This is a genomic window from Paractinoplanes ferrugineus (assembly GCF_016862195.1).
GTDB classification, from domain to species: domain Bacteria; phylum Actinomycetota; class Actinomycetes; order Mycobacteriales; family Micromonosporaceae; genus Actinoplanes; species Actinoplanes ferrugineus.
The window spans coordinates 166,989-222,143 of record NZ_BOMM01000038.1 but is presented as its reverse complement, the minus strand read 5'-3'; the positions used below and the strand labels follow the sequence as shown (position 1 = coordinate 222,143).

Sequence of the window (55,155 nt, the reverse complement as noted above, 5' to 3'; positions counted from 1 at the left end):
CGGCCAGCAGCACGCCGGCCGCGGTCAGTCGCACCCGCCGGCCGGTGCGCTCCAACAGGGCCGTTCGCGTCTCCCGCTCCAGCGTCGCGAGTTGCTGCGACACGGCGGACGGGCTCAGGTTGCCGCGCTGGGCGACGGCGCGGACGGTGCCGTACGTCGCAAGGTCGGTCAGAAGCCGAAGGCGCCAGGGGTTGAGCGGCATGGCGGGCACTGTACGTCTGCGCTTAACAGCAGCGGCAAAAATGTGAGATGGACGTGCCGCTCGACGGCTTCGTAGCGTCGACACATGGATGACTTCTGGTCCGACGCCGAGCGTCACCTGGTCCGCTACTCCGGTGCGGGGCGATTCGTCCCGGAGATCATCGAACGGGCCGAGGGGAGCTTCGTCTTCACCGCCGACGGCCGCCGGCTGCTCGACTTCACGTCCGGGCAGATGAGCGCGATCCTCGGGCACTCGCACCCGGCCGTGGTCGCCACCGTTCAGCGGTCGGCGGCCACGCTCGACCACCTGTTCAGCGGCATGCTGTCGCGCCCGGTGGTCGATCTCGCCCGGCGGCTGGCCGACTCGCTGCCCGAGCCGCTGACGAAGGTGCTGCTGCTGACCACCGGCGCGGAAGCCAACGAGGCGGCCATCCGGATGGCCAAGCTGGTCACCGGCGGCCACGAGGTGATCTCGTTCGCCCGGTCCTGGCACGGCATGACCCAGGCGGCGGCGGGCGCCACCTACAGCTCCGGGCGCAAGGGGTACGGACCGGCCGCCCCCGGAAACTTCGCCATCCCGACGCCGAACACCTACCGGCCCGACTTCACCACGGCCGACGGCGCGCTCGACTGGCGGCGGCAACTGGCGTACGCGTTCGAGATGTTCGACGCGCAGTCGGTCGGCGCCCTGGCCGCCGTCATCGTGGAGCCGATCCTGAGCTCCGGCGGCGTACTCGACCTGCCGCCCGGTTACCTGGCCGCCCTGCGCGACGCCTGCCATGAACGGGGTGGCCTGCTGATCCTCGACGAGGCGCAGACCGGCCTGTGCCGAACCGGCGACTGGTACGCGTTCGAGCGCGACGGCGTGGCCCCCGACATCCTGACCCTGTCCAAGACCCTCGGGGCCGGACTGCCCCTGGCCGCCGTCGTGACGTCGGCCGAGATCGAGCAGACCGCCCACGACCGGGGTTTCCTGTTCTTCACCACGCACGTCTCCGACCCGCTGGTCGCGGCGGTCGGCAACACCGTCCTCGACGTGCTGCGCGACGAGGAACTCGACAAGCGGGCCGCCGACCTCGGCGCGTACCTCAGCCGGGGTCTTCGGGATCTGTCCGAGCGCCATCAGGTGATCGGTGACGTGCGCGGGCGCGGCCTGCTCGTCGGCCTCGAACTGGTGCGTGACCGGGCGACCAGACAGCCGGCGAACGAGCTCGGCACCGCGGTCACCCAGCGCTGCCTGGAGCTCGGCCTGCACATGAACGTGGTGCAGATGCCCGCGATGGGCGGCGTCTTCCGCATCGCCCCGGCGCTGACGTCCAGTCACGCGGAGCTCGACCTCGGCTTGCAGATCCTGGACCAGGCCCTCACCGACGTTTCCGCCGCTTAGCTCTTCAGCGCGCTGCCTCCTTTCCGCGCGCTGCGTCCAGGGCCAGGGCGAGGCGGCGCTGCCAATCGGCGGCGTCCCCCTCAGGCGGTCCGCCGCCGGCTTCTTCAGCGGTACGGGTGATGGCGCCGCCCCGAGCGCGGCCGGCCGCTCCGCCCAGAACGGCTGATCAGCAGTGAACGGCACACCGACCGACGACACCCCGGAGGTCTCCGCCACGTGCTGACCGAGCTTGCCCACCGGTGAGATAGATCGCCCCGGAGCCGCAACCGCGATCGACCGTCCGATGTCGAGCCACCGCGCCGCCGGGCCAGGGCCGAGGGCGTGATCGGGCCGCCGCCGGGCTCGACCGGCCCACTACGAGCAGAGTAGTCCGGCCAAGACGGTCGATCTCCAGTTCTGGTGATATGACTGACCGCATGACAGATAAGTCGATCATCACGGTCCGGGCGACGGCCGCGGCCTACGCCGAGGCAGTCCGCGTCACGCAGCGCTTCTTCGACCGCCTCGAAGACGCCGAAGACCCGTCAGCTCTGGTGGAATATGCCACGCTGGTGGAACGTGAGAAGGAAGCCGAACAAGCTCGGCTCGACGCGATCACCGCGGCAGGCTTCGAGGTCCCAAGCATCGATGAAAGTGATTCTGATAGCTGAGTGAACAGTTCCGGAACCGATACGGGGTGCCGGAACCGGTTCCGTCCTGGAAGACTGCCGGTTGTTAGCGTTCCACTGACCGTGCCACCGCGGTCGTGACGACCGGAGGCACGAGTGCCCGCTGATGTCCCGTACCGGGATCCAGACCTGCCAGTCAACGAGCGGGTCGAGGATCTGCTCTCCCGGATGACCTTGCCGGAGAAGGTCGGGCAGATGCTCCAGCTGGATGCCCGCGGCGACGTGAAGGAGATCGTCAGCGAGAAGCTGGCCGGCTCGATCCTGCACACGTCGCCGGCGAAGATGCTGGAGGCGATCGACCTGGTCGCCAAGACCCGGCTGCAGATCCCGCTGCTCACCGCCGAGGACTGCATCCACGGCCACTCGTTCTGGCCGGGCGCCACGATCTTCCCGACGCAGCTCGCGATGGCGGCGACCTGGGACCCCGCCCTGATCGAGCGGGTGGCCCGGGTCACCGCCCTCGAGGTCGCCGCGACCGGCATCCACCAGACCTTCTCCCCCGTCCTGTGCATCACCCGTGACCTGCGCTGGGGCCGCACCGACGAGACGTTCGGCGAGGACCCGTTCCTGATCGGCGAGCTGGGTGCCGCGATGGTCCGCGGCTACCAGGGCGGCGGCCTGTCCGACCCGACCGGCATCCTGGCCACCGCCAAGCACTTCGCCGGTTACTCGGAGACGCAGGGTGGCCGGGACGCCAGCGAGGCCGACATCAGCCGGCGCAAGCTGCGCTCGTGGTTCCTCCCGCCGTTCGAGCGGGTGGCGCGCGAGGGCTGCGAGGTCTTCATGCTCGGCTACCAATCGATGGACGGCGTGCCGATCACCGCCAACAAGTGGCTGCTCAACGACGTGTTGAAGGGCGAGTGGGGCTTCGCCGGCACGCTCGTCACCGACTGGGACAACGTCGGCCGCATGGTCTGGGAGCAGCGGGTCTGCGCCGACTACGCGGAGGCCGCCGCGCTCGCCGTCAAGGCCGGCAACGACCTGGTCATGACGACGCCGGGGTTCTTCGAGGGCGCCCAGGAGGCCATCGACCGCGGCCTGCTCGCCGAGGAGGACATCGACGGGGCGGTCCGCCGCCTCCTGCGGCTGAAGTTCTCGATGGGGCTGTTCGAGAACCCCCGCGCACCCGACCCGGCCCGCCAACAGATGATCGGCAGCGAGGCGCACCAGGAGCTCAACCTCGAGACCGCCCGCCGGGCGCTGGTGCTGCTGCGCAACAGCGGGGCTCTTCCGCTCGATCCGGAGAGCGCTTTCAAGCGCATCGCGATCATCGGCCCCAACGCCGACGACGTGTCCGCCCAGCTCGGTGACTGGGCCGGCAACTCGGGTCAGGTCGACTGGATGCCCGACGGCCACCCGCGCGAGATGACCGAGACGGTGCTCGACGGTTTCCGGGCGGTCGCGCCGCAGCGCTGGGACATCACCCACTCGCGGGGCGCCGACATCGAGCGCCTGGTGGCCGACCCGGAGGGCGAAACCTTCCCCGACGGCCAGCCCCGGCCGCCGATCTCGCAGGGCGCCCCGGTCGACGAACATCTCATCGCCCTGGCCCGCGCCGAGGCGATCCGCGCCGACTACGCGATCGTGGTGGTCGGCGACACGGTCAACCTGACCGGTGAGCACAAGTCGACCGCGACGCTGGAGCTGCAGGGCGGTCAAATCGCGCTGCTGGACGCGATCGCGGCCACCAAGACCCCGATGATCGTCGTGCTGATGAACTCGAAGCCCTGCGTGCTGCCCCCGTCGGTGCTCGACGCGGCGGCGGTCATCCAGGCCTTCAACCCGGGCATGCGCGGCGGCCGGGCGATCGCCGAGCTGATCCTCGGCCTGATCGAGCCGACCGGCAGGATGCCGCTGTCGGTGCCGCGGCACGTCGGCCAGCAGCCGGTCTACTACAACCAGATCCGCGGCCAGCACGGCACCCGCTACGCCGACCTCACCCAGGACCCGCTGTTCGTCTTCGGCGAAGGCCTTTCCTACAGCCCGGTCACCTATTCGGACTTGTCCGTCTCGGTCGACGGCGACCTGGTCAAGGCGTCCGTCACGCTGCGCAACGAGGGCACCAGGCCGTCGTTCGAGACGATCCAGGTGTACGTCAGTGACCTCGTCACCAGCGTGACCTGGGCGGTGCGCGAGCTGAAGGCCTACAAGCAGGTCACCGTGCCGGTGGGCGAGTCGATCACGGTCGACCTCGAACTGCCGGCGTCGGCCTGCACGCTGGTCACCGCGGACGGCCGACGGGTGGTCGAGCCGGGCGACTTCGAGCTCCAGGTCGGCCCGTCCTCGCGCGACCGCGACCTGCTCAAAGCGGGCTTCCGGCTCTAGCCGAGCCGGGCCGCGGCCAGCGGCCGCAGATCAAAACCCAGCTTGCGGTACGCGCTGATCGCCGCCACGTTCTCGTAGTCGGCGAACAGCGCGACCCGGGTGCGTCCCGCCGCCAGCTCGTTGGTCACGTACGCGCAGATCGCCTGGGCCAGGCCCCGCCCGCGCACCGATGGATGGGTGACCACCCCGGCCAGGAACCCGACCGCCGGGGTGGTCCACGCGTCGGCCGCCGCGGCGAACAACGTGCCGTTGCTGTCCTGGATCCCCGCCCACCGGTGGACACCGCTGCCCCCGGGCCGGGCGTACGACTTCGGGAAATACGCGTCGATCAGCGCTGTCACGTCGGTCAGCTCGTCCTCGAACAGCCAGCGCCCCGCCTGCTTGCGGTCGACCTGCCCGGCCACGTCCATCCAGGCGAACCGGCCGGCCACCGTCAGCTCGGGCACGAGCGCGGCCACCTCGACGACCAGCTGCTCACTGCCCACCGGCCGATATGTCGGGCCGACGTCGGGCAGCACCTCGTCGCGCAGCAGCGTCGCCACCGCCGCCGCCTCGCCGTGGATCGCGAGCCGGTCCCGTCGGCACAGGTCGGCGCAGGCCACCGCCATCGCGCCGGAGCGGATCCAGAATCGCGCCCCCGGCTGCTCGGCAGCCCAAAGCATCAGGGGGTCATCGATGTCATGGAGCATCTGGACATGTTGACACGGAATGGCATCGTCAGCCGGGTGCCGCTCCCGTACCTGCTGTTCCGTTTCTGCCGCCGCCTCGTGACGCTCGGTGCTGCTGGCGGCACACTCGCCGTGCTCACCCTCGCCGCTTCCTCACTCTGGGTGCAGGACGGCGCCGCCGGCCGGGTGTACGACGAGGCCTCCGTGCCGCAGGCGCCGGTGGCCCTGGTGCTCGGCGCGCAGGTGTACGACGACGGCCGGCCCTCGCCGTTCCTGGCCGCCCGCCTGGACATCGCGTGGCGCCTGTACGAGGCCGGCAAGGTCCGGGCCATCCTGGTCTCCGGCGACCACAGCCGCTGGGCCTACGACGAGCCCGGCGCCATGCAGGTCTACCTGGTCGCCCGAGGCGTGCCGGCGTCCCAGGTGGTCCTCGACTACGCCGGCTTCGACACCTACGACTCGTGCTCCCGGGCCCGCCGCATCTTCGGCGTGGACCGAGCCATCGTGGTGACCCAGAGCTACCACGTGAAACGAGCCATCACCCTCTGTCGCAACCTGGGCATCAACGCGGTGGGCGTAGGCGACGACACAGTCCGCATCTATACCACCCCGTGGCGCAACTCGGTGATCCGCGAACGAGGCGCCGTGGTCAAGGCCGCCTTCGACGTGCTCTCCCACCGGGACCCGGTCTTCCTGGGCCCCCACGAGCCCGGCGTCGACACCGCAGTCAGCTGACTCCCCCTCCCACCACGCCGCGCCTTCCCGCCCTCCGCCCGCCCACCACGCCGCGCCTTCCCAGCGCCCGCCTCCCGGGCCGCGCCTTCCGGGCCGCGCCTTCCGGGCCGCGCCTTCCGGGCCGCGCCTTCCGGGCCGCGCCTTCCGGGCCGCGCCTACTCGGACGCGTCGCCTTCCCAGCGCCTAGCCTTCCGGGCCGCGCCCTCTCGGGCGCGGCCTTCGCAAAGCGCGGCCTTCGCAAGACGCGGCCTTCGCAAGACGCGGCCTTCGCAAGACGCGGCCTTCGCAAGACGCGGCCTTCGCAAAGCGCGGCGGCGTGGCGTGTGGCGAGCCGCCGCTGACCCGCCGTGCGTTAGCGGCCGGGGAGGAGCAGGACGTCGGCGATCACGCAGCCGTCGTCGGTCAGGCGGGCGCGGGCCGGGCTGTCGTAGACGACCAGCACGCGGTCGTCGCCAAGCATGCTGATGCCTTCGGCGTGGTCGTCGCCCTCGCCGAAGGTCAGGTCCAACTCTCGGCTGATCAGGTCGCCCCGGACGATCTGCGGGGTGTCCAGCCGCGCGGCGCCGTGCCAGCGGTAGATACGGACCGGGCCGTCCAGGTCCATCGTCGGGCCGGCGAGGATCAGCAGGTCGTCGCCGTCGGGGCAGAGGTCCCGCACGCCCAGACCCTCCAGGTCGAGCACATGCTTGCGGTACGGCTCGCCGTCGTGGAAGTCGCGCAAACGTAGCCGGTCGGGGTCGTGGTCCTCCACGTACGGCCGCAGCTCCAGCACGAACGCCCAACCACGCAGCACCGGCCCCCGCAGACCGAGGTAGACCCGGTCGCCCCGGACCGCGATGCCTTCGATGTCGAGGCCGTTGTCCTTGCCCGGAATCGGCAGGAAGGGCGCCAGGTGCTCGTCGTCGCGCAGCAGCGAACGGATGTTGTCCCGGCGACTCAACGCCGCCGCCCGGTGGCGCACGCCGTCGACCACCGTCTCGCGCACCGGTGTGGGGACGCCGTCGACGTCGACGATCGGGACGCGTACGAGAATCTGCCGGTTGCCCTGACCCTCGACCCGCGCCAGCCGTTTCAAAGCCTTGCCGCCCGCGTGCTGCTCTTTGATCTGTTTGCGGCGCAGGCTGTGGGAGCCGACCGCCCAGAGAAAGTTCTCGGTGCGGGCCAGCCCTTCGACGTCGGCTTCCTCGTCGGCGTCGTCGCCCGGCAGGTCCACGAAGTCGGCCAGCCGGAACGACGTCTCGTCGCCGAACTCGCCGGCCTTCTGCGGGTCGTCGGCCATCAACCGTTCCACGGTCGCCGTCTCGTCTCCCGCGATCCAGAGCACATGCCCGTCGAGCCGGACCGCGGAGAGGTTGGTGTGTGTCGCCGCCTCCCGCGACGTCTCCCCGAACCGAAGGCGAACCGTGTAATCGACAGTCATTCCGTCATCGTGTCACCGCCATGCACGGTCAAGGTCACGACTGCGCAAAACCCGACTGCACCTCGACCATCCAACGGTCTGCCCAGCACTTCTGCAGCCCGGTCGACGGGCCGCGACGTGGCGCCATCAACTGGACGGCTGAGGGGCCGCGACCGGGCTGCGGTTGCCGGCTCGGTCGACGGCTCGAACTCCGAAGAAGACGTTGTCCTTGGAGAGGTCGACCGTCGCGGTGGTGAGGTTGCCGACCGGCAGGCAGTGCGTCCAGTCGGCGGCGGTGGTCTCGCGCCACACCAGCTCATAACCGGACACGTCGGGCTCGGGGTTGGGCTGCCAGCGCAGGGTCGTCTCGTTCGTCAGCTGGGTCGTGTCGATCACCACGCCTTTCGGGGTGCCGGGCGCCTGCGCCAGTGACCACAGGGCGGCCGCGTTGGTGCGGGCCACCCGGGCGATGTAGGCGAAGTCGCAGAACTCGATCAGGTCGCCGTACTGCACGCCGTCCACCACCCGCACGTCCTGGTGTTCGTGGGCGAAGTTCTCGCGCGGCTCGGTGAACCGGGCCGCCGGGTAGCCGCGCAGCAGGAACGAGATGTGGTCGCTTCCGCGCAGGTAGCGGTCGCGCCGCCAGATCTGGCGCACCCGCATGCCGGTCAACGACTCCGGTGCGGCAGCCGCCACGAACCGGCCGAGTTGCCGGGACGGCCCGTCGTTCTCACCGCCCACACTCCGGCGGATGTCGGCCTCCGCCGCGGTCTCGGCCGTCGGCACGCCTTCGACGAACAACCGGACCGTACGCGAGTCGTCCGGCGTGCCGTCGTGCGCGTTGCCGGTGCCGACGATGTCGTTGCTGAACATCGCCTGCACATCGGCGCCCTGGTCCTTGAACGTCTGCGCCAGGTGATCGGAGCCGTACAGCCCCTGTTCCTCGGCCGCCACCGCGGCGAAGACGATCGTCGCGGCCGGCGCCCGGGTCGCCATCACCCGCACCAGCTCGAGCACCACCGCCACCCCCGAGGCGTCGTCGTCGGCGCCGGGGGCGTCGCTCGTCGCATCCAGCACGTCGGTGACCCGCGAGTCGTAGTGGCCGGTCACCACGTAGACCCGCTCCGGGGTGACGCTGCCGCGCAACGTGGCCACCACGTTGGTGATCCGGGTCGGCGCCGGTATCCGGTTGGACACCGGCTGGATGAACGAGTCGAGCGCCACCGTCATCCGCCCACCGGAGGCAGCGGCGGACTTCTGCATCTCGGCCTGGAGCCAGTCGCGGGCCGCCCCGATCCCGCGGACCGGATCGTCCTGAGCCGACAGGGTGTGCCGGGTCCCGAAGGCCACCAGCCGCCGGATGATCGCCTCGATCCGGCGAGGATCGATCTCCCGCAGCATGGCGCGCAACTCCGGATCGCCCCGGCCGGCCGCCTCCGCCGGTTCGGCAACACCGGCCGTGATGGCCACCGCGGAAACCGCCATGAACGTGCGCCGAGTCGGACTCATGACGCCCACTCTCGTCCTCCCGCCCCCGACATGTCCATGAGCATCTATCTCTGCCCGCTACCTCCACCCGGTTGTTCACGGGCTGCCAGGCGCCGATGACTATCGAGTTGACCACCCCGATCAAGGCGTATCGGACGCTGAGCCCCATCACCACCACCGTGATCTTGTTGTTCACGTCGGAGTGGGCCACCGCGTCGGCGCGCAGCCGATCGTCGGCGTCAGCGACCGTGCCGACCTTGCCCGGATCGATCCGGACGGCCCGGACCGCAGCGCTGCCACGACTGTGGACTCGGCTGATGGCGCGGAGCGTCACAGCGGCGTCTGCCCTGGTCATGGTCGTCGTCGTCATGGGTGAGACGCTATTGGAGGCGGCCGGGGATGTCCCTACGGCTGGTATCCCTTCTCGGGTAGGGCTACCTATACCTCGGCTGAGTAGGCCGACTCAGGCGCCGGCGTTCCGACCGTCCCTAGGGTTGCCGGCATGCCGAAAAAACGCGGGTGGCCATGGGTGGTCGGGGCGGTTGCGCTGGGTGCGACCGCGGTGCTTGCGGTGGTACGGGATCCGCTCCTGCTCCCGGGCGACCACGAAGTGACCGGGTACGCCGTGGACGACGCCATCAGTGGCGAAGTGGACAACGCACCGGCGCACTGGTGCTGATGGCCGGCCGGCTGCCCTCGTCGGGGTCCGTGACCTTCTCGACGGGCAGCCGGTGCAGGTGCCGGCGCTCTAGGCCGAGGGCTTCCAGCCCAGCGCCGGGCCCAGTTTCGTGGCGATGTCGGTGAGGATCTGCACGTAGTCGTCGTGCTCGAAGCTGAACGGCAGCGCGAACGCGACCTCGTCCACCTCGCGGAAGGCGGCGTGGGCGCGCAACTGCTCGGCGATCTGCGCCGAGGAGCCGACGTAATCGATCGAGAAGAGCATCCGCGCCGGTCCCTGGGGGGTGGCGGTACGGGGGGTGCGCTTCTCGACGTACGCCTGATAACGTCGCCGCTGTTCCTCCCCGGCGCTGTCGGTGGGGATGACCACAAGCCCTTGGGAGACTCGGGCCCGGTCGCCGTCCGGGTGGTGTGCGCGAAACGTCTGGATGTGTGACAGCTGGATCTCGGCGAAGTCCTCGGCCTCTTCGGCCTTGACCACGCTGCTCGTCAGGAAATTCATCCGGTTCTCGCCGGCCCACTGAGCGGACCTCAGGCTGGCACCGCCGTACCACATCCGGTTACCGAGGCCGGGCGAGTGCGGCTCGACCCGGTTGGAGAACACTTCGAATCCCTCGGTGCCCGCGAAGTCGGTAGCGGGCTCACCACGGACGAACGAGAGCAGTTGCTCGACGCGGCCGTAGCTGAAGTCCTCGGCTTCGGACGTGTGCGGGTAGAGCGCGGACCGCACCTTGTCGTAGTTCATGGGTGGCCCGACGCTGACGCCCGGGTTGAGCCGGCCGCCCGCGAGCACGTCGACGGTGGCCAGGTCCTCGGCCAGGCGCAGCGGGTTCTCCCAGCCGAGCGGGATGACCGCGGTGCCCAGCTCGATGCGGGAAGTGCGCTGCGAGGCGGCGGCGAGCACCGCGACCGGAGAGGAGATGCCGTATTGCAGATGGCGGTGCCGCACCCAGGCGGTGTCGAAACCGAGATCTTCACCAAGCTTGATGATCTCGAGCGTGGATTCGTGCCCGGCCCGGGGGTCGGCCGGATCGAAGAGGCCGATGGTGAGGAAGCCGAGCTTGCGCAGTGGTTCGTCCCGCATGAGATCCAGAGTGTCACGGATCTTGCTCAGCGGACACGGCGTTGAGGTAGCCGTGTGTTGATCACGGGCGTGCGCTGAGGCCGGCCAGCGGCGTCGGCACCGCCGCCCCCTGAGGGGAGGCCGGTCGACGTAACCTGACCGGCATGCCCACCTACACCCCCGGACAGGTCGTCGAGAAGACCGGCTTCAGCCTCGACACGCTGCGCTATTACGAGAAGATCGGCCTTCTCGACGACGTGCCGCGCACCTCGGGCGGGCGGCGGCAATACCGGGACGACGACGTGGGCTGGCTGGAGATGCTGCGTTGCCTGCGGGACACCGGGATGCCGATCGCGCGGATGCTCGAGTTCGCCGAGTTGAGTCGCGACGACGAGTCGATCCCGGACCGGATCTCGCTGCTGGAGGAGCACGACCAGGACGTCGAGGAGCGGATCGACACGCTGCTGCGCCAGCGCGAGCACATCCGCGGAAAAATCGCCTACTACCGGTCCGTGACGGCCCAGCCATGAAGCCGACCCAGCCATGAAGCCGGCCCGCGGTCAAGAAACCGCGGGCCGACGACGAGGCGGGCCCGCAATCAAGCGGGCCGCCGGCGAACAGTGGTCAGGCGCCGCGCAGGGTGGCTCCGAACTGCGAGGCAACCGCCGCGACGGCCGCGTCTCGGGCGGCCAGCGCCTCTTCGGAGGTCAGGGTGCGGTCGGGCGCGCGGAAGGTCAGCTTGTAGGCCAGTGACCGCTTGCCCTCGCCCAGCTGGTCCGACTCGTAGACGTCGAACAGCGCCACCGATTCGAGCAGTTCCCCCGCGCCGCCGGCCAGGGCTGACGACACCTCGGCGGCGGGCACGGACCGGTCGAGCACGAGTGCGACGTCGATGAGGGCGGGCGGGAACGACGCGATCCGGATTCCCTGCACGACCGGGGCGGCGGGGATCGCCGACAGGTCGAGCTCCATGGCGCAGGTGCGCTTGGGCAGGTCGAGCGCGGACACGACGGCCGGGTGCAGTTCGCCCGCATAGCCGACGACCGTGCCGTCCACCGAGACGGCGGCGCAGCGACCGGGGTGCCACGGCGTCTCCGCCGCGGCCGCGACCGAGACGCGCGAGTCGGCGATGCCCGCGGCCGACAGGGCGATCCGGGCGGCCGAGACGGCGTCGGCCCAGATCGCCGCGCGACCGGGACCCCACCAGCCGGAGGGCGCGATCTCACCGGTCAGCACGGCGGCGAGATGCCACGGCTGGGCCGGCACGAACTCGTTGGCCTGCTTCCACTCGGCCGGGGTCGGGCGCCGGTCGACGCCCATCACCGGCGGCACCGCCGTCGTGCCGGACGGCAGGAACACCGTGCCGATCTCGAACAGGGCCAGGTCACGCAGGCCACGGCTGAGGTTGCGCTGCACCGTCACGCCGAGCAGGGGCGCCAGCAACGACGTACGCAACAACGGCTCTTCTTCGGAGAGCGGGTTCGTCAGCCGGACCGCGCTGCGCCTCGGGTCGTCCACGGCATAGCCGAGAGCGTCGGCCAGCGCCGGGGCGACGAACGGGTACGACAGCACCTCGACGTAACCGTTCTCGGCCATCGCCCGCCCGACCGTGCGGCGGCGACGCTGAGCCGCCGTGATACCGGTGCCGCCGCGGGCCGGCGGCAGCAGGCTCGGGATGTTGTTGTAGCCGGCCAGCCGCGCGACCTCTTCCACCAGGTCGATCGGGGCGACCAGGTCGGGCCGCCAGGTCGGCGGGGTGACCTCGAGCGGGTTGTTGCCGGTGACCGTGCAGCCGACTCGTTCGAGGAGTTCCCCGACCTGGTCGGCGGGGTAGGGGACACCGACCCGCTGCGCCGGCAGGGCCGGGTCGAGCAGGATCGGCCGGGGCGCGGCCCGATGGTCGAGGTCGAGGACCTCAGCCGCGACGGTCCCGCCGGCGTGCGCGGTGAGGATCTGCACCGCCCGTTCCAGTGCCACCAGCGTCAGGCTCGGGTCGACTCCGCGCTCCCAGCGCTTGGCCGCCTCGCTGAACAGTTTGTGCCGACGCGCGGTGCGACCCACCATCACCGGGTCCCAGTGGGCGGCTTCGAGCAGCACGTCGACGGTGTCCGGCTGCCATTCGCTGGTCTCGCCGCCCATCACCGCGGCGAGCGAGATCGGCCCGGTGTCGTCGCAGATCACCATGTCCTCGGCGTCGAGCACGCGGGCCACACCGTCGAGTGTGGTCAGTTTCTCGCCGGGCCGGCTGCGGCGCACGACCAGCGGACCGGAGATCCGGTTGAGGTCGAACACGTGCATCGGCTGGCCGAGCTCGAGCATCAGGTAGTTGGTGATGTCGACGGGCAGCGAGATGGTGCGGATGCCGGCGGCGACGAGGCGGCGCTGCATCCACTCCGGTGACGGCGCGTTCGGGTCGATGCCGCGCACCACGCGCGCCGAGAACCGGTCACATCCGACCGTGTCCTCGACGACCACCGGATGCGGCACGTCCGTGGTCCCGTCGGCCGCCGAGATCAACGCCGGATCGGTGTACGCGGCCTCGAAGGCGTACGACAACTCGCGTGCCAGGCCGCGCAGGCTCATCTGGTAACCGCGGTCCGGGGTGATCTCCACGTCGACCACGACGTCGTCGAGCCCGACCAGGGGCCGGGCGTCCGCACCGGGAACACCGGAGCCGGCCGGCAGCACGATGATGCCGGAGTGGTCGCCGGAGAGCCCGAGCTCGGCCGACGAGCAGATCATGCCGTTCGAGTTCCGGCCGTACGTCTTCCGCGCACCGATCTTGAAGCCGCCGGGCAGCTCACCGCCGGGCAGGATGACGACGACCAGATCGCCCTCGGCGAAGTTGCGCGCACCGCAGACGATCTCCTGCGGCGCGTCCTTGCCGACGTCCACCGTGCAGAACCGGATCGGCTTCTTGAAGCCGGTCAGCTCCTCGATCGTCAGCACCCGGCCGACGACCAGGTCACCCTGGACGGTGGCGGCCTGGTCGACGATCGACTCGACCTCCATGCCGAGGTTTGTCAGCGCCTCGTCCAGCTCCGCGGCCGTCGACGAGGCGGGAAGCGAAACGTAGTCCCGTAGCCAGGACAGCGAAGTACGCATTGGTCTCAGACCACCATTCCCATGAGTCGTTTCGCTCCGCTACACCGACATGCCGAAGTTCACGGTGAACCGCGCATCGCCCTCGACGAGGTCGCGCATGTCCCCGACGCCGTTGCGGAACATCAGGGTGCGGTCGACGCCCATGCCGAACGCGAAGCCCGAGTAGCGATCCGGGTCGATGCCACAGGCCACCAGGACCTTCGGGTTGACCATTCCGCAGCCGCCCCATTCGACCCAGCGCGGGCCGTCCCGGTGGTGCTGGAACCACACGTCGAACTCGGCGGACGGCTCGGTGAACGGGAAGTAGTGCGGCCGCCAGCGGGTGCGCGCGTCCGGACCGAACATCGCCTTGGCGAAGTGGTCGAGGGTGCCGCGCAGGTGGGCCATGGTGATGCCCTCGTCGACCACCAGGCCTTCGATCTGGTGGAAGACCGGGCTGTGGGTGGCGTCCAACTCGTCGGAGCGGTAGGTGCGACCGGGGCAGACCACATAGATCGGTGGCTGCCGGGTGAGCATGGTGCGCACCTGGCCGGGCGAGGTGTGCGTGCGCATCACGAGGCCGGGCAGGTCCACATAGAACGTGTCCATCGTGCCGCGCACCGGGTTGTCCGGCCCGATGTTGAGCGCGTCGAAGTTGGCCCACTCGAGCTCCAGCTCGGGACCCTCGACCACGTCGTAGCCCATGCCGGCGAACAGGTCGCCCATGTGCTCCATCAGCGTGGTGATCGGGTGCCGGGCGCCCCGCGGACGCCGGTCCCACGGCAGTGTGACGTCGACCCGCTCCTCGATGAGCACGTGCGAGGCCCGCTCGACCTCGAGTTCGGCGAGGCGCTCGTCGAACGCGGCCTGCACCGCTTGGCGGGCGAGGTTGACCCGCTTGCCGGCGTCGGACTTGGCGGCCGGCGGCAGCGAGCCGATCTCCCGGCGGGCGAGCGACACGGGCGAGCGGTCACCGAGGTGAGCCGGCTTGAGCGCGCCGAGCGCGTCCAGGTCGGCGGCGGCGGCGAAGGCCGCCTTCGCGTCGGCGACCGCGGCCTCGAGGGCCGACGGGTCGAGCAGGGCGGCCTGCTTGGGATCGTACGGATCGTTGCGGTAGGACATGATCTCCCTCAACACCGGAAAATGCCATCGGGCAGTGTACGGAGGAGCGGCTGAGCCGCAGCCCGCCGGTCAGGAGAGAACGCGCGAAGTCAGATCCGGCGCCCGCGACCAGCGGGCCGGCTAAACAGCGTCATCGGACCTGGCACGCCGTCAGCATACCGCGACGACAATTCCCCCAGCGCGCGCCACAGGCGAGTCCATGGCCATCAGGGCGTCGCCGGCCTCGGCCAGCGGGATGGTCGAGCCGACCAGCCGGCGCGGGTTGAGCTTGCCGGCGACGACGAGGTCGAGCATCGCCGGGTAATCGGCGGCGGCCATCCCGTGCGAGCCGAGGATCTCCAGTTCATGGGCGACGACCAGGTCCCACGGGAGGGGTGCGCGGGCGTCGGCGCCGAGCATCAGGCCGACCTGCACGTGCCGGCCGCCGCGGCGCAGGCTGCGCACCGAGGCCATCGCGGTCTCGGCCGAGCCGTAGGCGTCGATCGCCACGTCGGCCTCGCCGAGCACCTCGGTCTTCGCGATCGCGCCGAGGTCGGCGGCGGCCGCGCGGGCGGCCGGTGACGGATCGACGGCGAGCACCCGAGCTCCGAGGGCCACCGCGATCATGACGGCGGACAGACCCACTCCCCCGCAGCCGTAGATCACCACGGTGGTACCCGGCCGCAACGACGGACCGGCCGACGAGGGCCGGTCGAGTCCGCGCAGCGCCCGGAACGCGGTCGCGAAACGGCAGCCGAGGGCGGCCGCACCGACGAAGTCGATCTCGTCGGGCAGTCGGACGAGGTTCGTCGCGGCGGCGCGCACCACGACCCGCTCGGCGAACGATCCCGGGTGGGTGAAGCCGGGCTGGGTCTGGTCGGGGCAGACCTGGGCGTTGCCGGACCGGCAGTAGTCGCACCGCCCGCACCCGTTGACGAACGGCGCGGTGACCCGGTCACCCACCGCGAAGCCGGTGACCTCACCGCCGAGTGCGGAGATCACCCCGGCGAACTCATGGCCGGGCACGTGCGGCAACGGCACCGGGTCGTGACCGCGCCAGGCGTGCCAGTCGGAGCGGCACACCCCGGTCGCGCGGACCTCGACGATCGCGCCGTCCGGCGGCAGCGTGGGCTCCGGGATCTGCCGCATGGCGACCGGCCCGCCGACGGTGTCGTAGACCTGGGCGCGCATCAGCGGTGCGCCCGGGCCGAGGCGTAGAGGCAGACGGCGGCCGCGGCGGCCAGGTTCAGGCTCTCCGCACCACCGTAGATCGGCACCCGCACCTGGCGGTCGGCGCCGTCGAGCAGGTCGCGCGGCAAGCCGTGGGCCTCCGAGCCGAAGATCCACGCGGTCGGCCCGGCAAGCACCCCCTCGTCGAGCAGCGTATCGAGGTCGTCCGCGCCGTTTCCGCTGGTAGCGAGGGTCTGGAGGCCGTAGTCGCGCAGTTCGTCCAGGACGTCGAGACCGGTTCGCACCACATCCACATGAAACAACGAGCCGGCCGAGGCCCGTACACATTTGCCGTTATAGGGGTCGACCGCGTCGCCCGCGAAGATCACCACGCCCGCCCCGGCCGCGTCGGCGGTCCGCAGGATCGTCCCGGCGTTGCCCGGGTCGCGGATCTCCGCGGCCACCGCCACCAACCGTGGTCCCTTGGCCAGGGCCGCGCTCAGGGTGACGTCCACCTGTTCGCAGACCGCGACGAGCCCCTGCGGCTGCACGGTCTCGGTGAGGGCGGCGAGGGCCTCCTCGTCGACCGGTGAGACCACCGGCGCCTCCAGCGCGAGATCACCGTGCCGGTTCAGCGCGGCCTCGGTGCCGAACAACTCCAGCACCACCCCCGCGGCCAGCGCTTCACGCACCGCCTGCGGCCCCTCGGCCAGAAACCGCCCACTCTGATCACGGTCGCGGCGGCGCTGCAGACGCCGGGCCGCGACAACGCGAGGAGTACGGGTCGTGAAAGTCATGCGGGCTCCCCGGAACAGCAGAACGCCCCCCGATCGATCGGAGGGCGTCCCGGCGGTGAAACGGTGATCAGGCAGCCTGCGCGGCAGCGCCGCCGGTGCCCTCGGCCGCGACGGCAGCCCGCGCGATCTCGACGATGGCCGCGAAGGCTGCACCGTCGTTGACTGCCAGGTCGGCCAGGATCTTGCGGTCCACCTCGACCTCGGCCAGCTTGAGGCCCTGGATGAGGCGGTTGTAGGTCATGCCGTTCGCGCGCGCACCGGCGTTGATGCGCGTGATCCACAGCTGGCGGAAGTCGCCCTTGCGGTCACGGCGGTCACGGTACGCGTACTGCATCGAGTGCAGCACCTGCTCCTTGGCCTTGCGGTACAGCCGGGAGCGCTGCCCGCGGTAGCCGCTCGCCGCATCGAGCAGAGTGCGACGCTTCTTCTGGGCGTTTACAGAACGCTTGACGCGTGCCATTTCGGTACTCCTAACAGGGGAACTTGTGTGGCGCGCGCGTCAGCGGCCCAGCAGCTTCTTGACTCGCTTGGTGTCGGCCTTGGCCACGGTCACCGTGCCGGTCATCCGACGGGTGACCTTGGAGGACTTGCCCTCCAGCAGGTGGCGCTTGCCGGCCTGCTCCGTGACGAGCTTGCCCTTGCCGGTGACCTTCACCCGCTTGCCGGTACCGGTGTGGGGCTTGAACTTCGGCACTTAAAGCCTCTTTCTGATCTTTCCGCACGGCTCGACGCCGTGCGGAAAAGCTGAATTACTCTGCGGTGACTTCGGTGGCTTCGGTGGCTTCGGCCGCCGGCGCCTCGGCACCATCGCCTTCACGCGCCTCCCGCGGCGGACGCGCGTTGGCCGCGACCGTCGCAGCAGCGGCTGCCTTGGTGGCCCGGTGCGGGGCCAACACCATGATCATGTTTCGGCCGTCCTGCTTCGGACTGGCCTCGACGAAGCCAAGCTCCGAGATCTCCTCGCTGAGCCGGCGCAGGAGCCGGAAACCCAGCTCCGGGCGACTCTGCTCGCGACCGCGGAACATAATCGTCACCTTGACCTTGTCGCCCGCCTTGAGGAACCGCACTACGTGACCCTTCTTGGTCTCGTAGTCGTGCGGGTCGATCTTCGGTCGGAGCTTCATTTCCTTGATGACGGTCTGCTGCTGGTTGCGCCGCGCTTCGCGTGCCTTCAGTGCGCTCTCGTACTTGAACTTGCCGAAGTCCATGAGCTTGCACACCGGCGGCCGCGCCATCGGAGCAACCTCGACCAGGTCCAGGTCTACGTCCGCAGCCAGCTGCAGGGCGCGCTCGAGCGGGACGATGCCCACCTGCTCACCCTCGGGGCCGACCAAACGGACCTCACGAGCCCGGATCTGTTCGTTAACGCGTGGTTCGACGCTGATGGGGCCTCCTCAGAACGGTTTACTTTTCCACGCCCCCGCGGTCCCACCCACGGAAACGTTGCCAATGTCGGTCGGCCCCGGCCCACCCTCGAGATCAGGGCACCGAGAAAGCAGAAGGCCCCGGCACGCATGCCAGGGCCCGCTCGACCGGTCATCGGCGCCCATGAGGACGCACCCCGCACCTCGATTGTTCCCATCGGGAACACCGAAGCCGGGTGACCGGACCCGACACCGTGAAGGCGGCGGGTGGGAACCAGCGGGCTCCTCTTTCGCGCCCTCGGCAGCTCCGCAGATGAGTTGAACTCAACAGCCGGGCTTAACTCGACAGCCGGGCTAACTCAACAACTGGGCTTAACTCAACAACTGAGCACTAAAGGCGTGGTCGACTGCGGCAAGTCTATCAGGCACTCACGGCGGCCGAATGCAGGGCCCGAAGTGCCCGCACTCCCTCGACCGCGTAGCCCTTGTCGGCGGCCTGCAACGCATGGACCGACACCTGCTCGTCGTCGTGCAGCTCCAGCTGCGCCCACGGCGAGTTGCGGTCGAAGCGCACCGCCCGCACCACGCTCCAGGGCAGGTCGTAGCCGCCGACCACGTTGCGGATGCGGATGTGCTCGGCGTCGGCGGTCACCCGCGGGCGGCAGAACGCCAGGATGCCGAGCGCGATCAGCACGCCCAGGCCGATCATGGCGGTCTGGTCGCCGCGCTCGAACTGGCCCGAGTTCTCGAAGCCGGCCGATCCGTGCAGGCCGAAACTGATCGCGGTGAAGAGCACCACGACGCCGGCGGCCAGCGCGCCGGCGACCCAGCGGATCTTCTGCGGCCGATACGTCACCGTTTCCACGACCATGACTTTACAACCGGCAGTTCGCGATGTCGGTGACAAGGATGGCGCGGGCGCCCAGTTCGTACAGCTCGTCCATGGTGCGGTGCACGTCGCTGCGTTTGACCATGGCCTCCACCGCCACCCAGCCCTCCCGGCGCAGCGGCGAGACGGTCGGCGACTCGATGCCGGGAGTCAGCGCCGTGGCGTTCTCGAGCAGATCGGCGGGCACGTCGTAGGCGAGCATCACGTAGCTGCGCGCCACCAGCACCCCCTGCAGCCGGCGGAGCAGCTGGGCGGCACCGGCCGGCGTGTGGCCCGGCCGGCCGATCAGGATCGCCGACGAGCGCAGCAGCGGGTCGCCGAGCGTGACCAGGCCGGCCTGGCGCAGGGTCGCGCCGGTCTCGACCACGTCGGCGATCAGGTCGGCGACGCCGAGCCGGACCGCGTTCTCCACGGCCCCGTCGAGCCGGACGACCTCGGCCTTCAGGTCGTGCTCGACCAGATAGCGCGAGACCACCCCGGGGTAGGCGGTGGCGATGCGCCGGCCACCGATCTCGGCGGCCGTGGTGATCGTTCCGGGCGGGGCCGCCCAGCGGAACGTGGCCCCGCCGAACCCCAGGTCGAGCGTCTCCTCGGCGGCGACCCCGGAGTCGACGAGCAGGTCGCGGCCGGTGATGCCGAGGTCGAGGTCGCCGGTGCCGACATAGGTGGCGATGTCGCGGGGGCGCAGGTAGAAGAACTCGACACTGTTGGGCTCGTCACGGCACATCAGGTCTTTGGGATCGGTGCGCTGGCGGTAGCCGGCGTCCTTGAGCATCTGCGAGGCGGGCTGGGACAGGGTGCCTTTGTTCGGGATCGCGATGCGCAGCATCGACGTGCTCCTTCTTTCGAGTGAGGAAAGGTCGAGAGGGCACGTCACAGATGTCGATAGACGTCCTCGAGCTCGAGGCCGGTCGCGATCATCAGAACCTGAGCTTGATAGAGCAGCTGGGAGATCTCCTCGGCGGCCCGCTCGGGGCCCTCGTGCTCGGCGGCCATCCAGGACTCGGCCGCCTCCTCGACGACCTTCTTCCCGATGAAGTGGACCCCTCGCTCCAGGGCCACGACCGTGGACGAGCCCTCGGGGCGCGTCTCCGCCTTCTCCCGGAGCTCGGCGAACAACTCTTCGAACGTCTTCACGGGCGCCATTGTGACAACTCATCACGGGATCGATACGAACGCCCCCAGCAGGTGAGACGTGCCCTAGGCTCGCCGTCATGGTCACCCGAAACACCCTCCTCACCACCGGTGGCGCCGTCCTCGCTCTCGCCGCCCTCGCGGCCTGCGCGCCAGCCGACGAGACGACCTCCGCCACGCCGTCTGCCAGCGCTTCTACGAACACGTGCGCGCCTGCGACGATGTCGACGAAGACCGCCGGCAAGCTCACGATCGGCACCGACAACCCGGTCTACGCGCCGTGGTTCAGCGACAACAAGCCGGCCAACGGCAAGGGCTTCGAGTCGGCTGTGGCGTACGCGGTCGCCCAGCGTCTGGGATTTACGGCGGACAACGTGACCTGGATCTCTGTGACGTTCAACAACGCCATCGCGCCCGGCCCGAAATCGTACGACTTCGATATCAACGAGTTCTCGATCACCGACGAGCGCAAGAAGGCCGTCGATTTCTCCGCGCCGTACTACCTCGTGAAGCAGACCGTGATCACCACCAAGGGCTCGAAGATCGCGACCGCCAAGTCGCTGGCCGATCTCAAGACCGCCAAGCTCGGCGCCCAGGTCGGCACGACGAGCTACCAGGCGATCACCGAGGTGATCAAGCCGACGGCCCAGCCATCGGTCTTCAACAACAACGACGACGCCAAGGCCGCGCTGGTCAACGGCACCGTCGACGGCATCGTGGTGGACCTGCCGACGGCGTTCTACATGACCGGCGCCGAGCTCGACAACGGCCTGATCGTCGGCCAGCTCCCCCAGGTGGGCGTGCCCGAGCAGTTCGGTCTCGTGCTCGACAAGGGTTCCAGCCTGACCTCGTGCGTCAGCCAGGCGGTCGACCAGCTGCGCAACGACGGCACCCTGGCGGTGCTGGAGAAGCAGTGGCTGGCCCAGAGCGGTGGAGCTCCCGAGCTCCAGTGACCACCGACGCCTACCGCCCGAGTGACGTTCAGCTCGGCCGGACCGCCTTCCGCAAACGGCAGGCGGTCCGGTCGGTGCTGGTCGCCGCCCTGTCCACAGCGGTCCTCGGCACCCTGCTGGGCGTGGCGGTCACCAGCGCGCCCGGCTGGGACCGGGTCAAGCAGTCGTTCTTCGACTTCCACAACGCCAAGGAGTTCTTCCCGCAGATCCTCGAGGGACTGTGGCTGAACCTCCGCATGCTGGTGTTCTGCGCGATCGCGGCGCTCGCCCTGGGCCTGCTGATCGCGGTGCTGCGCACGCTGCGCGGCCCGGTGTTCTTCCCGGTCCGGGCGATCGCGACGCTCTACACGTACTCCTTCCGGGGTCTTCCGCTGATCATCGTGATCTACCTGTTCGCGTTCGGCGTACCGGGGCTGCGGTTGCAGGGGACCCCGAGCGTCACGGTGCTCGGCGGCGCGGCCATCGTGATCACCTACGGCGCCTACCTCGCCGAGGTGTTCCGGGCCGGCATCGAGTCGGTGCACCCGAGCCAGATCGCGGCGGCCCGCTCGCTCGGCCTGACCTACCGCCAGTCGATGCGCCACGTGGTGCTGCCGCAGGCGGTCCGGCGGGTGGCTCCGCCGCTGCTCAACGACACGGTGGCGCTCCAGAAGGACGTCGGCCTGATCTCCCTGGCGGGTCCGATCGACGCGATCCGGGCGGCCCAGATCGGCGTGGCACAGAACGCGAACTTCACCCCGTACGTCATCGCGGGTGTGCTCTTCGTGCTCTTGGCCCTGCCGCTGATCGGCGTGACCGACTGGGTGACGCTGCGCGCCGCCCGCCGCCAGAACGCGGGGACCTGATGCTGCTGACCTGCACGGATGTCCGCAAGACGTTCGGCGCCTCGGTGGTGCTCGACGGGCTCGACCTGTCGGTCGACGAGCACGAGGTGGTGGCGCTGATCGGGGCCTCCGGCTCCGGCAAATCGACGTTGTTGCGCTGTGTGAACCTGCTTACCGGGATCGACGACGGCACGATCACGCTCGACGGCGAGGACATCACCGACCCCAAGATCAACCCTGATGACGTACGTCAGAAGATCGGTCTCGTCTTCCAGAGCTACAACCTGTTCCCGCACATGACCGTGCTCGACAACATCACCCTCGCGCCGACCCGGGTGCACGGCCGCCCGGTCGACGAGGCGAAGTCGCAGGCCCTGGAGTGGCTGGCGCGGGTCGGGCTGGCCGACAAGGCGAGCAGCTATCCCGACCGGCTCAGCGGCGGCCAGCAGCAGCGTGCCGCGATCGTGCGGGCCCTGGTCAACAGCCCACGCCTGCTGCTGCTCGACGAGGTCACCTCGGCGCTCGACCCGGAGCTGGTCGGCGAGGTGCTCACCATGATCCGTGACCTCAAGGGCGACACCACGATGGTGCTGGCCACCCATGAGATGGGGTTCGCCCGTCAGGTGGCCGACCGGGTCGCGTTCCTCGACAAGGGCCGGGTGCTCGAACAGGGCCCGCCCGAGCAGGTGCTGGGCGACCCGGTCGAACCCCGCACCCGGCAGTTCCTGGCCCGGATCATCGAGGCCGGCCGGCTGTAATCCTTGCCGGGTCAGATCACGGACGGTCACCTCCACGGGCGCCCGCGGAATGCCACAGTGCATCCGCGGGCACGGGGGTGAATCCGCTCGGGGCATGCGGCTCCCTGCCCACGGGAGGACATTCGCATGCGCATCATCCTTCTCGCCGTCGCGGCGCTGGCGGTCACCGCCGGCACCGCGGCACCGGGACACGCCGCCGTCCGGCTCGGCCTGCGCCTCGAGTCGGCCGTGGTGATTCCCGGCGGCACCGCCGTCGACGTGCACTACGTCGTGGTGTGCCCGCCGGGCACGCTGGCCCGCGTCGCGGTGTCCCTCGCGCAGCGAGCCGGGGCACACGTCGCGGTCGGTTCGAAGAGCGCGGACATCGTCTGCAACGGGGTGCCGCGCTCGGTGCGGATGCGCGTCGACGCCACCGGCGGCGGCCTGTCGTTCCAGCCCGGCCCGGCGCGCGCGGCAACCGACCTCCGCGTCACGACCGGAGTCGGGGTCCGGGCCGACGACGACCGGATCCGCCTGGTCGTGATGCGGCGTTGAGCCGCGGCGCGACGCGATGCGGGCCGGATCTCGGGCGGCGCCGGCGGATCAGGGCTTCAGCTCGCGGAGGACGAGCGCGGCGTCGAGGGCCGCGATCGTGCTCTGCCAGCCCTTGTCCTCGATCGAGTCCTCCAGGCCGGCCCGGTCGCGGGCCTGGCCGAGGCTGTGCACGGTCAGCACGCCGTGCGCCACGGGAGTGCTCTCGTCGAGGGCGATCCGGGTGAGACCGGTGGTGACCGAGTCACACACGTACTCGAAATGCTGGGTCTCGCCCTTGATCACCACCCCGATGGCGACCACCGCGTCGCACTGCCGCGCCAGCGCCTGAGCGACGACCGGCAACTCGACCGTGCCGCCCACCCGGTGGATCACCACGTCCGTCACGCCACACGCCTCGGCAGCGGCCTTCGCCCGCTCGATCATGTGATCGACGAGATCGGCGTGCCATCGCGCGCCGACGATGCCGAGCCGCAGCCCGGCCGCATCGACGGTCTCCATGTGCGGGTCACCGAAGCCGGCCATGTCTTGCCCCCTTGTTTCCGTTAATTGTCATGCTTTACGGAGCACGAATCAGCCCAACGCCTCGAACAGGTGCCCCATCCTGTCCCGCTTGGTCCGCAGGTAATGCACGTTCTCCGGGAACAGCCGCACCGGCAGCGCCGCCCGGCCCAGCACGGTCAGGCCGTACCCCTCGAGCCCGGCTCGCTTGGCCGGGTTGTTGGTCAGCAGCGTCATCGAGCGCACGCCCAGGTCGTAGAGGATCTGCGCGCCGGTGCCGTAATCGCGGGCGTCGGCCGGCAGCCCCAGTTCGAGGTTCGCGTCGACCGTGTCGAAACCGCGATCCTGCAGCTGGTAGGCCTGCAACTTGTGCAGCAGGCCGATGCCACGGCCCTCGTGCCCGCGCATGTAGAGCACCACGCCCCGGCCGGCCTCGGCGACCCGCTGCAGGGCCGCGTCGAGCTGCGGGCCGCAGTCGCAGCGCCGTGAGCCGAAGACGTCCCCGGTCAGGCACTCCGAGTGCACCCGCACCAGCACGTCCTGTCCGTCGCCCAGCTCGCCGAAGACCAGCGCGACATGCTCACCGCCGTCGACCTTGGCGCGGTAGCCGACCGCGGTGAAATCGCCGTGCTCGGTCGGCAGCTTCGTCTCGACCACCCGCTCGACGGTCTGCTCCAGCGAGCGGCGGTAGGCGATCAGGTCGGCGATGGTGATGATGGCGAGGTCGTGCTCGACCGCGAACTTCTCCAGGTCGGGGCGGCGCTGCATGGTGCCGTCGTCGTTGACCATCTCGCACAGCACACCCGCCGGGCGCAGACCGGCGAGCACGGACAGGTCGATGGCGGCCTCGGTGTGCCCGGGACGGCGCAGCACACCGCCGGCCTTCGCCCGCAACGGAACGACATGGCCGGGGCGGGTGAGATCGGTCGGGCGGGTGTCGGCCGAGGAGAGCAACCGCAGGGTACGGGCCCGGTCGGCGGCCGAGATGCCGGTCGAGACACCCTCGGCCGCGTCGACCGCCACCGCGTACGCCGTGCCCCGCCGGTCCTGGTTGGTGTGGTACATCGGCGGCAGGTCGAGGCGGTCGGCCTCCTCCTCGGTGATCGGCGCGCAGATGTAACCCGAGGTGTAGCGCACCATGAACGCGACGAGTTCGGGTGTCGCCTTCTCGGCCGCGAAGATCAGGTCGCCCTCGTTCTCGCGGTCCTCGTCGTCCACGACGATCACGGCACGACCGGCGGCGATGTCCTTGACGGCCCGCTCGATGTCCTCAAACATTTCTGGCTCCCAGCATCTTCTCGACGTACTTGGCGATCACGTCGACCTCGAGGTTCACCGGGTCGCCGACGGCTTTGGATCCCAGCACGGTCAGCTTCAGCGTGGTCGGGATCAGACCGACGCCGAACGTCTCGTCGTCGACCGCCATGACGGTGAGCGACACCCCGTCGACAGTGATCGAGCCCTTCTCCACCACGTACTTCGAAATGCTCTTCGGCAGCGCGAAGCGCAGGACCTCCCACTGCTCCGCCGGCTCCCGGCTGAGCAGCTGCCCGACGCCGTCGACGTGCCCCTGCACCAGGTGACCGCCGAGCCGGCTGCCGAGGGTGGCCGCCCGTTCGAGGTTGACCTGGCTGCCGGCGCGCAGCGCGCCGAGCGACGACCGGCGCAGCGTCTCCCCCATCACGTCGGCGGTGAACACGCCGTCCTCGTTGTCGATCACGGTGAGACAGACGCCGTTCACCGCGATCGAGTCGCCGTGCCGGGCGTCGGTGGTGACGACCGGCCCGCGCACGGCGATGACCGCGGAGTCCCCGCCCGCGTCGGTGCGGCGGATGACCTCACCCATTTCCTCGACGATGCCGGTGAACATCAGAAGGCCCCCTGGTCGGACGGTTTTTGCCGGAGTGATGCGGTGAAGCGCAGGTCGGGTCCGATCTGCGCGATGTCGGTGAGATCGAGTTCGACGGCGTCGCCGATGGTGGCGACCCCCGCGTCGAGCAGGGCGGCCTTGCCCGCGCCGAGCAGCTTCGGCGCGACGTAGCCGATCACCTGGTCGACCAGCCCGGCGGCCAGGAAGGAGCCGGCCAGGGTGGGGCCACCCTCCAGCAGCACCGAGCGGATGCCCCGCCCGAACAGCGCCTGGAGCAGGGCGTTCAGGTCGACGCGGCCGTCCGGCCCGGCGCCGACCTCGCGGTTGGTGACGATCCAGGTGGGTGCGGTGACGTCGCGGACGCGCGCTTTCTCCGGCGTACGCCCCTGGGAGTCGACGACCACCCGCAACGGTTGCTTGATGGCCAGCGACCCGTCCTTCAGGTCACGCACGGTGAGCTGGGGATCGTCGGCGATCACCGTGCCGGCGCCGACCATGATCGCGTCCATGGTGCCGCGCAGCAGGTGCACGTCGGAACGTGCGGGAGCCGAGGTGATCCACTGGCTGGTGCCGTCGGCGGCGGCCGACCGCCCGTCCAGGGTCGCGGCGAACTTCCAGGTCACGTAGGGCCGGCCGCGGCGGACCGCGGTCAGCCAGGCGACGTTGCCCTGCTCGGCCTCGCGGCGGCGGACCCCGGTCTCGACCTGAACCCCCGCGGCGCGCATCGTGACCGCCCCGCCCGCCGCCTCCGAGGTCGGGTCGTCGACCGCGATCACCACCCGCCGCACCCCGGCGTTGATCAGCGCGTGACTGCAGGGCCCGGTGCGGCCGGTGTGGTTGCAGGGTTCGAGAGAGACCACCGCGGTGCCGCCGCGAGCGCGCTCCCCGGCCTGGGCGAGCGCGACGATCTCGGCGTGCGGGCCGCCGGCGTACGCGTGGAAGCCCTCGCCGACGATCTCGCCCGCGGCGTCGAGGAGCAGGCAACCGACCACCGGGTTGGGGCTGGTCGTGCCGAGGCCCCGGGCGGCCAGCGCGATCGCGCGGCGCATCGCCTCGTCCTCGGTCACCATCCGCTTCGTCCTCTCAGCGCGGCAAGGTCACGCGCTGAGAGTAGCGGGAGAAAACGCCAGGAATTGGACAATAAGGGTACGCTTCGCGCACCCGAACCAGGGCACGCCCAGGGTCCAATCCCGCGCGCTGTCTCCCATCCGGACTGTCTGACCAGACTTTCGCCTGATCAACCGTCGGCCCCGGATTTTCACCAGGTCCACCGTCCGCCTTGTTGAGGCGTCCGGGTCGCGGGCTTACCGATGCTTTCGCGTCGGATCACCGCCGGTTCGGAATTTCACCGAGTCCCGCCAGCGCGTGGTGGGTCAACCCCGAGTCTTGCACGCGCGATCGACATTGCAAGAGGGCGCGATGCATTTCACATCTCCCGAGGAGGAGATGAGCGCTAACTTTCGCTGTCGCTGTCGGCCCGCCGACGGTCGATCGCCACGTATGACCCGGGCTGGGACTTCGCCACCTTCTTCATCTCCGACGCGACCGCGATGACCACCCGCGGATCGGCGAACTGACGGCCCTCCGGGGTCGCCTGGGCCACCCCGATGGACAGGGTGACCAGGGCGGCCTTGTGCCGGTTGCCGCGCCGGTCCGGCACTTCGATGTAGCCGCGCCGGGCGTCCTTCGCGTCGTAGAGCCGGTCGGCGGCCTGCTCGAAGTCGGTCACCGTGGCCTGGGTCAGCGGCAGTACCTGCTCCGGCGTGCAGATGAAGACGAAGTCGTCACCGCCGATGTGCCCCAGGAAGACCGACGGCTTGCCGGTCGACGCGGACGCCTTGTGCAGGCTGCGGGCCAGCGCGGTGATGAACTCGTCGCCACGGTCGAACCCGTACACGTCGTTGACGCTTTTGAACCGGTCGATGTCGATGTAACCGACCGAATACTCGCCGCCCGCCTTCATCCGGTCGGCGATCTCCCGCCGCACCCGGGCGTTGCCGGGCAGGCCGGTGAGCGGCGAGACCTCGCGGAACTCCTTGTTGCGCCGCAGCGTCGACGTCACGCGGGCGATCAACTCGGCCGTGTCGAACGGCTTGACCAGGTAATCGTCGACGCCGTTGGTCAAGCCCACGACCTTGTCGACGGTCATCCCCTTGGCGGTCAGCATGATCACCGGGAGGGCGCTGGTGAGCGGTTCGGCGCGCAGCCGGCGGGTCAGTTCGACCCCGTCCATGCGCGGCATCATCCAGTCGACCACGGCCAGGTCCGGACGCTTGCTCTCCATCAGCTCGAGCGCTTCCTCACCGTCACCGGCCCGGATGACCTCGTAGCCGTGGACCTTGAGGTTGAACTCGACGAAACCCGCGATGTCCTGGTCGTCGTCGACCACCAGGATCAGGTCCGGCCGGTCCTCCGGGTCGGCCCCGAGGTCCTCCGCGCTGTGCCGCACAACGCCGGTGCTCATCCAGCCTCCCCGCTCGACGTGGCCCGCTTAATGATGCGACGCCTGAGCCGCCACGGCCAGGGCCCGCAGCTTACGGATCGCCTCGGCGGGATCCTCCGCCCCGTAGACGGCGGTGCCGGCCACGAACGCGTCGGCACCGGCCTCGGCCGCCTGGGCGATCGTGTCGGCCGCGATGCCGCCGTCGACCTCGAGACGCACGGCCAGGTCCTTCGCGGTGATCCGGCGGCGCACGTCGCGCACCTTGTCGAGCATCTCGGGCAGGAACTTCTGCCCCCCGAAACCGGCCTTGATCGTCATGATCAGCACGGTGTCGACGTAGGGCAGCAACTCCAGGTAGGGCTCGACGGGGGTGTCCCGGTCGATCGCCAGCCCCGCCTTGGCGCCGGCCGCCCGCAGCGTCTTGGCCAGGGCCACCGGATTTTCGCAGGCCTCGGCGTGGAACGTGACGTTGTGGGCGCCCGCCTCGGCGTAACCCGGCGCCCACTGCTCGGGGTCGGTGATCATCAGGTGCACGTCGAACGGGATCTTGGTGACCTCCCGCAGGCTCCGCACCACCGGCAGGCCGATCGTCAGGTTGGGCACGAAGTGGTTGTCCATCACGTCGACATGCACCCAGTCGGCCGAGCCCTCGATGGCGCGTACCTCGTCGCCGAGACGGGAGAAATCGGAGGCCAGGATGCTCGGGGCGATGATCGGCTTTGCACTCACGCTCGAAGTCTAGGGCGTCGGGTTAACACGCATCGCAAACCGGATAGAGTGGCGCGTCCTAGGGAGGCGATCGATGCGACGGTGGGCCTTGTCGGTGTGCGCCCTCGTCATGGCCGCGGCCGGTTGCGCCGCCCGGCCCGACGGCGTCGACGGCGACCTCACCGACGGCTGGCCGCCGATGCCGGCCGCCACCCAGTTCCAGCCGGCCGCCGACATCTGCCACACCGAGCTGGTGCAGACCGGGTCGGCGGAAAACTACGACCCGGTCCCGTGCACCGGCGCGCACCTCGTCGAGACGATCGCGATCAGCCGGCTGGCCGCCGCCGACACCCTCGCCACCAGCCTGCCCAAGGCCTTCGCCGCCTGTTCCGAGCAGGCCAGCACGTTCCTCGGCGCCGACTGGCGCACCGGCTGGGTGGTGCTCCAGCCGGTGCTGCCGGGCAAGGCGGCGTGGGCCGGCGGCGCCCGCTGGGTGCGGTGCGACGTGGCCCAGACGTCACCGATCGACGGCGCACTGGTGCGCCGCTCCGGCACCATGAAAGGCACCGTCAAGGCCGGCGGCAACCTGCGGATGGCCTGCGCCAACCCCACCATCAAGGGTGAGTCGGTCACCGAGATGCACCCGGTGGCCTGCGCGAGCAGGCACACCGCCGAGTTCGCCGGCCTGTTCGAGACCGGCGCGACCAAGCCCAGCGAGGTCAGCGGCGACTCGCTCGCCGACGGATGCGACAAGGCGATCGCGAAGTTCACCGGCCTGCCCGACGACAACTCCCTGCCGAGCCGGATCGGCTGGCTGGGCTTCCCGCCCGACGACACCGCCTGGGAGATGGGTGATCGGGCGGTCCGCTGCTTCCTGTGGCTCAACGGCGAGAAGATGACCGGCTCCTACAAGGACGCCGGCCCGGCCAAGCTGAAGATCCACTACTCGAACTAGGCGGTGCGGCGCAGCACCGCCAGGAACATCGCGTCCGTACCGTGCCGGTGCGGCCACAACTGCACCGTCGGCCCGGGGCCCAGCTTCGGCATGCCCGGCGGCAGCAGGGTACGGGCGTCCACGAAGTCCGCCTCGACGCCGCTGCGCCGCGCCCCCTCGGTGACGGTCACCTGCGTTTCCACCAGGTGCGGGGAACACGTCACGTACGCCACGAGACCCCCCGGCCGCACCGCCCGCAGCGCCGCGACCAACAGCTCCCGCTGAAGTTTCGTCAACGCCGGCAGGTCGGACGGCTGCCGGCGCCAGCGGGCCTCCGGGCGCCGCCGCAGCGAGCCCAGACCGGTGCACGGCGCGTCGACAAGCACCCGGTCGAACGACTCCTCCGGCAGGTCGGGGTCGCGGCCCACCGAACGGCCGTCCATCGGCAGCACCGTGACCGGCATGCCCTCGGTGGCGTGCTCGACCAGCCGGGCCCGGTGCTCGGCCACCTCGACCGCGGTCACCTCGGCCCCGCGCAGCGCGGCGATCGACCCGAGCAGACCCGCCTTGCCGCCCGGACCGGCGCACAGGTCGAGCCAGCGGTTGTCGGTGCCCTCGATCGGGGCGGCCACCAACGCCGCCGCGACCAGCTGGGAACCCTCGTCCTGCACGTGCGCGCGACCCTGGTGGATCGCCGACAGTTCACGCGGCGAGCCGCCGTTGAGATAGACCGAATATGGCGAGAACGCCCCCGGCTGCCCGTCGACCTCGTCGGCCAGCTCGACCGCCTCGGCCCGCCCGGGACGCGCGCACAGGTGCACGATCGGCGCCTGGTTGTCCTCGATCAGCAGCCGGGCGGTGTCGTCGAGGTCGCCACCGAGCGCCTCGGCGAACGCCCGGATGATCCACTGCGGGTGGTTGTGCAGCACCGACAGGTTCCCGACCGGATCCTCGTCGTAGGCCGGCGCCAACCGGGTCAGCCACTCGTCGAACGGAGTCTCGGAGATCGTGCGCATCACCGCGTTGGCGAACCCGGCCGCCCCCGGCGCCACCGAACGCACCAGGTCGACCGTCTGGTTGACGGCCGCGTGCGCCGGCACCCGGGTATGCAGCAGCTGGTAGGCGCCGAGCCGCAGGGCATCCCGCGCGGGCGGGTCGATGCGGGCCACGTCGCGGCCGGCGGCGTCGGCCACGATCAGGTCGAGGGTGCCGAGCGCGCGCAGCGTGCCATAGGTCAGCTCGGTCGCGAACGCGGCGTCGCGGCCGCTCAGGCCCAGGCCGCGAAGGATGTCGGAAAGCACGATGTTCGCGTACGCGTCGTCGCGGTGCACGGCGGCGATCGCCTCGTACGCGGCCTGACGGGCCGGGTCGGACGGCGGCCGCCCGGCACGGGGAGCCCGGCCCGAACGGTCGTCGCGGAGATAGCCCGGACCGCCGGGGGCTCGTCGGCCGGTGTGCCGCGGGCGATCGGCTTTGTGGTCTGTCACTCGAACCTCTCCCCCGACTGGATCCGCGTGCCGCGGGCCCAATCGGTTGCCGACATGGGTTTTTTGCCGGCCGCGCGCACCTCGCCCAGCACCACCGGGGTGGTGGCGGTGCCGACGAGCACCTGGGTGCGCTCGACCACTAGGTCACCGGCCGCCAGCTGCGGCGCGTTGGCCACCGGCCGCACCGGTCCGAGCTTCACGCGCTCGCCGCGGAACGTGGTCCACGCACCCGGCGCCGGGGTGCACGCGCGGATCCGCCGGTCGACCGCGAACGACGGATCCGACCAGCGGATCGCGGCGTCGTCGACGGTCAGTTTGGGGGCGAAGCTGACGCCGTCGGCCGGTTGCGGGTGGGCCACCGCCGTGCCCGCCTCGATCGCGTCGAGCACCGCCACGAGCAGCCCGGCACCCGACACCGCGAGCCGGTCGAGCAGGTCCCCCGACGTGTCGGTGGGCCGGATGTCCTCGGTGAGCGTGCCGTAGACCGGCCCGGTGTCGAGGCCCGCCTCCAACTCGAACACGCTGGCGCCGGTCACCTCGTCGCCGTGCAGCACCGCGTGCTGCACCGGGGCGGCTCCCCGCCAGGCCGGCAGGAGCGAGAAGTGCAGGTTGACCCAGCCGTGCTTGGGGATCTCGAGGGCGCTCGGCGGCACCAGCGCGCCGTAGGCGACGACCGGGGCGCAATCCGGGGCGAGCTCGCGCAGCCGCTCCTGGAACTCGGGCTCGCGCGGCTTGGCCGGGGTGAGCACCTCGATGCCGCGCTCGTCGGCCCACGCCCCGGCGGGCGAGCGCACCAGCCGGCGGCCCCGGCCGGCCGGCGCGTCCGGCCGGGTCACGACCGCGACCAGCTCGTGCGACGAGTTGGCCAGCGCCTCGAGCGCGGGCAGGGTGACAGCCGGCGTACCGGCGAAGATCACGCGCATCCGGTCACCGCCCCAGCCCGAAGATGCCCCGGCTGTGCGGACTCTCCTTGACGACCGGCGGCTTGTCCTCCTCGTACCACTCGGCGGCGCGGATCTGCTTCCACGCCTCCTTGCGGCCGGCCGAGTCGAGCCGGTCGAGGAACAGCACACCGTCGAGGTGGTCGGTCTCGTGCTGCACGCACCGCGCCATCAGACCGGTGCCGACCAGCTGCACCGGGTCGCCGAACTCGGTGAAACCGTTGGCCACCACGTGCTGCCGGCGCTTGGTGTCGACATAGATGCCGGGGATCGAGAGGCAGCCCTCGGGCCCGTCCTGCTCCTCCTCGTCCGGGAACGACAGGGTCGGGTTCACGATGTGCCCGACGACCTCGTCGACATCGAAGGCGAAGACCCGCAGCCCGACCCCGAGCTGGGGTGCGGCCAGGCCGGCGCCGCCCTCGTTCCGCATCGTCTCGACCAGGTCCCGGACGAGGTTGCGCAGCTCCTTGTCGAAGTCGACGACGGGATCGGCTGCGGTCCGCAGCACCGGATCACCGAGGAGACGGATGGGCTGAACGGTCACGCGGCGGTACTCCTGACATTCTGGGGCGGGCAGCCTCCTATCCTACGGAGTCGCCTCGGCTTCATCGCGTCAGCGTGACGCGCAGCTCCCGCCAGCCCCGCAGGTTCATCCGGGGCCGCCGCACCGGCCGCTCGGCAAGTGCCAGATCGGGGAACCGCCGCAGCAGCGCGGGCAACGCCACCTGCGCCTCCAGCCGGGCCAGCGGCGCGCCGAGGCAGTAGTGCGCACCGGCCCCGAACGACAGCGGCGAGTTCCTCGGCCGCCGCGGGTCGAAGACGTCCGGCTCGGCGAACCGGGCCGGATCCCGGTTGGCCGCGCCGAGCAGCAGAATCAGCTCCGCGCCGGGCGCGACGGCCAGGCCGGCGACCTCGGTCGGCCGGGCGACGGTCCGGCTGGTCATCTGCACCGGCGCGGCGATGCGCAGGACCTCTTCGACGTACGCGGCGGCCAGCTCCTGATCTTGACGCAACCGCGCCGCGTACGCCGGATGGTCGAGCAGCAGAACGACGCCGTTGCTTATCAGGTTGGTGGTCGTCTCGAACCCGGCCACCAACAGCAATGCCAGGTTGGCAAGCAGTTCGTCGGCGGTGAGCCGCGTCCCGTCCGCATCGTGCGCCGCGGCCAGCGCGGTGACCAGATCATCGGCCGGCTCGGCCCGCCGCCGCTCGACCAGATGCCCGAAGTAGTCGATCAGTTCGTCGGCCGCCGCGTCCGCCTTGACCCGATCCTCCTCGGTCCAGTGCAGCTCCAGCACGCCGGTGAGCGCCTCGGCCAGCCGCCGGAAGCGCCCGCGGTCCTCGACCGGAACCCCGAGCAACGCGGTGATCACCCAGATCGGCAGGGGATAAGCCAGGTTCCCGACCAGATCCACCCCATCGCCGTACGACTCCAGCCAGTCGAGAAGCTCGTCGACCTGCCCCGCCACGGTCTCCCGAAGGGCCGACACCCGCCGGGCCGTGAACACTCCGGCCGCGAGCCGCCGTTGCCGGGTGTGGTGCGGCGGATTGGCCCGCAACATCGAGTCGGCGAACAGCGCGACCGCCCGGTATTCACGCCACCCCGGCCAGGCCGCTTGGAGCCGGGCCGCGTCGAACGTCTCGACCACCGGGTCGCGCAGCGCCCGATCGACCGCCTCGTAGCCCGACACCAGGTAGAGCGACTCCGACACCGGCAGAATCGGCCCGTGCCGGTGCAGCGCCGCATAGGCGTCATCGGGTTCCCGATCGGTCGGCGGGGCGAGCAGCATCCCGGCAGCCTCAGCAGCATCCATCCTTGGATCCTCCTTCGCCGCCGCAACACACCGCTCCCCAGCCTCACCCCACCGTCGCCGCACCCCGCCCCGCCGTCGCCGCGCTAGAAGATCGTGCCGGGGTCGACCTCGATGCGGACCGGCGACGCCGCCTTCTTGGCGCTGCGCACCGCGGCGCCCTCGTGAAGCGCGGCCGCCATCGCCGGCGCCTGGGTGCGGCTGGTGCGCACGAGCATCCGTTCCTGGTCGTCCTCGGCCGGCACCGGCCCGAGCAACTCGGCCGAGTCGGGCAGCCGGGCGGCGTCGAGCAGCTCGGCGATGGCCTCCGGCGACCCGGTGAGGCTGGCCATCCGCGCCGCCGGCGGGAAGCCGAGCTCGCGGCGTTCGGCCAGTTCCCGGGCGGCGAACCAGCCCGGATCCCAGCGGATCAACGCCTGCACGGTGGCCAGCGACCCGTCCGCCACGACCACGACCTTGCCACCCTGCTTGGCCGGCCGGGCCAGAGCCGCGGCGGTGAACCAGCGCCGCATCGTCTCCTCGGCCGCCCGCAGATCGGACCGGGTGAGCAGCGCCCACGTATCGAGCAGGAGCACCGCACCGTAACCGCCCTCCGCGGCCGGCTCGGCCCCCGGCGTGGCCACGATCACGGCGGGCGCCCCCGGAATGGAGTCCAAGATCTCGTCGCGCCCGGACGTGCGCACCGGGATGTCCGGGAACGCCCGCCCCAACTCCTCCGCGGTCCGCCGAGCCCCGGTGACCGAGGCCCGCAGCCGCCGCCCCTGGCAGTGCGGACACGAATAGTCAGCCGCGACCCGCCCGCACCACCGGCACGTCGGCACGTCCCGGGCCCCGGCCAGCGACAGTGGCCCCGAACAGTGTGGGCAGCGCGCCGGGGTGCGGCACTCGGCACAGGCGATGGACGGCAGATAACCGCGCCTCGGCACCTGGACGAGCACCGGCGTCCCCGCCTTCAACGCCCGCCGCGCCGTCTCCCAGGCAAGGCTGGGAAGCCGCGCGGTGGCCGCCCCCGGGTCGCGGGCGAGCTGCGGGTCGTCCCCGGTCGGCGCGATGGCCGGCACCCGCTCCCGCAACACGTCACGGGCGGCCGAGATCTCCTTGGCCCACCCGGTCTCGAGCAGAAGTTGCCCCTCCCCGGTACGGGCGTGCCCGGCGACGAGCGCCGCACAGTCGTTCAGCCGGGCCCGGGTGAGCAGCACCTCCCGAGCGTGCGGGTAGGGCGACCGCGGTTCCGCGTGCAGGTCGTCCCCGTCGTCCCAGATGACGACAAGCCCCAGCTTCGCCACCGGCGCCCACATCGCGGCCCGGGTGCCGACCACCACCGGAACCTGATGCCGGCTGGCCGCCAGAAACCGCCGATAGCGTTCGGCCGGCCCGAGCGCGGCGTTGAGCGCCACGTGAAGCCCCTCGCCGAGCGTGCGGCCCAGTGCCCGATCAACCCGGTCGAGATCACGAGCATCAGCCACGACGATGACGACCCCCAGCCCACCCCGGACCGTAGCCGCCGCCGCCTCAGCGATCCGGGCCGCCCAGTCCTCACCCGGCAGTGCTCCCCAAACGGCCCGAGCCCCACGCCCGTCCTCGAGCGCCCGCAGGAAGGCCGGCCCAGCCGCATAGGAATCCCATCCCCCAGCCGCCGGCCGTCCTTGCCCCGGCGCGAGCCCTACCGCCCGAGCCTCCGCCCCGCCCACTCCCGCACGCGCAGCTTCCCCACGCGCCGCTCCGCCAAGCGCTGCTCCGTCACGCGCCGCTCTGTCAGGCGCTGCGCCGTCAAGCGCCGCTCCGCCAAGCGCCGCTCCGTCACGCGCGACCTCCCGGTACGCCGCTTCCCCGGGCGGGACGCTCATCTCGCGGTCCACACCGCCCGTGCCGGATGACGCACCCTCGCCGCCAGGCGCGATCTCATCACCGAGTCCGGCTGCTCCCGCCGCATCGTCGCCGACGCCGGCACGCACCGGCCCGACAGCCGCACTCGCATCGCCACCGCCGGCAGCCGGAGGCGCGGACTCGCCGCCCGATCCCGGTTCGCCGCCCGATCCCGGTTCGCCGGCCGCGCCCGGTGTGTCGTCACCGGCTGGCGAGGGCGGGCCGGCCGCGGCCGGCTCGGTCTCGGCGGCGGTCGGGACCGCGGCGGTCTGCGCTTCCACCCGGGCGTGTCGGGGCGGGACTGCGAGTCGCAGCACGTCGCACAGGTTGCCGGCGTAGCGGTCGGCGATCACCCGGGCCAGCTGGGCCACCTCGGGATCGAGGACGCGTTCCGGTGACACGATCTTCTCGAGGTAGGCCAGCTTGCCGGCGTGCTCGGAGGACTCGGCCCGCTCGAGCAGGAAGCCGGTCACGAGTTGGCGGCCGAAGCGGACCTTGACCCGCACGCCGGGCTGGGCGGCCTCGTCGTCGTCGGCCGAGACCTGGTAGTCGAAGGGCCGGTCGAGGTGTGGGAGAGGCACGTCGACGCACACCCGGGCCACCGGCAACCGCTCGGCCGGGACCCGTTCGCTGCGTGCGCTCCTACTGGTCATCGGGGAACATTCTCGCGGAGGGGTGTGACAAGAACCGAGCGGCTCAACCGGGCATGACCCCGGTCAGCGCCGCCGCCACCATCTTCTCGACCGCCTGGTCGGGGAGCGGCTCGCCGTCCTGGTCGGCGAACAGCAGGTGGCCGGAGGCGATGAGCATCGGGGCCAGGGTGTCGACGTCGGAGCCGGGGGCGAGCCGGCCGAGGTCGCGTTCGGCCCGCAGGTAGTCCGCGATCATCTCGCCCGCCTCGGTCAGCAGGGCGAGCCCACGTCGGCCGCGGGCCGCGAAGAGCCGCGCCCGCAGGTCGTCGCGGAAGATGACCAGGCTGACGATCCCCACCGCGACCGAGTTGAAGATCTGCCGCAGCACGGCGGTCACGTTTCCCGCGACCGTGCCGTGCCCGACCTCCGACAGCAGCACCGCGGCCTGCCGCTCGGTCTGCGTGATCCGATCCAGGATCAGCTCGGTCAGGAACTGATCGAAATCCGGGAAATGCCGATGGAGTACGCCCTTGGCCACCCCGGCTTCGAGGGTGACGGCACGGCTGGTCAACGCCTGTGCCCCGGCGCGCACGAGCACCCGTTCGGCGGCTGAGAACAACTGCTCCCGGACGTCTCGAAGCGCCACTCCGGTCGGCACGAGCAACCCCCAGGGGATAGCGAGTGGGCGCGTGCCCATTTAGGGTGGGCGCATGCCCACTAGAGGAACTGAACCACACGAGCAGCGCGCGGCGGCCGAGTCGTTCGGTGCCGAGGCCGCCCGTTACGACCGAGCCCGCCCCAGCTATCCGCAGGACCTGGTCCGCCGGATCGTCGAGAACAGCCCCGGCCGCCGGACCCTCGACGTCGGCTGCGGCACCGGCATCGCCGCCCGACAGTTCCAGGCCGAGCAGGCCGACGTCCTCGGCCTCGACGTGGACGCGCGGATGGCCGAGCAGGCGCGCACCCTCGGTCTCGAGGTCGAGGTGTCGAAGTTCGAGGACTGGGACCCGCGGGGCCGCCGCTTCGACCTGGTCGTGGCGGCGCAGGCCTGGCACTGGGTCGACCCCGTCGCCGGCGCGGCGAAGGCGGCCGAGATCCTCGCGCCGGCCGGCCGGATCGCCCTGCTCTGGAACGTCATGGAGCCCGAGCCCGCGGCCCGGGCGGCGATGGCGGAGGCGAACGTGTCCGGCTTCCCCGACATCTGGGCCGGCGACCGCCCGATCCTCGAGACCTACGACCTCATGTTCGCCAAGGCCGAGGACGGTCTGGACAGATCTGAGAGGTTCTCCGGGACGGACCGCTGGACCGCCACCTGGCAGCTCGTCTACACCAGAACGGACTGGCTCGACCAGCTGCCCACCTTCGGCGGGATGAGCCGCCTGCCGAAGGACGAACTGGACAACTTTCTGACCAGAACCGCCGCGGTGATCCCCGACAGCTTCGTCATGCACTACACGACCGTCGCGACGACGGCGATCAAGCGCTGAGGAGCGGCCGCCCCGGGCCCGAGACCCGGGGCGCCCCGGAACTCAGGCAGCGGCGTTCTTCAGGTCCTGCGCCCGGTCGGTGTTCTCCCACAGCAGGTCCGGCAGCTCCCGGCCGAAGTGGCCGTAAGCCGCGGTCTGCTGGTAGATCGGCCGGAGCAGGTTGAGGTCGCGGATGATCGCGGCCGGACGGAGGTCGAAGACCTCGCCGATGGCCTTCTCGATCCGCTCGACGGGCACATTCTCGGTGCCGAAGGTCTCCACGTACAGCGACACCGGGTGTGCCTTGCCGATCGCGTAGGCGACCTGCGCCTCACACCGCTCGGCCAGGCCGGCCGCCACCACGTTCTTGGCCACCCAGCGCATCGCGTACGCCGCGGAGCGGTCCACCTTGGACGGGTCCTTGCCGGAGAAGGCACCGCCGCCGTGGCGCGAGTAGCCGCCGTACGTGTCGACGATGATCTTCCGGCCGGTGAGGCCGGCATCGCCCATCGGGCCGCCGATCTCGAAGCGGCCGGTCGGGTTGACCAGCAGGCGGTAGCCCTCGGTGTCGAGGTCGAGCCCCTCCAGCTCCGGCGCGATCACGTGCTCGCGGATGTCGGGGGTGAGCAGCGACTCGAGCGAGATGTCCGCGGCGTGCTGCGACGAGACGACCACGGTGTCGAGGCGGACCGGCTTGAGCCCGTCGTACTCGATCGTCACCTGGGTCTTGCCGTCGGGACGCAGGTAGGGAATCGTGCCGTCCTTGCGGGCCGTCGAGAGACGCCGGGCGAGGCGGTGCGCGAGGGCGATCGGCAGCGGCATCAGCTCGGGGGTCTCCGAGCAGGCGAAGCCGAACATCATGCCCTGGTCGCCCGCACCCTGCGAGTCGAGGACGTGCTCGGAGTCACCCTCGCGCAGCTCGAGCGCGCTGTCGACGCCCTGCGCGATGTCGGCCGACTGGGCACCGATGGACACGCTCACGCCGCAGGACGCGCCGTCGAAGCCCTTCTTGGACGAGTCGTATCCGATCCGCAGGATCGTCTCGCGCACGATGCTCGGGATGTCGGCGTAGGCCTGGGTGGTGACCTCACCGGCCACGTGCACCTGGCCGGTGGTGATGAGGGTTTCCACCGCCACCCGGCTGCGCGGGTCCTGGGCCAGCAGGGCGTCGAGAATGCCGTCGCTGATCTGGTCAGCGATCTTGTCCGGGTGGCCTTCCGTGACCGACTCGGAGGTGAACAGGCGGCGTGCCACGGTGCTCCTCAGCTTGTCGAATTACAACGTATCGCGAGAGTGTAGTCACCGCGAACGACCGGAGACGCATGGGTGCTATGCCGTCCCACCGGCACCGACCTGGCGTTCCAAGGACGCGATGACGTGGTCGAAAATCCTATCGGCCACATCTTCTTTGCGGAGTTGGTCAAGAACCGTCGTACTACCGTCGGCCCCGAGCAACGTCACCTCATTGTGGTCCGAGCCGAAGACGCGGTCGACCCCCACCTCGTTGACGACGATCACGTCGGCGCGCTTCTTCACCAACTTAACGCGCGCGTGTTCGAGCGCGTCGTGAGTCTCGGCAGCGAATGCGACAAGCACTTGACCAGGGCGTTTGTTAGCACCGAGTTCGGCGGCAATGTCGGGGTTCGTCACGAGAAAGATGGGTTCGGGCGTGCCGTGGTCCGTCTTCTTGATCTTCTGTTGGGCCATCGTGGCCGGCCGGAAATCGGCGGGAGCCGCGGCCATGACCACAATGTCCGCATCGCCGGCGGCTTTGACCGTCGCCACGCGCAACTCCTCGGTGGTGCCGACGCGGACGATCTCGACCCCGGTCGGATCGGCGAGCGCGACGTTCGCCGTGACGAGCGTTACTCGAGCGCCCCGTGCGACGGCGGCCCTGGCGATCGCGTAGCCCTGCTTCCCGGATGACCGATTTCCGATAAAACGCACGGGATCGATGGGTTCGCGGGTGCCGCCGGCCGTCACGACGACGTGGCGGCCCGCAAGGTCCCGGTCGCGACCCCGCTTGAGCACGCCCAGAGCCGTCTCGAAGATCGCCGCGGGGTCCGGCAGCCGCCCCTTGCCGGTGTCCGCCCCGGTCAGCCGCCCGACGGCGGGTTCGATGACGATCGCCCCCCGGTCCCGCAGGAGTGCCACGTTGGCCCGTGTCGCCGGGTGCTCCCACATCTCGGTGTGCATGGCCGGCGCGTACACAATCGGGCATGTCGCCGTGAGAAGCGTGTTGGTCAGGAGGTCGTCGGCCAGGCCGTGCGCGGCCTTGGCCAGCATGTCGGCGGTGGCCGGCGCGACCACCACGAGCTCGGCCCGCCGCCCGATCCGGACGTGCGGCACCTCGTGGGCGTCGTCCCACACCTCGGTGGCCACCGGTTTGCCGGACAGCGCCGCCCAGGTCGGCGCCCCCACGAACTTCAGCGCGGAGGCGGTGGGCACCACGCGCACACTGTGCCCCGACTCGGTGAACAGACGGAGCAACTCGCAGGCCTTGTAGGCGGCAATGCCACCGCAGACCCCCAGGACGACTTCGGTCATGACAGCAATGATCCCGCGTCCGAGGACCGGACGCGGGATCAGATGCCAGAGCTGTGGATAACCGAGAGCTGTGGATAACCCGGTGCTGCGGACAACCCGGGCCGGTCGGCGACCAGATGCTTACGGGTTGTCGGTCGCCTCGGCGGTGAGCAGGCCGGCGTTGATCTCACGCATGGCGATGGAGAGCGGCTTCTCCTGCGGGGTGGTCTCGACCAGGGGGCCCACGTATTCCAGCAGGCCCTCACCGAGCTGGCTGTAGTAGGCGTTGACCTGGCGGGCGCGCTTGGCCGCGAAGATCACCAGCGAGTACTTCGACGAGGTCTTGTCGAGCAGCTCGTCGATCGGCGGGTTGGTGATGCCTTCGGGGTTGGCTACGGTTCCCACTGTTAAGAGATCCTTAGTGTTCTGGCGCTTGCGCGGGTGTCAGAAACGACGAACCGAGCAATCCTACCAGTTCATCGGCCGCCCGCTCGACGAAGTCGTTGACCACGGTCCGGTCGAACTCCTTCTCGTGGGACAGCTCCTCGTCGGCGTGGGCCAGCCGGCGGCGGATCGTCTCCTCGTCCTCCGTGCCCCGGCCGATCAGTCGGCGCTTGAGTTCCTCGACGCTCGGTGGAGCGAGGAAGACCAGCTGCGCGTGCGGCATGGTGGCGCGCACCTGGCGGGCACCCTGCAGATCGATCTTCAGCAGAACCGGCCGGCCCTGGCTCAGCCAGCCCTCGACTTGCGCTCGCGGCGTCCCGTAGAGGTTGCCGGCGAACTCCGCCCATTCCAGGAGCTGACCGCCGTCGATCAGGCGCTGGAATTCCTGGCGGGTCGCGAAGTGGTAGTGCTCGCCATCGGTCTCGTAGTCGCGCATCTTCCGTGTCGTCACCGACACGGACAACTTGATCCAAGGCGAGCGCGCCCGGATCAACTCGATCACGCTGTCCTTCCCGACCCCGGAGGGGCCGGAGAGGACGGTGAGTCGGGCCGCCGGGCGCGCGTCGTCATCCATGCTCACAAGGCTCATTCAACACGAGCCGGTGAGTCAGTTCGCAGCGAACTCCCCCAGGAGGGCCTTGCGCTGCTGGTCACCGAGACCGCGCAGGCGGCGGCTGTCGGCGATCTTGAGCTTCTCCATGATCTGCGTCGCACGGATCTTGCCGATGCCCGGCAGCGCCTGAAGCACGGCCGAGACCTTCAGCTTGCCGACGACCTCGTCGCCCTCTGCGCGGTCAAGCACCGCGGCGAGAGTGGTCTTGCCGGACTTGAGCTGTTCCTTCAGCTCAGCCCGAGCCTTGCGAACTTCCGCGGCCTTCTCCAGCGCGGCAGCGCGCTGCTCGGGGCTCAGTGACGGGAGCGGCACCAGTTCTCCTCAGGTCCCTATCGCGGCGGTAGTCCAATACCGGCGCTTCTGTGAAACGTGGTGTGCCAGGGAACCAAAGGGGCATGTGGTTCCCGGCGCCGGGAAAACTAGCGGTCAACGACGGTTTCGGCAACGTGGGGGTACCCCCGCCCACGTTGTTCACGGGCCTGGTAAGCAGGCTCGTTTCACCCGAGAGCGGCCCGGCATTCATCCACCGCGCGCTCTGCCGCGGCCCGCAATGCCGACACGGAAGGTCCCGCGTTGAGAACTTCCCGTGAGTACGACGGCAGCACGTTCCGCAGGCTTTCGCCGAAGACCGCACGCAGGTCGGAGGGGGTGGCACCCTGTGCCCCGAGGCCCGGCGCAAGTAACGGACCGTTCACTTCGGACAGTTCGTGACCGGTCCGCCCGATCGTCGCCCCGACCACCAGGCCGATGCTCCCGAGTGGCACCGCACCCTTGTTGAGCTGGGAAATCTCATCGATCACGGTCTGCGCGACAGTCCGTCCATCGGCTCCGACGGCATGCTGGACGCTCGCTCCCTCCGGGTTGGACGTCAGCGCGAGAACGAAAACGCCGGCGCCGTTCGCGGCCGCCAGATCGAATGCCGGCTGCAACGAGCCGACTCCGAGATAGGGACTCACAGTAATCGCGTCGGCACTCAGGGAACTTGCCGGATCAAGATAGGCGGAGGCGTACGCGGCCATCGTCGAACCGATGTCGCCGCGCTTCACGTCCAGCAGGACAAGCGCTCCGGCCTCGCGTAACTGTCGGATAGTTGACTCAAGAACGCCGATGCCACGTGACCCAAATCTCTCAAAAAACGCGGACTGCGGCTTCACCACAGCCACCCGATCGGCCAGTGCGTCGACCACCGTACGGGCGAAGCGTTCCAGGCCGGCGACGTCATCACTGAACCCCCAACGGCTCAGCAACGCGGCGTGCGGATCGATGCCGACGCACAGCGGTCCACGCTTCTCGATGATGTCCGAGAGCCGTTTTCCGAAAGTCTCCATCGCGGTTGCCTTCCCTCTTGCGTGTCAGCCGGCCGCCACCGCGGCGGCGATTCCCGCCACGATGCGGCTCACGTCCTCGTCGTCCGCCACGTACGGCGGCATCGTGTAGATCAGATCCCGGAACGGCCTCAGCCAGACCCCTTCGGCGACGGCGGCCGCGGTCGCCGCGGCCATCTCCACGGGATGGTCGAGCTGCACCACCCCGATCGCGCCCAGGACCCGCACGTCGGCCACCCCGGGGATGTCGCGCAGCGGCTCCAGGCCACCGCGCAGACCGTTTTCGATCGCCCGTACGCGTGCTCGCCAGGTCCCGTCGGCCAGCAGCCCCAGCGAGGCGTTGGCGACCGCGCAGGCGAGCGGGTTACCCATGAACGTGGGCCCGTGCGCCAGCCCGCCGCCGGCCCCGGCCGAGATCGCCGCCGCCACCTCGCCGGTGCAGAGGGCCGCCGCAAGGGTGAGATAGCCACCCGTAAGTGCTTTGCCGACGCACATGATGTCGGGGCTGATCCCGGCGTGCTCGGCGGCGAAGAACTCCCCGGTCCGGCCGAAGCCGGTGGCGATCTCGTCGAGGATCAGGAAGATTCCGTTCGCCTCGGTGGCCCGCCGGAGCACGCGGAGGTACTCCGGATGGTGGAACCGCATCCCCCCGGCACCCTGCACGACCGGCTCGACGATGACCGCCGCGACCTCGCCGGCGTGCCGCTCGACAAGCGCTTCCAGCTCCGCCGCGTAACCGGGGTCGAACTCGGCCGGCGGCGCCTGCGCGAACACCTGGACCGGCAGCACGCCGGTCCAGAGCGAGTGCATGCCGCCGTCGGGGTCGCACACGGTCATCGGATGAAACGTGTCGCCGTGGTAGCCCCCGCGCCAGGTGAGCAACCGCCGCCGGGCCGGGTGGCCGCGCGCGAGCTGGGCCTGCAACGCCATCTTGATCGCGACCTCGACGCTGATCGAGCCGGAATCACAGAGGAAGACGTGCTCGAGTCCGTCGGGCGCGAGCTCGACAAGCGTGCTGGCGAGGTCGATCGCCGGTTGGTGGGTGAGCCCGCCGAACATGACGTGACTCATCCGGCCGGCCTGCTCGGCCAGCGCCGCGTCGAGCACCGGGTGCCGATAGCCGTGGATGGCCGCCCACCAAGACGACATCCCGTCGACGATTTCCCGCCCGTCGAAGAGCCGGAGCCGCACTCCGCGAGCGCTCTCCACCAGATAGGGGTCACTCCGGCCGGGCATCGGCCCGTAGGGATGCCAGACGTGCGCCCGGTCAAGAGCGAGAAGCTCCGGTACGCCCTTCTTCACACCTACCCCCACCAGGTCGAGAGCGATCCGCGTACGTTTCCGTCCCGGCGGGCGGGTCGCTCGCCGGGACGGGGGGTCATCGCGTTTCCGCCTCCGCGCGGGCGCGGTGCGCGGCGGCCGCCCGCGCGGCGCCGCGCACCAGGGCGGGACCGTGGTAGATGAATCCGGTGTAGAGCTGCACCAGCGAGGCGCCCGCGTCGAGCATGCGGGCCGCGTCGTCCGGGGTCAGCAGACCGCCGACCCCGATGATCGGCAACCGGCCGGCCGTCTCGGTGTGCACGAAGTGCACCACCTGGCGGGCCTTCTCGGTGAGCGGCCGACCCGAGAGCCCGCCCGCCTCGCCCGCCCGGGGCTGGTCGCTCGCGGCCAGCCCGGCACGCGCGAGCGTGGTGTTGGTGGCGATCACGCCGGCCGCGCCGTGGCTGAGGCAGACCTCGAGCAGCTCGGCGATGGCCGGCTCGGTCAGGTCGGGGGCGATCTTCACCAGTACGGGGGTGTCGCCGGCCAGCGCGGTCAGCAGCTCGGCGACGGCTGACTTGTCCTGCAGGGTGCGCAGTCCCGGGGTGTTCGGCGAGGAGACGTTGACCGCGATGTAATCGGCGTACGAATGCAGGAGCCGGTATGACGTCAGGTAGTCCTCGACCGCCTCCGCCAGCGGAGTGACCTTGGACTTGCCCAGCGAGATGCCGAGCGGCACACCGACCGGCCCGAGGGCTTCGAGCCGGGAGGCGAGCGCCGCCGCCCCGGCGTTGTTGAAGCCCATCCGGTTGATGATCGCCTCGCTGTCCCGGAGCCGGAACAGGCGCGGCTTGTCGTTGCCCGGTTGCGGCTTCGCGGTGACCGTGCCGACCTCGACGAACCCGAACCCGAGCGCGGGCCAGGACCGCAGCGCGACGCCGTTCTTGTCCATCCCGGCGGCGAGCCCGACCGCGTTGGGGAACTTCACCCCGAACACCTCGACCGGGGCGTCGGTGGCGAAGCGCCCGCGCATCAGCGCGCGGCTGCGCTCCCCGAGTCGCGCGAGGCGGCCCAGGGTGAACTCGTGGGCCTTCTCGGCATCCCCGCCGCCGACCCGGAACAGAACGGGCCGGACGGCGGACTCGAACAGGGTCACTTGTCGCCCCGGAGGGCGGCGTGCAGCTCCTGCAGCGGGCGTACCGACATGTCGCCGCGCATCAGGGCCTCGATGCCCATCACCGCGGCGGCCGCGCCCTGCATCGTCGTGATGCTCGGGATGTCGGCGGTCACGGCGGCGCTGCGGATCTCGTAGCCGTCGGACCGGGCGCTCGCGCCGGAGCCCTGCGGCGTGTTGATGATCATTGCGATCTCGCCCGCCTGGATCAGCGCCACGGCGTTCTGGCCGGGGCTCTCGAAATGCTTCGGGACGATCTCGCAGGCGATGCCGTGGCGACGCAGGACCTCGCCGGTTCCGGCGGTCGTCACGATGGTGAAACCGAGGTCGGCGAGACGCTTGATCGGGAAGATCATCGTGCGCTTGTCACGGTTGGCGACCGACACGAAGATCTTGCCGGCGGTCGGCAGCGACCCGTACGCGGCGGCCTGCGACTTGGCGAACGCCTGACCGAAGCCGGCGTCGATGCCCATCACCTCGCCCGTCGACTTCATCTCCGGCCCGAGCAGGCTGTCGACGCCCTTGCCGGCGGGGGTGCGGAACCGCTTGAACGGCAGCACCGCCTCCTTGATGGCGATCGGCGCGTTCGCCGGCACCGTGCCACCGTCGCCCTCGGGCAGCAGGATGCCCTCCTCGCGCAGCTCGGCGATGGTGGCGCCGAGCATGATGCGGGCCGCCGCCTTGGCCAGCGGCACCGCGGTCGCCTTGGAGACGAACGGCACGGTCCGCGAGGCCCGCGGGTTGGCCTCGAGCACGTAGAGCGAGTCGTCCTTGAGGGCGTACTGCACGTTGAGCAGGCCACGCACTCCGACACCGCGGGCGATCGCCTCGGTGTAGCGGCGGACCTCGGCCAGGTGCGAGCCGGCCAGCGTGACCGGCGGCAGCGAGCAGGACGAGTCGCCGGAGTGGATGCCGGCCTCCTCGATGTGCTCCATCACACCGCCCAGGTAGACCTCGCCGGTCGCGTCGCAGAGCGCGTCGACGTCGATCTCGATGGCGTCGTCGAGGAACCGGTCGACGAGCACCGGGTGGTCGGGCGAGATCTGGGTGGCCCGCTCGATGTAGCCCTCGAGCGTCGGCTCGTCGTACACGATTTCCATGCCGCGGCCGCCGAGCACGTACGACGGGCGGACCAGGACCGGGTAACCGATCGTGTCGGCGATCTGCTTGGCGTCCTCGAAGCTGGTGGCGGTGCCGTGGTCGGGCGAGCGCAGCCCGGCCTTGTGCAGCACCGCACCGAAGAGGCCGCGGTCCTCGGCCAGGTCGATCGACTCGGGCGAGGTGCCGACGATCGGGACGCCGGCCGCCTTGAGCCGGTTGGCCAGGCCGAGCGGGGTCTGGCCGCCGAGCTGCACGATCACCCCGACCACCCCGGGCCCGCCGGCCGCCTTGCCGCTGGCGTCCTCGGAGTGGAAGACCTCGAGAACGTCCTCGAAGGTGAGCGGCTCGAAGTAGAGCCGGTCGGCGGTGTCGTAGTCGGTCGACACCGTCTCCGGGTTGCAGTTGACCATCACGGTCTCGTAGTGGACGCCGCGCAACGCCTGAACCGCGTGCACGCACGAGTAGTCGAACTCGATGCCCTGCCCGATCCGGTTGGGACCGGAGCCGAGGATCAGCACCTTGGGCCGGTCGGACGGCGCCACCTCGGTCTCCTCGTCGTAGGACGAGTAGTGGTACGGCGTGTTGGCGTCGAACTCGGCCGCGCAGGTGTCGACGGTCTTGTAGACCGGGCGGATCCCCAGCCGGTGCCGCAGCGAGCGCACGCCGTCCTCGCCGGCGAGCTCGGGCCGCAGCGCCGCGAGCTGCCGGTCGGACAGCCCGGACCGCTTGGCCCGGCGCAGCATCTCCTCGTCGAGCACAGCCGCGTCCGTGATCTCCCGCCGCAGCTCCACCAGGGCCTGGATCTCCTCGAGGAACCAGGGATCGATGCCCCCGCTGGCCTCGTGCACCTGCTCGACGGTCGCACCCAGGCGCAGCGCCCGCTCGACCGTGTAGAGCCGGCCGTCGTGCGGAACCCGCAGAGCGGCCAGAGTGTCGTCGAGAGAAGCGGAATCGGGAACGGTCCAGAACCCGGCCGCCGAGGTCTCCATGGAGCGCATCGCCTTGTTCAGCGCCTCGGCGAAGTTCCGGCCGAGACTCATCGCCTCGCCGACCGACTTCATCGTGGTGGTCAGCTCGGGGTCGGCGGCCGGGAACTTCTCGAACGCGAACCGCGGGATCTTCACGACCACGTAGTCGAGGGCCGGCTCGAACGCGGCCGGCGTCTTGCGGGTGATGTCGTTCGGGATCTCGTCGAGGGTGTAGCCGATGGCCAGCTTGGCCGCGATCTTGGCGATCGGGAAGCCGGTGGCCTTGGAGGCGAGCGCCGACGAGCGGGACACCCGCGGGTTCATCTCGATGACGACCAGGCGGCCGTCCTGCGGGTTGACCGCGAACTGGATGTTGCAGCCGCCGGTGTCGACGCCGACCTCGCGCAGCACCGCGATGCCGAGGTCACGCAGGTCCTGGTATTCGCGGTCGGTGAGCGTCATGGCCGGGGCCACGGTCACCGAGTCGCCGGTGTGCACGCCCATCGGGTCGATGTTCTCGATCGAGCAGACCACCACGACGTTGTCGTTCTTGTCGCGCATCAGCTCGAGCTCGTACTCCTTCCAGCCGAGCACGCTCTCCTCGATGAGTACCTCGTGCACCGGCGAGGCGGCGAGCCCGGCGCCGGCGATCCGGTCGAGGTCCTCGTCGGTGTGCGCCATGCCGGAGCCGAGGCCACCCATCGTGAACGACGGCCGGATCACGACCGGCAGGCCGAGGTCGGCGACGGTGGCCCGGACCTCGTCCATCGAGTGGCAGACCCGCGAGCGCGGGGTCTGACCGCCGGCCAGCGCGACGATGTCCTTGAAGAGCTGGCGGTCCTCGCCCCGGCGGATCGCGTCGACGTTCGCGCCGATGAGCTCGACGCCGTATTTCTCCAGGACGCCGCTCTCGTGCAGCGCGATCGCGGTGTTCAGCGCCGTCTGCCCGCCGAGCGTGGGCAGGATCGCGTCGGGGCGCTCCTTGGCGATGATCAGCTCGACGAACTCGGGGGTGATCGGCTCGACGTAGGTCGCGTCGGCGAACTCCGGGTCGGTCATGATCGTGGCCGGGTTGGAGTTGACCAGCGAGACGCGCAGCCCTTCGGCGCGCAGCACCCGGCAGGCCTGGGTGCCGGAGTAGTCGAACTCGCAGGCCTGGCCGATGACGATCGGCCCGGAGCCGATCACCATCACGTGCTTCAGATCGGAACGCTTCGGCATCGCGGGTCAGCCCTTCTTCTCGACGAGCTCGACGAACCGGTCGAACAGGTAGTCGGCGTCGTGCGGGCCGGCGGCGGCCTCGGGGTGGTACTGGACGGTGAACGCGGGGACGTCGATCCCCCGCAGGCCCTCGACCACGTTGTCGTTGAGGCAGACATGGGAGACCTCGACGCTGCCGAAGTCGGTGTCGAGCACGCTGTCGAGCGGCGCGTCGACCGCGAAGCCGTGGTTGTGCGAGGTGACCTCGACCTTGCCGGTGGTCTTGTCGAGCACCGGCTGGTTGATGCCCCGGTGGCCGTAGCCGAGCTTGTAGGTGCCGAAGCCCAGCGCCCGCCCCAGGATCTGCGAACCGAAGCAGATGCCGAACAGCGGCTTCTGTACGCGCATGACCGCACGGGCCAGCTCGACCGGCCCGTCGGCGGTGGCCGGGTCACCCGGCCCGGGTGAGAAGAAGACCGCGTCGGGGCTGACCGCGAGCAGGTCCTCGATCGAGGACGACGCCGGGAAGACGTGCGTCGTGACCCCGCGCGCGGCGAGCCGTCGGGCCACGTTGCGCTTGATGCCCAGGTCGAGGGCGGCCACCGTGTAGCGATGCTCGCCGTCGGCGGAGACGGTGTAACGGTCCGCCGTGGAGACCTCGGCCGACAGGTCGGCCCCCACCATCTGTGGCGCCGCCTTGACCTTCGCGAGCAGCGAGGCCGGGTCGAGATCAACGCTCGAGACCCCGACCCGCATGGCTCCGCGGGAACGCAGGTGCCGGGTCAGCGCCCGGGTGTCCACCCCGCTGATGCCGACGACTCCCTCGGCGGCGAGTCGGTCGTCCAGCGAACCGGTGGACCGCCAGTTCGACGGCCGGCGCGCCGGATCGCGGACGACATAACCGGCCACCCAGATCCGGTCCGACTCGTCGTCCTCCCGGTTGACGCCGGTGTTGCCGATCATCGGGGCCGTCTGCACGACGACCTGCCGGTGGTAGGACGGGTCGGTGAGGGTCTCCTGATAACCGGTCATCCCGGTGGTGAACACGGCTTCGCCGAACGTCTCCCCCACGGCTCCGTAGGAGAACCCGTGGAAGACACGCCCGTCCTCCAGTACAAGGATCGCTTTTGGCATTACTTAACAGCCTTCCCGTCGAGGACCGTCGGCTCTCCCCGGAGGAAGGTCGCGACGATGCGACCCGGCAGGGTGGTGCCCGAGTAAGGGGTGTTGCGGCTGCGGCTCGCCAGCTCGCCCGGGTCGACGACCCGGCGGGCGGACGGGTCCACCAGCGTGAGGTTGGCCGGCGAGCCGACCGCGAGGTCGGTGCCGTGCCCGGTCAGGCCCGCGATGCGGGCCGGGGTGCGGGACATCCGGTCGGCGATGAGCTCCCAGCGCTCGCCGAGCACACTCAGCACGATCGAGAAGGCCGTCTCCAGCCCCAGCATGCCGGGCCGGGCGTAGGCCCACTCGCATTCCTTGTCCTCCACCGCGTGCGGCGCGTGGTCGGTGGCGACGACGTCGATGACGCCCTCGACCAGGGCCTCGCGCAGGGCGGCGACGTCCGACGCCGTACGCAACGGGGGGTTGACCTTGTAGACCGGGTCGTAGGACGCGGCCAGCTCGTCGGTGAGCAGCAGGTGATGCGGCGTGACCTCGGCGGTCACCCGTACCCCCCGGGCCTTGGCCTGTCGCAGCACCTCGACCGACCCGGCGGTGGACACGTGACAGACGTGCAGGCGGCTGCCGACGTGCTCGGCGAGGAGCACGTCGCGGGCGATGATCGCCTCCTCGGCCACCGCGGGCCAGCCGGTGAGCCCGAGCCGCGTGCTGACCTCACCCTCGTGCATCTGCGCGCCCTCGGTGAGCCGCGGCTCCTCGGCGTGCTGGGCGATGATCCCGTCGAAGGCCTTGACGTATTCGAGGGCGCGGCGCATCAGGCGCGGGTCTCCGACGCAGAACCCGTCGTCGGAGAAGATCCGCACGGTGGCCGCGGAGGTGGCCATCGCGCCCAGCTCGGCCAGTTGCCGGCCGGCCAGCCCGACGGTGACGGCGCCGATCGGCTGCACGTCGACCAGGCCGGCCTCGCGGCCGAGGCGCCAGACCTGCTCGACCACGCCGGCGGTGTCGGCGACCGGCGAGGTGTTGGCCATCGCGCAGACCGCCGTGTAGCCACCGAGCGCCGCGGCCCGGGACCCGGTCTCGACGGTCTCGGCGTCCTCGCGGCCCGGCTCCCGCAGGTGGGTGTGCAGGTCGACGAGGCCGGGCAGGACGACGAGGCCGGAGCCGTCGATCACGTCCTCGGAGCCGTCCGCGGCCGCGGCGACGAAACCGTCGTGAAGCACCAGATCGGACGGCGCCCCGCCGAGAACCGAGACGTTGCGAATCAGGAACCTGGTCACGCTTTGCCCCCAAGCAGCAGATAGAGGACCGCCATCCGGGCCGAGACACCGTTGGCGACCTGTTCGACGATCGTGGAACGGGACGAGTCAGCGACTTCGGGCGTGATCTCCATGCCCCGGTTCATCGGACCCGGGTGCATGACGATCGCGTGCTCCGGCAGTCGGCGCATGCGCGCGAGATCGAGACCGTAGCGGCGGCTGTATTCCCGGGCCGAGGGGAAGTACGAGTCCTGCATGCGCTCGGTCTGCACTCGCAGCATCATCACGACGTCCATGTCGGGCAGAACGCTATCGAGGTCGTACGACACTTTGGTGGCCGGCGACAGCGCCGCCGCGACGTCGTTCGGAATCAGCGTGGGCGGGCCGACCAGCGTGACGTGCGCGCCGAGCGTGGTCAGCAGCAGGATGTTGGAGCGGGCGACCCGGCTGTGCAGGACATCGCCGACGATCGCCACCTTGAGCCCGGCAAGCCGGCCAAGCCGCGAGCGCATCGTGTACGCGTCGAGAAGGGCCTGCGTGGGGTGCTCGTGGGTGCCGTCACCCGCGTTGATCACCGAACCGTCGACCCAGGAGGAGAGACGGTGCGGCGCGCCCGAGGCGGAGTGCCGGATGACGACCGCGTCGGCGCCCATCGCCTGCAGGGTGAGCGCGGTGTCCTTGAGGCTCTCCCCCTTGGAGACGCTCGAACCCTTGGCCGAGAAGTTGATGACGTCGGCGGAGAGCCGCTTGGCCGCCGCCTCGAAGGAGATCCGGGTGCGCGTCGAGTCCTCGTAGAAGAGGTTGACGACGGTCCGGCCGCGCAGCGTCGGCAGCTTCTTCACCTCGCGGCCGGCCAGCGCCGCCATCTCCCCCGCGGTGTCCAGGATCAGGGTCGCGGTGGCCGCGTCGAGATCGCCCGCCGAGCGCAGGTGTTTGATCATTTCTCGGCTCCCGTCAGCTTGACCTCGTCCAGCCCGTCGACCTCGGTGAGCGACACCCGCACGCTCTCGGCGGGCGAGGTCGGGATGTTCTTCCCGACGTAGTCGGCACGGATCGGCAACTCGCGGTGCCCGCGGTCGACGAGCACGGCCAGCTGCACCGACGAGGGCCGGCCGACGTCGTTGAGAGCATCGAGAGCGGCCCGGACCGTACGCCCGGAGAAGAGCACGTCGTCGACGAGAATGACCCGCCGCCCGTCGATGCCGCCGCCGGGAAGCTCGGTCTTGCCGAGCGCCCGGGTGGCGTGCAGCCGCAGGTCGTCGCGGTAGAGCGTGATGTCGAGGGAGCCGACCGGCACGTCGATGTCCTCGAAGGCGTGGATGCGGGCGGCCAGGCGCTGGGCGAGCGGCACACCGCGGGTGGGGATGCCGAGCAGCACGGTGCCGGTGGCGCCGGAGGTCTTCTCGAGGATCTGGTGGGCGATGCGATCGACAACCCGGTGCAGGTCGGACTCACCCAAAATGATCTTGCTGGTCGTGTCGGCGCGCGGCGATGCCACGGCGGACCCCCTTCCCCGCCTCACTGGACGGGTCGTTAAAGGACGTCGACGGGATCTCCGAGCGAGGAGTCCCGATGGCTGACGCTACGTTACCAGTGGCGGCGTCGTTGACCATGGTGACGTGCCCGACCCTTGGTACCAGACGGACGAATCCGGCACATCCCCCGCGGGCCTCACGACTCATCGGTAACCAACACTTGACCGGCGGTCTCACACTGCGTACCGTCACGCTGCGTAGCGATCGCGGAGGAAGAACCCTCCGGGCCAGCACAGTACTGGGAGTGTTCCGAATGCCGTCTGAGTACGCCAAGTCGTTGGGCGCCCGCCTGCGCTCCATCCGGCAGCAGCAGGGCCTGAGCCTGCAGGGTGTCGAAGAGAAGTCGAACGGCCGCTGGAAGGCCGTCGTGGTGGGCTCGTACGAGCGCGGCGACCGCGCGGTCACCGTGTCGCGCCTCGCCGAGCTGGCTGACTTCTACCGCGTGCCCGTCTCGGAGCTGCTGCCCGACGGCAGCGGTGTCCGCCTCGAGGCCACCAACAAGATCGTGCTCGACCTGGAGAAGCTGTACGACACCACCGGCGAAGACCTCGCCTACGTCGCACGGTACGCCCGGGCCATCCAGCAGCAGCGCGGCGACTACAACGGCCGCGTCCTCTCCATCCGCGCCGACGACCTGCGCGCGCTCGCCATCGTCTACGACATCTCCCCGTCGGGCTTGATCGAGCGCCTGACCGAGCAGGGTGTCCTGGTGGCCGACCCACGCGCGTTCTTCGCGAGCTGATTCACCCCCCTTCCGCTTCATCCCCCTCATCGCCAAGGCCCGCGGCTTCCGCGGGCCTTTCGCGTTCCCGGGATCTTCGCCGGGCCGCCGGGCCGTGCATGGGCGGCCGGGCGCCGGGTTCACGGGCGCCGGGTTCACGGACACGGCGTCAACGGGCCGTAGCGGGAATGCGGTCACGCGCCGGGGTGATCGGCCACGATCAACTCCGTCGTCCCGGCACCGGCCACCACAGGCGCCCCAAATGCCGTGCTATCGATGTCACCGATCGTGCGGATGGCACCGTCCGCTCACACAGCACCGCCCGTTTTCGCACATCGAGCGAACGTGAAAACTCAATACACGCCGTTCCCGATGGCTCCCGCGACCCCCGGTAGCGGCCGGCCGATCCGGTGGAGTTCGCCCTCGTCACTGACCGCAACTCCACCTCGCCGAGCGCCCGACATGCGACAACCAGCTCCACCACCGACCGAGCGTGACCGAGGGCACGACAAAGCCGCCCGGATCAAACGATCCGGACGGCTTCGGACTCGGTTCAGGACCGCGCTAGCGGGTGGCGAACTCGGCGATGCGGCCGAGAAGGCCGTTCAGGAAGCGCGGGCTGTCGTCGGTCGACATCTGGCGAGCCAGCTCGACCGCCTCGGTGATCGCGACGGGGTCGTCGATCTCGGCGACGTAGAGCAGCTCGTAGACCGCGATGCGGGCCAGGTTGCGGTCGACGACCGGCATGCGGTCGAGCGTCCAGCCCTCGGCGTAGCTGCCGAGCAACTCGTCGATGCGGTCCAGGTTCTTCGCGACACCCTCGACGAGACCGATCGCGTAGTCCATGTGCTCGGGGCGCGGCTTCTCGATCCGCTCGAGGTAGGTGCGCAGCACCTCGCTCGGGGCCAGGTCGCGCAGGTCGGCCTCGTAGAGCACGTCCAGCGCCCGCTTCCGTGCCTTGCGGCGCGCGGGCATCTGGGTCTTGGGGGCCTCCGCCATATCAGGAACGACCGAGGTAACGGCCGTCGCGGGTGTCGACCTTGATCTTCTCGCCGGTGGTGATGAAGAGCGGGACCTGGACGGTGGCGCCGGTCTCGACGGTGGCCGGCTTGGTGCCGCCGGTCGAGCGGTCGCCCTGCAGACCCGGCTCGGTGTAGGTGACCTCGAGGAACACGCTTGTCGGCAGCTCGATGTAGAGCGGCACACCCTCGTGCGTGGCGACCGTGGCCTCGGCCTCGGGAAGCAGGTAGTTCGCGTTCTCCCCCACGGTGCCCGACGGCACGGTGATCTGGTCGAACGTGTCGAGGTCCATGAAGACGAAATCTTCGCCGTCGAGGTAGAGGTACTGCATGGTCCGCTTGTCGACCGTTGCCGTCTCGACCTTGGTGCCCGCGTTGAAGGTCTTGTCGACGACCTTGCCGGACAGCACGTTCTTCAGCGTGGTGCGCACGAACGCCCCACCTTTACCCGGCTTTACGTGCTGGAACTCCACGACGGACCACAGATCGCCGTCGAGGTTGAGCACCAGGCCGTTCTTCAGGTCGTTCGTGGTAGCCATTGCCTGCCCTGTTTGTTCTGGAACTTATCGGTGACCGTCCGAGTTTACCGGCGCCCGGCCTCAGACGCCCACCTGGGCCAGGTGCTCGAGCGCCAGGCGGTAACCGTCGACTCCCAGACCGATGATGACACCCGTCGCTACGCCCGAGATGACCGACTTGTGGCGAAAATCCTCGCGTTGGTGAACGTTGGAGATGTGCACCTCGATGAGCTTTCCGCGAAGCATGGCGCAGGCGTCCCGGATCGCGATGTTGTAGTGCGTCCACGCCCCCGGGTTGAGCACCACGTGCGCGCTCTCGTCGGCCGCGTCGTGCAGCCAGCGGAGCATCTCGAACTCGGCGTCGGTCTGCCGCACCTCGACCTTCAGGCTCAGCCGCTCGGCGGTCTGCGCGCACAGCCGAACCAGGTCGGCATAGCTGGTGGAGCCGTAGACCTCGGGCTCCCGGGTGCCCAGCCGACCAAGGTTCGGACCGTTCA

56 protein-coding genes and 1 riboswitch (2 of these 57 running past the window's edge) are annotated in these 55,155 nt (G+C 70.3%); of the genes, 13 read left to right on the top strand and 43 right to left on the bottom strand.

Annotated features, from left to right (window positions below):
* A protein-coding gene (locus Afe05nite_RS21185; RefSeq protein WP_203818881.1) for a LysR family transcriptional regulator crosses the window boundary here: on the bottom strand, positions 1-202 show its 5' portion. 701 nt of this gene lie to the left of the window's left edge; the window shows 202 of its 903 coding nt (coding positions 1-202); its start codon is at positions 200-202; its stop codon lies beyond the left edge, outside the window.
* An 84-nt stretch (positions 203-286) separates the two neighbouring features.
* Between Afe05nite_RS21185 and Afe05nite_RS21180 the strand changes: the two genes are divergently transcribed.
* The 3 genes from Afe05nite_RS21180 to Afe05nite_RS21170 all read left to right on the top strand — a co-directional run bounded on the left by Afe05nite_RS21180 (position 287) and on the right by Afe05nite_RS21170 (position 4,581).
* Positions 287-1,588 (top strand): aspartate aminotransferase family protein, encoded by a 1,302-nt coding sequence (locus Afe05nite_RS21180; protein WP_203818880.1) that lies wholly within the window; start codon positions 287-289, stop codon positions 1,586-1,588.
* Between the two features lie 416 nt (positions 1,589-2,004).
* Positions 2,005-2,238, top strand: a complete 234-nt coding sequence (locus Afe05nite_RS21175) for a hypothetical protein (protein WP_239118032.1) — start codon at positions 2,005-2,007, stop codon at positions 2,236-2,238.
* A gap of 114 nt (positions 2,239-2,352) precedes the next feature.
* Positions 2,353-4,581 carry an exo-beta-d-1,3/1,6-glucosidase gene (locus Afe05nite_RS21170; RefSeq protein WP_203818878.1) on the top strand — a complete coding sequence of 743 codons (2,229 nt, stop codon included), beginning with the start codon at positions 2,353-2,355 and terminating at the stop codon, positions 4,579-4,581.
* Here Afe05nite_RS21170 and Afe05nite_RS21165 read toward each other — a convergent pair.
* Positions 4,578-5,270: a GNAT family N-acetyltransferase gene (locus Afe05nite_RS21165; RefSeq protein WP_203818877.1), complete on the bottom strand. Its 693-nt coding sequence runs from the start codon at positions 5,268-5,270 to the stop codon at positions 4,578-4,580. The genes Afe05nite_RS21170 and Afe05nite_RS21165 overlap by 4 nt on opposite strands.
* 6 nt (positions 5,271-5,276) lie before the next feature.
* Here Afe05nite_RS21165 and Afe05nite_RS21160 point away from each other — a divergent pair, with 6 nt between their 5' ends.
* Positions 5,277-5,984, top strand: a complete 708-nt coding sequence (locus Afe05nite_RS21160) for a SanA/YdcF family protein (RefSeq protein ID WP_203818876.1) — start codon at positions 5,277-5,279, stop codon at positions 5,982-5,984.
* 352 nt (positions 5,985-6,336) lie between these two features.
* Here Afe05nite_RS21160 and Afe05nite_RS21155 read toward each other — a convergent pair whose 3' ends face one another.
* Positions 6,337-7,404, bottom strand: a complete 1,068-nt coding sequence (locus Afe05nite_RS21155; protein WP_203818875.1) for a DUF3616 domain-containing protein — start codon at positions 7,402-7,404, stop codon at positions 6,337-6,339.
* Between the two features lie 126 nt (positions 7,405-7,530).
* Positions 7,531-8,892, bottom strand: coding sequence for a M20/M25/M40 family metallo-hydrolase (locus tag Afe05nite_RS21150; RefSeq protein ID WP_203818874.1), 1,362 nt, complete (start codon positions 8,890-8,892; stop codon positions 7,531-7,533).
* 481 nt (positions 8,893-9,373) lie between these two features.
* Between Afe05nite_RS21150 and Afe05nite_RS21145 the strand changes: the two genes are divergently transcribed.
* Positions 9,374-9,550 (top strand): hypothetical protein, encoded by a 177-nt coding sequence (locus Afe05nite_RS21145; protein ID WP_203818873.1) that lies wholly within the window; start codon positions 9,374-9,376, stop codon positions 9,548-9,550.
* 69 nt (positions 9,551-9,619) lie between these two features.
* On the opposite strand, the gene Afe05nite_RS21140 is transcribed toward Afe05nite_RS21145, so the two are convergent.
* Positions 9,620-10,633, bottom strand: a complete 1,014-nt coding sequence (locus tag Afe05nite_RS21140) for an LLM class flavin-dependent oxidoreductase (protein WP_203818872.1) — start codon at positions 10,631-10,633, stop codon at positions 9,620-9,622.
* 143 nt (positions 10,634-10,776) lie between these two features.
* On the opposite strand from Afe05nite_RS21140, the gene Afe05nite_RS21135 reads away from it, so the two are divergent.
* The gene (locus Afe05nite_RS21135; RefSeq protein WP_203818871.1) at positions 10,777-11,142 is read left to right on the top strand and encodes a MerR family transcriptional regulator; all 366 of its coding nucleotides are present in this window, start codon (positions 10,777-10,779) and stop codon (positions 11,140-11,142) included.
* Positions 11,143-11,236: 94 nt separating this feature from the next.
* On the opposite strand, the gene pheT is transcribed toward Afe05nite_RS21135, so the two are convergent.
* From pheT to Afe05nite_RS21085, 10 genes are all read right to left on the bottom strand, one after another.
* Complete coding sequence (pheT, locus tag Afe05nite_RS21130) at positions 11,237-13,717, bottom strand: phenylalanine--tRNA ligase subunit beta (RefSeq protein ID WP_203818870.1); 2,481 nt, start codon at positions 13,715-13,717, stop codon at positions 11,237-11,239.
* Positions 13,718-13,756: 39 nt separating this feature from the next.
* The gene (locus Afe05nite_RS21125) at positions 13,757-14,818 is read right to left on the bottom strand and encodes a phenylalanine--tRNA ligase subunit alpha (protein WP_203818917.1); all 1,062 of its coding nucleotides are present in this window, start codon (positions 14,816-14,818) and stop codon (positions 13,757-13,759) included.
* Positions 14,819-14,968: 150 nt separating this feature from the next.
* Positions 14,969-15,988 carry an alcohol dehydrogenase catalytic domain-containing protein gene (locus tag Afe05nite_RS21120; protein WP_203818869.1) on the bottom strand — a complete coding sequence of 340 codons (1,020 nt, stop codon included), beginning with the start codon at positions 15,986-15,988 and terminating at the stop codon, positions 14,969-14,971.
* Positions 15,988-16,764, bottom strand: a complete 777-nt coding sequence (locus Afe05nite_RS21115; protein WP_203818868.1) for a TrmH family RNA methyltransferase — start codon at positions 16,762-16,764, stop codon at positions 15,988-15,990. Before Afe05nite_RS21115 ends, Afe05nite_RS21120 begins: the two co-directional genes overlap by 1 nt.
* 67 nt (positions 16,765-16,831) lie before the next feature.
* The gene (gene rplT / locus Afe05nite_RS21110) at positions 16,832-17,224 is read right to left on the bottom strand and encodes a 50S ribosomal protein L20 (protein WP_203818867.1); all 393 of its coding nucleotides are present in this window, start codon (positions 17,222-17,224) and stop codon (positions 16,832-16,834) included.
* Positions 17,225-17,263: 39 nt separating this feature from the next.
* On the bottom strand, positions 17,264-17,458 hold the full coding sequence (gene rpmI, locus Afe05nite_RS21105; RefSeq protein ID WP_203735243.1) for a 50S ribosomal protein L35: 195 nt from the start codon (positions 17,456-17,458) through the stop codon (positions 17,264-17,266).
* Positions 17,459-17,513: 55 nt separating this feature from the next.
* On the bottom strand, positions 17,514-18,149 hold the full coding sequence (gene infC, locus Afe05nite_RS21100; RefSeq protein ID WP_203818916.1) for a translation initiation factor IF-3: 636 nt from the start codon (positions 18,147-18,149) through the stop codon (positions 17,514-17,516).
* Positions 18,150-18,549: 400 nt separating this feature from the next.
* Entirely contained in the window at positions 18,550-18,999 is a 450-nt protein-coding gene (locus Afe05nite_RS21095) for a PH domain-containing protein (RefSeq protein ID WP_203818866.1), read from the bottom strand.
* A 4-nt stretch (positions 19,000-19,003) separates the two neighbouring features.
* On the bottom strand, positions 19,004-19,846 hold the full coding sequence (gene hisG, locus Afe05nite_RS21090; protein WP_203818865.1) for an ATP phosphoribosyltransferase: 843 nt from the start codon (positions 19,844-19,846) through the stop codon (positions 19,004-19,006).
* A 44-nt stretch (positions 19,847-19,890) separates the two neighbouring features.
* Positions 19,891-20,154: a phosphoribosyl-ATP diphosphatase gene (locus tag Afe05nite_RS21085; protein WP_203818864.1), complete on the bottom strand. Its 264-nt coding sequence runs from the start codon at positions 20,152-20,154 to the stop codon at positions 19,891-19,893.
* A 77-nt stretch (positions 20,155-20,231) separates the two neighbouring features.
* On the opposite strand from Afe05nite_RS21085, the gene Afe05nite_RS21080 reads away from it, so the two are divergent.
* The 4 genes from Afe05nite_RS21080 (at position 20,232) to Afe05nite_RS21065 (ending at position 23,220) form a co-directional block, all read left to right on the top strand.
* Positions 20,232-21,104 (top strand): ABC transporter substrate-binding protein, encoded by an 873-nt coding sequence (locus Afe05nite_RS21080; RefSeq protein WP_203818863.1) that lies wholly within the window; start codon positions 20,232-20,234, stop codon positions 21,102-21,104.
* Complete coding sequence (locus tag Afe05nite_RS21075; RefSeq protein WP_203818862.1) at positions 21,101-21,949, top strand: amino acid ABC transporter permease; 849 nt, start codon at positions 21,101-21,103, stop codon at positions 21,947-21,949. Before Afe05nite_RS21080 ends, Afe05nite_RS21075 begins: the two co-directional genes overlap by 4 nt.
* On the top strand, positions 21,949-22,686 hold the full coding sequence (locus tag Afe05nite_RS21070) for an amino acid ABC transporter ATP-binding protein (RefSeq protein ID WP_203818861.1): 738 nt from the start codon (positions 21,949-21,951) through the stop codon (positions 22,684-22,686). The genes Afe05nite_RS21075 and Afe05nite_RS21070 overlap by 1 nt, the downstream gene beginning before the upstream one ends.
* Before the next feature lie 126 nt (positions 22,687-22,812).
* Positions 22,813-23,220 carry a hypothetical protein gene (locus Afe05nite_RS21065; RefSeq protein ID WP_203818860.1) on the top strand — a complete coding sequence of 136 codons (408 nt, stop codon included), beginning with the start codon at positions 22,813-22,815 and terminating at the stop codon, positions 23,218-23,220.
* A 48-nt stretch (positions 23,221-23,268) separates the two neighbouring features.
* On the opposite strand, the gene ribH is transcribed toward Afe05nite_RS21065, so the two are convergent.
* From ribH to rpe, 6 genes are all read right to left on the bottom strand, one after another.
* Positions 23,269-23,742, bottom strand: coding sequence for a 6,7-dimethyl-8-ribityllumazine synthase (gene ribH / locus Afe05nite_RS21060; protein ID WP_203818859.1), 474 nt, complete (start codon positions 23,740-23,742; stop codon positions 23,269-23,271).
* A gap of 48 nt (positions 23,743-23,790) precedes the next feature.
* Positions 23,791-24,996 carry a bifunctional 3,4-dihydroxy-2-butanone-4-phosphate synthase/GTP cyclohydrolase II gene (locus tag Afe05nite_RS21055; RefSeq protein ID WP_203818858.1) on the bottom strand — a complete coding sequence of 402 codons (1,206 nt, stop codon included), beginning with the start codon at positions 24,994-24,996 and terminating at the stop codon, positions 23,791-23,793.
* Positions 24,989-25,588 carry a riboflavin synthase gene (locus Afe05nite_RS21050; protein WP_203818857.1) on the bottom strand — a complete coding sequence of 200 codons (600 nt, stop codon included), beginning with the start codon at positions 25,586-25,588 and terminating at the stop codon, positions 24,989-24,991. Before Afe05nite_RS21050 ends, Afe05nite_RS21055 begins: the two co-directional genes overlap by 8 nt.
* Positions 25,588-26,658 carry a bifunctional diaminohydroxyphosphoribosylaminopyrimidine deaminase/5-amino-6-(5-phosphoribosylamino)uracil reductase RibD gene (gene ribD / locus Afe05nite_RS21045; protein WP_203818856.1) on the bottom strand — a complete coding sequence of 357 codons (1,071 nt, stop codon included), beginning with the start codon at positions 26,656-26,658 and terminating at the stop codon, positions 25,588-25,590. Before ribD ends, Afe05nite_RS21050 begins: the two co-directional genes overlap by 1 nt.
* Before the next feature lie 122 nt (positions 26,659-26,780).
* A riboswitch (FMN riboswitch) is annotated at positions 26,781-26,955 on the bottom strand.
* A gap of 86 nt (positions 26,956-27,041) precedes the next feature.
* On the bottom strand, positions 27,042-28,052 hold the full coding sequence (locus tag Afe05nite_RS21040; RefSeq protein WP_203818855.1) for a GGDEF domain-containing response regulator: 1,011 nt from the start codon (positions 28,050-28,052) through the stop codon (positions 27,042-27,044).
* Positions 28,053-28,079: 27 nt separating this feature from the next.
* Positions 28,080-28,760: a ribulose-phosphate 3-epimerase gene (gene rpe, locus Afe05nite_RS21035; protein ID WP_203818854.1), complete on the bottom strand. Its 681-nt coding sequence runs from the start codon at positions 28,758-28,760 to the stop codon at positions 28,080-28,082.
* A 73-nt stretch (positions 28,761-28,833) separates the two neighbouring features.
* On the opposite strand from rpe, the gene Afe05nite_RS21030 reads away from it, so the two are divergent.
* Positions 28,834-29,694, top strand: a complete 861-nt coding sequence (locus Afe05nite_RS21030; RefSeq protein ID WP_203818853.1) for a septum formation family protein — start codon at positions 28,834-28,836, stop codon at positions 29,692-29,694.
* On the opposite strand, the gene Afe05nite_RS21025 is transcribed toward Afe05nite_RS21030, so the two are convergent.
* The 6 genes from Afe05nite_RS21025 to Afe05nite_RS21000 form a co-directional block, all read right to left on the bottom strand.
* A complete protein-coding gene (locus tag Afe05nite_RS21025; protein WP_203818852.1) occupies positions 29,691-31,160 on the bottom strand; it encodes an RsmB/NOP family class I SAM-dependent RNA methyltransferase in 1,470 nt (489 codons plus the stop codon). The genes Afe05nite_RS21030 and Afe05nite_RS21025 overlap by 4 nt on opposite strands.
* A complete protein-coding gene (fmt, locus tag Afe05nite_RS21020; RefSeq protein WP_203818851.1) occupies positions 31,157-32,083 on the bottom strand; it encodes a methionyl-tRNA formyltransferase in 927 nt (308 codons plus the stop codon). The genes Afe05nite_RS21025 and fmt overlap by 4 nt, the downstream gene beginning before the upstream one ends.
* 4 nt (positions 32,084-32,087) lie before the next feature.
* A complete protein-coding gene (gene def / locus Afe05nite_RS21015) occupies positions 32,088-32,645 on the bottom strand; it encodes a peptide deformylase (protein WP_203818850.1) in 558 nt (185 codons plus the stop codon).
* 61 nt (positions 32,646-32,706) lie between these two features.
* Positions 32,707-33,915, bottom strand: coding sequence for a cytochrome P450 (locus Afe05nite_RS21010; protein WP_203818849.1), 1,209 nt, complete (start codon positions 33,913-33,915; stop codon positions 32,707-32,709).
* Positions 33,916-33,998: 83 nt separating this feature from the next.
* Positions 33,999-36,431: a primosomal protein N' gene (locus Afe05nite_RS21005; RefSeq protein ID WP_203818848.1), complete on the bottom strand. Its 2,433-nt coding sequence runs from the start codon at positions 36,429-36,431 to the stop codon at positions 33,999-34,001.
* A 43-nt stretch (positions 36,432-36,474) separates the two neighbouring features.
* Positions 36,475-37,068, bottom strand: a complete 594-nt coding sequence (locus tag Afe05nite_RS21000) for a TetR/AcrR family transcriptional regulator (RefSeq protein ID WP_203818847.1) — start codon at positions 37,066-37,068, stop codon at positions 36,475-36,477.
* A gap of 52 nt (positions 37,069-37,120) precedes the next feature.
* Between Afe05nite_RS21000 and Afe05nite_RS20995 the strand changes: the two genes are divergently transcribed.
* Positions 37,121-37,897, top strand: a complete 777-nt coding sequence (locus Afe05nite_RS20995; RefSeq protein WP_203818846.1) for a class I SAM-dependent methyltransferase — start codon at positions 37,121-37,123, stop codon at positions 37,895-37,897.
* A gap of 42 nt (positions 37,898-37,939) precedes the next feature.
* Here the strand turns inward: Afe05nite_RS20995 and metK are convergent, their stop codons facing one another.
* The 13 genes from metK to pyrR all read right to left on the bottom strand — a co-directional run bounded on the left by metK (position 37,940) and on the right by pyrR (position 52,363).
* Positions 37,940-39,130: a methionine adenosyltransferase gene (gene metK, locus Afe05nite_RS20990; RefSeq protein ID WP_203818845.1), complete on the bottom strand. Its 1,191-nt coding sequence runs from the start codon at positions 39,128-39,130 to the stop codon at positions 37,940-37,942.
* Between the two features lie 75 nt (positions 39,131-39,205).
* The gene (gene coaBC, locus Afe05nite_RS20985) at positions 39,206-40,423 is read right to left on the bottom strand and encodes a bifunctional phosphopantothenoylcysteine decarboxylase/phosphopantothenate--cysteine ligase CoaBC (RefSeq protein WP_203818844.1); all 1,218 of its coding nucleotides are present in this window, start codon (positions 40,421-40,423) and stop codon (positions 39,206-39,208) included.
* A gap of 120 nt (positions 40,424-40,543) precedes the next feature.
* Entirely contained in the window at positions 40,544-40,807 is a 264-nt protein-coding gene (rpoZ, locus tag Afe05nite_RS20980) for a DNA-directed RNA polymerase subunit omega (protein ID WP_020517552.1), read from the bottom strand.
* 13 nt (positions 40,808-40,820) lie between these two features.
* Positions 40,821-41,420: a guanylate kinase gene (gene gmk, locus Afe05nite_RS20975; RefSeq protein ID WP_203818843.1), complete on the bottom strand. Its 600-nt coding sequence runs from the start codon at positions 41,418-41,420 to the stop codon at positions 40,821-40,823.
* Between the two features lie 33 nt (positions 41,421-41,453).
* On the bottom strand, positions 41,454-41,771 hold the full coding sequence (mihF, locus tag Afe05nite_RS20970) for an integration host factor, actinobacterial type (protein ID WP_203797403.1): 318 nt from the start codon (positions 41,769-41,771) through the stop codon (positions 41,454-41,456).
* 185 nt (positions 41,772-41,956) lie between these two features.
* Complete coding sequence (gene pyrF / locus Afe05nite_RS20965; RefSeq protein WP_203818842.1) at positions 41,957-42,787, bottom strand: orotidine-5'-phosphate decarboxylase; 831 nt, start codon at positions 42,785-42,787, stop codon at positions 41,957-41,959.
* Positions 42,788-42,811: 24 nt separating this feature from the next.
* Complete coding sequence (locus tag Afe05nite_RS20960) at positions 42,812-44,098, bottom strand: adenosylmethionine--8-amino-7-oxononanoate transaminase (protein WP_275407495.1); 1,287 nt, start codon at positions 44,096-44,098, stop codon at positions 42,812-42,814.
* 64 nt (positions 44,099-44,162) lie between these two features.
* Positions 44,163-45,200, bottom strand: a complete 1,038-nt coding sequence (locus tag Afe05nite_RS20955) for a quinone-dependent dihydroorotate dehydrogenase (RefSeq protein WP_203818841.1) — start codon at positions 45,198-45,200, stop codon at positions 44,163-44,165.
* Positions 45,197-48,508 carry a carbamoyl-phosphate synthase large subunit gene (gene carB, locus Afe05nite_RS20950; protein WP_203818840.1) on the bottom strand — a complete coding sequence of 1,104 codons (3,312 nt, stop codon included), beginning with the start codon at positions 48,506-48,508 and terminating at the stop codon, positions 45,197-45,199. The genes Afe05nite_RS20955 and carB overlap by 4 nt, the downstream gene beginning before the upstream one ends.
* Before the next feature lie 6 nt (positions 48,509-48,514).
* On the bottom strand, positions 48,515-49,621 hold the full coding sequence (carA, locus tag Afe05nite_RS20945) for a glutamine-hydrolyzing carbamoyl-phosphate synthase small subunit (RefSeq protein ID WP_203818839.1): 1,107 nt from the start codon (positions 49,619-49,621) through the stop codon (positions 48,515-48,517).
* Positions 49,621-50,886 carry a dihydroorotase gene (locus Afe05nite_RS20940; RefSeq protein WP_203818838.1) on the bottom strand — a complete coding sequence of 422 codons (1,266 nt, stop codon included), beginning with the start codon at positions 50,884-50,886 and terminating at the stop codon, positions 49,621-49,623. Before Afe05nite_RS20940 ends, carA begins: the two co-directional genes overlap by 1 nt.
* Entirely contained in the window at positions 50,883-51,806 is a 924-nt protein-coding gene (locus tag Afe05nite_RS20935) for an aspartate carbamoyltransferase catalytic subunit (RefSeq protein ID WP_203818837.1), read from the bottom strand. Before Afe05nite_RS20935 ends, Afe05nite_RS20940 begins: the two co-directional genes overlap by 4 nt.
* Positions 51,803-52,363, bottom strand: coding sequence for a bifunctional pyr operon transcriptional regulator/uracil phosphoribosyltransferase PyrR (pyrR, locus tag Afe05nite_RS20930; protein WP_203818836.1), 561 nt, complete (start codon positions 52,361-52,363; stop codon positions 51,803-51,805). Before pyrR ends, Afe05nite_RS20935 begins: the two co-directional genes overlap by 4 nt.
* Before the next feature lie 290 nt (positions 52,364-52,653).
* Here pyrR and bldD point away from each other — a divergent pair, with 290 nt between their 5' ends.
* Entirely contained in the window at positions 52,654-53,142 is a 489-nt protein-coding gene (bldD, locus tag Afe05nite_RS20925; RefSeq protein WP_020517563.1) for a transcriptional regulator BldD, read from the top strand.
* A 543-nt stretch (positions 53,143-53,685) separates the two neighbouring features.
* On the opposite strand, the gene nusB is transcribed toward bldD, so the two are convergent.
* The 3 genes in view from nusB to aroQ are tightly spaced (at most 60 nt apart) and all read right to left on the bottom strand, a layout consistent with a single transcriptional unit that may run on beyond the window.
* Positions 53,686-54,096 (bottom strand): transcription antitermination factor NusB, encoded by a 411-nt coding sequence (gene nusB, locus Afe05nite_RS20920; protein ID WP_203818914.1) that lies wholly within the window; start codon positions 54,094-54,096, stop codon positions 53,686-53,688.
* A 25-nt stretch (positions 54,097-54,121) separates the two neighbouring features.
* Complete coding sequence (efp, locus tag Afe05nite_RS20915) at positions 54,122-54,679, bottom strand: elongation factor P (RefSeq protein ID WP_203818835.1); 558 nt, start codon at positions 54,677-54,679, stop codon at positions 54,122-54,124.
* A gap of 60 nt (positions 54,680-54,739) precedes the next feature.
* A protein-coding gene (gene aroQ / locus Afe05nite_RS20910; protein ID WP_203818834.1) for a type II 3-dehydroquinate dehydratase crosses the window boundary here: on the bottom strand, positions 54,740-55,155 show its 3' portion. 13 nt of this gene lie beyond the right edge of the window; the window shows 416 of its 429 coding nt (coding positions 14-429); its start codon lies beyond the right edge, outside the window; it ends in the stop codon at positions 54,740-54,742.

Bases quoted from the DNA above. Each gene is read 5' to 3' on its own strand.
- Afe05nite_RS21010 (WP_203818849.1), bottom strand. From the start codon at position 33,915: ATGGATGCTGCTGAGGCTGCCGGGATGCTGCTCGCCCCGCCGACCGAT.
- bldD (WP_020517563.1), top strand. From the start codon at position 52,654: ATGCCGTCTGAGTACGCCAAGTCGTTGGGCGCCCGCCTGCGCTCCATC.
- Afe05nite_RS20935 (WP_203818837.1), bottom strand. From the start codon at position 51,806: ATGATCAAACACCTGCGCTCGGCGGGCGATCTCGACGCGGCCACCGCG.
- Afe05nite_RS21150 (WP_203818874.1), bottom strand. From the start codon at position 8,892: ATGAGTCCGACTCGGCGCACGTTCATGGCGGTTTCCGCGGTGGCCATC.
- Afe05nite_RS21175 (WP_239118032.1), top strand. From the start codon at position 2,005: ATGACAGATAAGTCGATCATCACGGTCCGGGCGACGGCCGCGGCCTAC.
- Afe05nite_RS21125 (WP_203818917.1), bottom strand. From the start codon at position 14,818: ATGTCCTACCGCAACGATCCGTACGATCCCAAGCAGGCCGCCCTGCTC.
- Afe05nite_RS21135 (WP_203818871.1), top strand. From the start codon at position 10,777: ATGCCCACCTACACCCCCGGACAGGTCGTCGAGAAGACCGGCTTCAGC.
- Afe05nite_RS21155 (WP_203818875.1), bottom strand. From the start codon at position 7,404: ATGACTGTCGATTACACGGTTCGCCTTCGGTTCGGGGAGACGTCGCGG.
- efp (WP_203818835.1), bottom strand. From the start codon at position 54,679: ATGGCTACCACGAACGACCTGAAGAACGGCCTGGTGCTCAACCTCGAC.
- Afe05nite_RS21065 (WP_203818860.1), top strand. From the start codon at position 22,813: ATGCGCATCATCCTTCTCGCCGTCGCGGCGCTGGCGGTCACCGCCGGC.
- pyrF (WP_203818842.1), bottom strand. From the start codon at position 42,787: ATGGAGACTTTCGGAAAACGGCTCTCGGACATCATCGAGAAGCGTGGA.
- nusB (WP_203818914.1), bottom strand. From the start codon at position 54,096: ATGCCCGCGCGCCGCAAGGCACGGAAGCGGGCGCTGGACGTGCTCTAC.
- Afe05nite_RS21140 (WP_203818872.1), bottom strand. From the start codon at position 10,633: ATGCGGGACGAACCACTGCGCAAGCTCGGCTTCCTCACCATCGGCCTC.
- Afe05nite_RS21050 (WP_203818857.1), bottom strand. From the start codon at position 25,588: ATGTTCACCGGCATCGTCGAGGAAATGGGTGAGGTCATCCGCCGCACC.
- Afe05nite_RS21120 (WP_203818869.1), bottom strand. From the start codon at position 15,988: ATGCGCGCCCAGGTCTACGACACCGTCGGCGGGCCGGTCGCCATGCGG.
- Afe05nite_RS21030 (WP_203818853.1), top strand. From the start codon at position 28,834: ATGCGACGGTGGGCCTTGTCGGTGTGCGCCCTCGTCATGGCCGCGGCC.
- Afe05nite_RS21115 (WP_203818868.1), bottom strand. From the start codon at position 16,764: ATGACTTTCACGACCCGTACTCCTCGCGTTGTCGCGGCCCGGCGTCTG.
- Afe05nite_RS21080 (WP_203818863.1), top strand. From the start codon at position 20,232: ATGGTCACCCGAAACACCCTCCTCACCACCGGTGGCGCCGTCCTCGCT.
- Afe05nite_RS21145 (WP_203818873.1), top strand. From the start codon at position 9,374: ATGCCGAAAAAACGCGGGTGGCCATGGGTGGTCGGGGCGGTTGCGCTG.
- Afe05nite_RS20995 (WP_203818846.1), top strand. From the start codon at position 37,121: ATGCCCACTAGAGGAACTGAACCACACGAGCAGCGCGCGGCGGCCGAG.
- rplT (WP_203818867.1), bottom strand. From the start codon at position 17,224: ATGGCACGCGTCAAGCGTTCTGTAAACGCCCAGAAGAAGCGTCGCACT.
- carA (WP_203818839.1), bottom strand. From the start codon at position 49,621: ATGCCAAAAGCGATCCTTGTACTGGAGGACGGGCGTGTCTTCCACGGG.
- gmk (WP_203818843.1), bottom strand. From the start codon at position 41,420: ATGGATGACGACGCGCGCCCGGCGGCCCGACTCACCGTCCTCTCCGGC.
- Afe05nite_RS21165 (WP_203818877.1), bottom strand. From the start codon at position 5,270: ATGCTCCATGACATCGATGACCCCCTGATGCTTTGGGCTGCCGAGCAG.
- Afe05nite_RS21040 (WP_203818855.1), bottom strand. From the start codon at position 28,052: ATGAGCACCGGCGTTGTGCGGCACAGCGCGGAGGACCTCGGGGCCGAC.
- coaBC (WP_203818844.1), bottom strand. From the start codon at position 40,423: ATGACCGAAGTCGTCCTGGGGGTCTGCGGTGGCATTGCCGCCTACAAG.
- carB (WP_203818840.1), bottom strand. From the start codon at position 48,508: ATGCCGAAGCGTTCCGATCTGAAGCACGTGATGGTGATCGGCTCCGGG.
- fmt (WP_203818851.1), bottom strand. From the start codon at position 32,083: ATGCGCGTGATCTTCGCCGGTACGCCGGCTGTCACCCTGCCCGCGCTC.
- hisG (WP_203818865.1), bottom strand. From the start codon at position 19,846: ATGCTGCGCATCGCGATCCCGAACAAAGGCACCCTGTCCCAGCCCGCC.
- Afe05nite_RS21070 (WP_203818861.1), top strand. From the start codon at position 21,949: ATGCTGCTGACCTGCACGGATGTCCGCAAGACGTTCGGCGCCTCGGTG.
- Afe05nite_RS21005 (WP_203818848.1), bottom strand. From the start codon at position 36,431: ATGACCAGTAGGAGCGCACGCAGCGAACGGGTCCCGGCCGAGCGGTTG.
- Afe05nite_RS21055 (WP_203818858.1), bottom strand. From the start codon at position 24,996: ATGTTTGAGGACATCGAGCGGGCCGTCAAGGACATCGCCGCCGGTCGT.
- ribH (WP_203818859.1), bottom strand. From the start codon at position 23,742: ATGGCCGGCTTCGGTGACCCGCACATGGAGACCGTCGATGCGGCCGGG.
- pheT (WP_203818870.1), bottom strand. From the start codon at position 13,717: ATGCGTACTTCGCTGTCCTGGCTACGGGACTACGTTTCGCTTCCCGCC.
- Afe05nite_RS21160 (WP_203818876.1), top strand. From the start codon at position 5,277: ATGTTGACACGGAATGGCATCGTCAGCCGGGTGCCGCTCCCGTACCTG.
- Afe05nite_RS21095 (WP_203818866.1), bottom strand. From the start codon at position 18,999: ATGGTCGTGGAAACGGTGACGTATCGGCCGCAGAAGATCCGCTGGGTC.
- Afe05nite_RS21180 (WP_203818880.1), top strand. From the start codon at position 287: ATGGATGACTTCTGGTCCGACGCCGAGCGTCACCTGGTCCGCTACTCC.
- ribD (WP_203818856.1), bottom strand. From the start codon at position 26,658: ATGGTGACCGAGGACGAGGCGATGCGCCGCGCGATCGCGCTGGCCGCC.